This is a genomic window from Geminicoccus harenae, from assembly GCF_019800005.1.
Taxonomy (GTDB): domain Bacteria; phylum Pseudomonadota; class Alphaproteobacteria; order Geminicoccales; family Geminicoccaceae; genus Geminicoccus; species Geminicoccus harenae.
The window spans coordinates 55326-112996 of the sequence record NZ_JABGCL010000006.1; the positions used below are offsets into that span (position 1 = coordinate 55326).

Genomic DNA, 57671 nt, shown 5'->3' on the forward strand with positions numbered 1-57671 from the left:
TCATCGCGACAGCACCCATCCCGCTGGGATCGAAGGGGAAGGTGAGCAGTGGCAGGATGATCGCGGCAAAGGTGATGATGGCCGCCACTGACAGGTCGATGCCCCCGCCGATCACCACCAGCGTCTGCCCGGCGGCCACGATCCCGGTGATCGAGGCCAGCTCCAGCAGGTAGCGCAGATGGCCGATCTTGGCGAAGCCGGGCTTGAGCAGGCCGGCCGCGACCCACAAGGCCACCACGACCAGCCAGCCGAGCGTCACCCGGTGGCGGAGAAGGCCGCTCATGCCGCACGCTCCCGCAATCGCTTGATGCCCATGGCGGCCACGATGATCAGGCCCTGCATCACGTACTGAGCCACGGGCGGCAGCCCCAGGAAGAACATGACGTTGACCAGCACCGCCAGCAGCAGGCTGCCGGCGACCGCACCGCGGATGGTGCCCTGGCCGCCCAGAAAGCCCACCCCGCCCAGCACGGCCGCGGTGATCGACTGCAGGGTGAGCGGGTTGCCGATCAGGGGATCGCCCGCCCCGGTCTGGGCCGCGACATAGACCCCGGCAAAGGCGGCGAGCCCGCCCGAGATCGCATAGGCGGCGATCCTGGCCAGCGCCACGTTGACCCCGGAACGGAAGGCCCCGGCCGGGTTGTCGCCGGCGGCATCGATCGACAGGCCCAGCGGCGTAGCCCGCAGCACCCGCCACGCGACCAGGATCAGGATCAGGATCAGGAGTGCGGTCGGATGCACGCCCACCAAGCCCTCGGACAGCCAGCCGGGCATCGAGCCGCCCGGCCGCGGCATCACCAGGAGGGCCGCGCCGCCGATTAGGAAGGAGGAGGCCAGGGTGACGATGATCGCCGGCAGGCCGAACAGGGCGACGATCGTGCCGACCAGGCCGCCCGCCGCCACGCCGATCGCGACGGTGGCGGTAATCCCGAGCCCCGCACCCAGCGCGCTCTCGCCCACCAGTGTCGCCGCCAGCACCGTGCCGAGGCCGACGGTGGCGCCGATCGCAAGGTCGATGCCGCCCATCAGCATCACTAGGGTCTGGGCGATCGCGACCAGCGCCACCGGGAACCAGTTCTGGGTGAAGCGCGCGATCCCGGCCCAGCTCAGCAGGCCCGGGTGGAGGAAGGCGTAGAGCGCCAGCAGGAGGGCCAGGAGGACGAACAGGCCGATCTGGCCGCGATTGCGCCGCCAGATCAGCCGGGCGTGCAGGGCAGCGCCCGACGGTACCTGCCTCATGCCGCCTCCTGCCGCGCCACGCCCAGCGACGCGGCGACGATCGCCTCCTCGCTGGCCTGCCCGTGCGGGAGGTCCGCGGCGATCCGGCCGTCCCGGAACACCAGCACCCGGTCGCACAGATGGACCAGCTCCAGCGCATCGGAGCTGAGCAGGATCACCGCCATGCCGCCCGCTGCCATCCCCTTCAGCCGCAGATAGATCTCGCGCTTGGTATCCACGTCGACGCCGCGGGTGGGGTCGTTCAGCAGCAGCACCTTCGGTGAGAGCGGCAGCCAGCGGGCCAGTGCCACCTTCTGCTGGTTGCCGCCGGACAGGAGCTGCACCGCCCGCTCCGGGCCGCCGCCGCGCACGTTCAGCTTCGCCGTCAGCTCCCGGGCCACCTCCGCCTCCCGGGCGAACCGGCGCAGGCCGCGCCTGGCCAGGCGGCGCAGGCCCGGCAGGGTCAGGTTGAAGCCGATCGACAGGGGCAGGAGCACCGCCTCGCGCTTGCGGTCGGCCGGCACATAGGCCAGGCCCCGCCCGATCGCGTCCGCAGGATTTCGGCTCGGCCGGTCGACCCCACCCGTGGCCAGGCGCTCCGCCTGCGCGTCCAGCGCACCGTAGAGGGCCAGCAGCAATTCTTCCTGCCCCTGGCCGAGCAGGCCGCCAATGCCCAGCACCTCGCCCTGGCGCACGACGAGATCGACGCCACCGACACCCGGTGCCGTCAGCGCCCGGGCCTCGAGCGCCGGCTCGTCCCGGGTGGTCGAGCGGAACGGCGGGAACAGGTCGCCCGGCTCGCGGCCGACCATCAGCCGGACCAGGGCCGGCGGGTCGATCCCGTCCATGGTCCGGTCCGCGGTACGGGTGCCGTCCTTCAGCACGGTCACCCAGTCGCATAAGTGCATGATCTCGTTCATGCGGTGCGAGATATAGACCAGCGCGGTGCCCTCGCGCTTGAGCTCGGCCAGGACCTTGAACAGCGCCTGCACCTCGTGCGCGGTCAGCGACGAGGTCGGCTCGTCCAGGATCAGGACGCGCGGCTGGCGGTAGAGCGCCTTGGCGATCTCGACCAGCTGGCGCCGGCCCAGCGGCAGTTCCTCGACCGGCTGGTCCAGCGCCACGTCCAGGCCGAGCCGGTCCAGGACCCGGCCGACCTCGACGGCCAGCCGGCGGTAGTCGATCAGGCCGCGCCTGGTCGGCACCGCACCCAGCGCCACGTTCTCCACGACTGACAGATGCGGCGCCAGACTCAGCTCCTGCTGGACCACGGCGATGCCGTGGCGGCGCGCCAGGGCCGGGGTCAGCCGTGCGCATGGCTGCCCGTCCACCAGCAGCCGGCCCTCGTCGGGCGAAAGCACCCCGGAGAGCAGGTTGACCAGCGTGCTCTTGCCGGCACCGTTCTCGCCCAGCAGCGCATGGACCCGGCCCGGGACGATCTCGATCGAGACGTCCTTCAGGACCGGGTTGCCGAAGAAGCGCTTGACCAGGCCCTGGGCCGCGAGGACCGGGGCCGCGTTGCTCACTTCAGGCCGAGCAGCTGGTCGAACATCGCCAGGTCATAGGGCGAGTAGATGTAGCCGTCGGCGGGAAAGTCGCCGGCGCGCGCCAGGTACTCGTCGATGTTGCCATTGTCGATGATCGGCAGCGGCACCTCGACATAGGGCTGGATGTCCTTGCCGTTCAGCGCCTGCACCGCGGCATAGACGCCGAGCCCGCCCAGCCAGTTCGGCTGCATGGTCGCCCAGGCGGTGAGCTCCTTCTCCTTCCACAGCTCCAGGAACTGCCGGTAGTTCTCGCCGGTCATCGGCGGCAGCTCGCGGCCCTGGCGGTCCATGGCCAGGATGGCGCCCGCGGACAGCGCGCCACCCAGCGACAGGATCCCGTCGATCTCGGAGTGCTGGAACAGGAGGCTGGTCATCGCCTCCTGGGCGGGGGCGGAATTATAGGCGGTGTTGGTCTCGGTCAGCACCTCCAGGCCGGGATTGGCCTCCAGCACCGGCGTGGCACCGGCGCGGCGGTCCTCGCTCACCGAGATGCCGGCCGGGCCGTTCATGATGATGATCTTGCCCTGGCCGCCCAGCTTGTCGGCGATGAACTCCGCCGCCTGCTTGCCCCACTCGTTGCTGTTGGTGTTGATCTTGACCGTGAGCTGGTCGGTATCGACCAGGCTGTCGACATTGGCGACCGCGATGCCCTTCTCGCAGGCCTGCTCGATCACCCGGTTCAGCGCCGTAGAGGAGCCCGCGATCACCACGATCGCATCCACGTCCGCGTCGATCATCGACTGGATCTGGGTGATCTGGTTGTTGGCGTTGCCCTCGGCATCGGTGATGACGAGATTGTCGACCAGCCCGTCCTTCTTCAGCTGCTCGACGACATCGGTGATCGTGCCCTCGGTCTGCTTCATCCAGGTGGGCACGGAATAGATGTTCGCCCAGCCGACCGTGAACGGCGGCTTGCGGTCACCCTTGATGCATTTGGCGGCGGCTTCGGCGGTCGCGGGTGCCATGAGCTGCGTGCCGGCGACCAGGGCGGCCGCGGCAAGACCGAGAATGGATCTGCGCATTTCTATATGTCCCTCCCTGCGGACGCGCTCGATTACAGCGGCTTTTCCCGCAACGGAATACGGTAATCACGCGCCGCATTGGCGAAGAACATCGCCCGGCGCTCGTCTTCGCTGAAACCTTCGAAGATCCGGTCGAACGAGCCGAACACCTCGTCCCAGGTCGCGTGCAGCGCCGCCACTGGAAAGTCGCTGCCGACCATGCAGCGGTCCGGCCCGAACGCGTCCACGCAGGCCATGGTGACGGCCCGCAGGCTCTCCAGCGTCCAGTCATGGTCGTAGGCGACCAAGTCCGACAGCTTGATCCGCATGTTCGGCTCCCTGGCCAGGAGCTTCAGCCCGTCCCGCCAGCGCGCCATGCTCGCATCATCCCGGTCAACCGGGCTGCCCACATGGTTCAGGATGATCGTGGTGCCCGGATGGTCCGCCGCGAGCCTGGCCGCGTCCGGCATCTGGCCGGGATAGATCATCATGTCGAAGCTGAAGTCGAACTTCTCCAGCAGCCGGAAGCCCTGGAGCCACTGCCCGTCCTGCATCCAGTCCGGCCGCGCGGCGAAGCGCTTGTTCGGGTCGTCATGCCAGGAAAGGATGTAGCGGATCCCGCGCACCCGCGAAAACTGCGCCTGCTGCTCCAGCACCGCCTCGACCTTCGGGTCGTGCAGCGGTGCGGTGGCGACGATCGCGGACGGCAGCCCGTCCCGCTCGGCCAGTTCCTCCAGCCAGCGCGTCTCGCCCACCGGATCGTCCGCCAGCCAGCCGGCCTCGACATGCACCGTGCCGACCAGGTTCCAGTGCTGCGCGTCCTCGCGGATCTGCGTCGGCAGATAGTCCCGGTAGAGCGGCGTCGGGTCGCCGAACACCATCTCCTTGCCGGGCTGGGGCACGATCCACGGGTGCTTGCCCATGGAAATGTCCCAGAAATGGTGGTGCGCGTCGATCAGCGGACCGGTGTAACTCATGCCGACAGTCCCAGATCCTCGGCATAGGCGAATAGGGCAGGGGTGCCGCCGGTATGGACGAACACGATCTCCTCGTCCTTGCCGAACCGCCCCTGGCGCACCTGGTCGATCAGCCCGGCGAACGCCTTGCTGCTATAGACCGGGTCCAGGATCACGCCCTCGGTCCGCGCCAGGAGCTGCAGCGCTTCCCGGCAGCCATCGGTCACCACGCCGTAGCGTTCGCCGATATACTCGTCATGACTGTCGAAGTCGGTGGGCTCCAGCTTCGTCTCCATGCCGATGATCGAGGCCGAGCGGTTGGCGATCCGGGCGATGTCGGTTGCCCGGTCCTCCTCCCACTTGATCGGCGCCACGTTCACCACCCTGGTCTTGCGCCCCAGCGCCTTGAACGCCAGGGCGATCCCGGCCGGGGTCATGTTGGCGCCGGCGATGTACAAGGCCGCCGGATCGATGCCGGCCCCCCCGAACTGCTCGTGCAACTCCAGCCCGGCATCGACATAGCCGACCGCGCCCAGCGCCAGGTTCTGCAGGTCCATCGGCGCCACGAGGTAGGGCTTTTTGCCCTGCGCCCTGAGCTCCTCGGCCTTCTCGTCGAGATAGGGCTGCAGCAGCTCCACGCTCGGCAGGTCCACCACCCTGACCTTGGCGCCCAGCAGCTTGAACAGCAGGAAGTTGCCCTGCAGCTTCGGCCCCTTCTCGCCGTGGACCACGACCAGATGGATGTCCAGGCCGAGCTTGGCGGCGGCAGCACTCATCTGCCGGCACCAGTTCGATTGGGTGTAGGCGCCGGCCACGATCGTGTCGCAGCCCTTCGCCAGCATGTCGGCGAATACGTATTCGAGCTGGCGGGTCTTGTTGCCGCCGAACGCCAGCCCGGTCGTGTCGTCGCGCTTGAGCCAGATCTTCGGGCCATCCAGCGCCTCGGTCAGGCGCGGGCAGAACTCCAGCGGGGTCGGCAGATGGGCGAGCTTGATGCGCGGCAGCGCATCGAGCTTGGCGCGCAGGGCTTCAGGGGAAGTCGTCATCATGCTCTCAGGCAGCCATCGGCCGCGTCGTCTTGGCCAGGTCGCGGAAGTTGTCGCGGATGTGCTCCGCGGCGCGGATCGCCAGCGCCGTCACGGTCGGCGTCGGGTTGACCACGCCGCCCGTGGTCAGCACCGAGCCGTCGATGATGAACAGGTTGGGCACGTCCCAGCACTGCTGGTACTTGTTGACCACCGACATGTCCGGCGACTTGCCCATCCGCGCAGTGCCGAGCAGGTGCCAGGCCGGCGTGCGGTAGATGCCGTGCTCGTCCATGTAGTCCTGGAGCTTGTACTCGAACGCACCCGTCGCCTTGGCGATGTCGACCAGCCGGTCGGACATGAACTTCATCATCTTCATGTCGTTCTCGCCCGGCCGGTAGTGCAGCTCCGCCACCGGCACCCCGTCGGCGTCGCGCTGGCTGGCCGACAGCGTCACCCGGTTGTCCGGGTTGGGCAGGTCGTCGCCGATCCCGAAGATCCCGAAGTTCCGCCCGAAATGGCGCCGGAACCACTGGTGATGGCCCTTGCCCCAGGGGGCGCGCGCCTGGGTCATGTGGCCGTTGGCCTGCTCGCCCGCACCGCCGGTGGTGACGCAGTTGAAGTTGAAGCCGTTGACGAAGCCGCGGCTGACATCGGTCTCGGCGAATTCGCGCGAGACCAGCGCCGCCACGTAGCCGGTATGGGAGGCCAGCGGCTCGTCGACCCACATCTCGCAGGCGACCAGCGTGTGATGCAGCAGGTTGCGGCCGACCTGGTCCGAACTGTTGGCGAGATTGTCGGAGGCCAGCAGCAGGCGCGGCGTGCCCACGCCATTGGCCGCCAGCACCACCACGTCCGCCGTCACCTTGTGCTGCCGGCCCGTGTTGCGGTCGACATAGATCGCTCCGGTGGCCCGCCCCGAGCGGTCCTTCTCGATCCGGATCACCCGCGCATAGGTGCGCAGCTCGGTGCCCGCCTCCAGCGCCCTCGGCCAGACCGAGAGCGAGAACTTGCTCATCGAGCCGCGCGGGCAGCCCGTGCAGATCCCGCAGCCGTTGCAGGCCGGCCGCCCGTCATAGTCCGACGAGATCACGCCCGCCGGCACCGGCCACCAATGCCAGCCGAGCTTGTCGAATGCTTCTGCCATCTTCCGGGCCGGTGCGCCCATCGGCAAGGGCCCGGTCGGGTAGGCCGGATGGGCCGGCATGGCCGGGTCGCCTTCCAGGCCGCTCACCCCGATCAGCGCGTCGGCCTTCTCGTAATAGGGTGCCACGTCCTCATAGGAGATCGGCCAGTCCGGCTGCAGCCCGTGCTCGGTGCCCTTGCGGAAGTCGGAGGGGCGGTAGCGCGGCCAGAGCGCGCCATAGACATTGGTCGAGCCGCCGACCCCGTTCCACATCAGGACCTGGGAGCTGTCGCTGTTGACCGGGAAGTCGTCGGCATTGGGCCGGCGCACGTTGACGTCCGCGTTCCAGCGGGTGCGCCGGTCCCACTGCCAGTCCGGCCGATAGTGCGGGTGCTCCCTTGGCTCCACCCAGCCGCCCTGCTCCAGGCAGATCACGTGCAGCCCGGCCTCGGCCAGGACCAGCGAAGCGAGGGAGCCGGTGGCGCCCGAGCCGACGATCAGGACGTCGGCATGATCGTTACGCGCGGCCATGGCGCTCTCCCAGATGATCAAGGCCCGAGATGTCGACCGGCTTGACCTCGTCGGTCGGGATGTAGAAGCCGCGATTGTGCTTCGGCCGGTCGCGCTCACGGTCGAACGGCTCCAGATGGTAGCCCTTGAGGATCGGCACCGGGTCATAGGGCTGGCCCAGTGCCCGGATCGCCGGGATCACGCCGGGGCTCTCATAGTAGCCGAGATAGGTCGCGGTGCGGATCAGCGTGAACAGCCTGGGCTGGCTCGCCTCCAGCTTGGCGACCACGATCATCCGCTGCTCCTCGTCCAGCGGCCCGAGCGGTCCGCCGCAGGCCGAAAGCGCCTGCTCGACCTGAAGGAGCGCATCCTCGCCCAGCTCCTCCAGGAGCCGCATGCCGAGAATGCCGTGCACGCCTGCCAGCGATGCGGAAGGCCAGTCGTCCTCGCCCGGAATCAGCACGTCGACCAGGTCACGCAGCATGGTCGACAGCCGTATGGCCTCGCTCACCCCAACCTCTCCCATCACAGTCTTTCTTCCGACGCGGGGTCGAACAGATGGACCCGCGCCGCCAGCGCGCCGAAGCGCACCTTTGCCCCCACTGCCGGCGCCTCGTCCGGCTCGCACAATCCCTTGACCGCCTGCCCGCCGATCTCGGCATCCACATAGGAGACCGGCCCGATCGGCTCGACCAGGAAGACGTCGCCCTCAAGGGTGAGGTCGCGCTGGGCGTTCGCCATCAGGTCGGTCGGCCGGATGCCCAGGATCGCCTTCCGCCCGCCCCGGATGGCACCGAGGCTCTGCTCGGCCACCACGCCGGTCGGCAGGGACAGCACGGTCTGGCCGACCCGGCAGCGGATCACTCCGTCCTCCAGCCCGGTCTCGACCTCGAAGAAGTTCATGGCCGGGCTGCCGATGAAGCTCGCCACGAACAGGTTGGCGGGCTTGCGGTACACCTCCATGGGCGGGCCGATCTGCTGCAGCTTGCCGGCCCGCATCACCGCGACCCGGTCGGACAGCACCATGGCCTCCTCCTGGTCATGGGTGACGAACACCGCGGTCGTGCCGATCTCGCGCTGCAGCCGCTTGATCTCGGTGCGGGTCTTCACCCGGAGCGAGGCGTCCAGGTTGGACAGCGGCTCGTCCATGAGCAGCACGGCCGGGTTGCGCACCACCGCCCGGCCCACCGCGACGCGCTGGCGCTGCCCGCCCGAGAGCTGCACGGGCTTGCGGTCGAGCAGGGCGCCCAGGTCCAGCATGTCGGCGGCAGCGTCGATCTGCCTGCCGATCGTCGCCTCGTCGAGCCGCTGCTGGCGCAGGCCGAACGCGATGTTGTCGCGCACGCTCATGTGCGGGTAGAGCGCGTAGTCCTGGAACACCATGGCGATGTTGCGCTCGTGCGGGTCGCGCTCGGTGACGTCGGTCCCGTCGAACAGGATCGAGCCGGCCGAGGGTTTCTCCAGGCCGGCGATGCAGCCCAGCGCCGTGCTCTTGCCGCAGCCGGACGGGCCCAGCAGGGTCAGGAACTCCCCGTCCGGCAGGGTGATGTCGAGCTCGGACACCGCGTACACGGCGCCGAACTGCTTCGTCAGTCGATCGAGGGTGACGCTGGCCACGTTGGAATGGTCTCCTCAGCCTTTGATCGAACCGGACAGCATGCCGCTGACCAGCCAGCGCTGGAAAAGAAGGGCGATGACGACCGGCGGGATCACCGCCAGCACCGAGGCCGCGAACATCGGCCCGTAGTCGTAGAAGCGGAGCTGGACCAGGAAGCCGGCGATGATGACCGGGATGGTCTGCGCGTTCGGGGTCCCGGTCAGGATCAGCGCGAAGATGAACTCGTTCCAGCTGATCAGGAAACAGAAGATCCCGGCCGCCACCAGCCCCGGTATCGAGACCGGCAGCACGATCTTCCAGATCGCCTTGAGGCGAGAGCAACCGTCCACCAGCGCCGCCTTCTCCAGGTTCGGCGGCAGCCCCTCGAAATAGCCCTTCATCATCCAGGTCGAGAGCGGCAGGATCAGCGAGCAGTAGGCGATCACCAGCCCGGTCCGCGTGTCCAGCAGACCCATGGTCTTGAACACCAGGAAGAACGGCAGGATCAGGGCCAGCGACGGCGTCATCCGGGTCAGCATCAGCGCCCAGAGCGTCCCGCCCATCAGCCTGCTCTTGCCCGAGCGCGCATAGGCGTAGCCGGCAAGGCCGCCCAGGACCAGGTTCACCGCCGTCACCGCGACCGCGACCAGGAAGCTGTTCCAGATCCCGAACGGCACCCGGGACGCCTGTACGCTGGACTGGCCGCCGGTGCCGGTGTCCGGGAACAGCACGTAGCGGAAATTCTCCAGCGTCAGCGGCCCCGGCACCACGGTAGCCGGGGTGCGCACCAGATCGGCAGCGCTCTGCAGGCTCATCAGGATCAGCCAGGCGAACGGCACGAACGACCAGACGAAGATCAGGACGATCGCCGTCCACATCGCGACCTTGCCTAGGATGCGCCGGGTGCGCGGCGAGAAGGTCGATCTGGGGGTGAAGGCCGGCAGCCGAGCCAGCCGGGCGGTGGTCCGCCGCATCCCGGACAGCACCGTGCCCGTGAGGTTGGCGGGGTCGGCCGGCTCCAGGTCCTTGGCGGTCAGCGCCTTGGCCCGGGCCGCGGTCGGGAAGAACAGCTTCAGGTAGAACCAGGCCAGCACCAGGCACAAGATGGTCAGGATGTAGAGGATGGCCGCACCTTCGCCCATGCGCATGAACTGGAAGGCCATGGCGTAGCCCATCCAGGAGAACACGGTGGTGGCGCTGCCGGGCCCGCCCTTGGTCATCGTCCAGAACAGGTCGAAGGCCATGATCGAGTTGATCGTGGTCAGGATCATGATCAGCAGCAGCATGGGCTTCAGCCACGGCACCGTGATCTTGAAGAACCGGGTGATCGGCCCGGCCCCGTCAATGCGTGCTGCCCGGTGCAGATTGTCCGGCATCGACTGCAATCCTGCCAGGATCAGCAGGGCGGTCAGCGGCGCTTGGTTCCAGACATGGACCAGGATCACGATCGCGAACGCCACGCTGCCGTTGCCCAGCCACGGGATCGCCCGGTCGATCAGGCCCAGGTCGAGCAGGAGCCCGTTCATCGGCCCGTAGGAGCCGTCGAAGATCCAGCCCCAGAGCACGCCCACCGTCACCGGCGCCATCGCCCAGGGGATCAGCACGACCGAGCGCAGCAGGCCCCTTCCGGGAAAGCGCATGTTGAGGATCAGCGCCATCCCCATGCCGAGCGCCAGCCCCAGGGCGACGGTCACGCCCGCGAAGACCGCGGTGCGGGCCAGCGCCCAGATGAAGTCGGGCTGGGGGATGACCGAGGTATAGTTGCCGAGCCCGACGAAGATCCACTTCTGGGTCAGCATGTTGATGCGGTGCAGGCTGAGCGCCAGCGAATAGATCAGCGGCAGCCCGATCACCAGGAAGACGACCAGCAGCGTCGGGAAGCTGAGGAGGAACGGCAGCCAGTCCCGCTTCTCCGCACGTTGCGGAGCGGCGGTCCCGGTGCCGATGGTCAGGTCGCGTACCGTCGTGCTGGCCACGCCGTCACTCCGGATACATCTGCTTCAGCTCGTCATACTTGGCCTGGAGCCGCTCGATGAGCTGGTCCTGGCTGGTCTGGCCGCGGAAGTAATCCTGCGCCTCGCCCATCATGTACCAGTCCCATTCGGGGAACCACACCGACTTGGCGACGTCGCGGGTGGTGCCGGTCTCGTGCTGCTTGCGGGCGACCTCCAGGTCCTTCCACTTGGACATGGCGGCCTCGACGTCCGGGTCCTCCATGACCTCCTTGTGCGCGGAGCCCAGGCCGAAATCGAGCGCCCAGCGCTTGGCCACGTGGTACTGGCCGTCCTTCGCCTTGCCGCCGAAGAACTGCATCAGGTTCCAGACCCGCTCCTCGTCGATCGGGTTGGCGCCCATCTGGTAGGCCGCGGTCCACAGGAAGGTGGAGCGGGTCTTGCCCGGCATGATCACGTTCCTGCAGGCCCCCGCGATCTGCGAGGTCTCGGGCGTGTTGAACACCTTCTGGTCGTATTCGTGCACGACCATGTAGGTGTGCGCACCCGTGGCGAAGTTCGGCACCGATTCGGTCTGGTGCGTGAACACGTCCGGCGGGATCAGGCCTTCCTCGTAGGCCGTCCGGTTGAACTGCAATATGTCCTTGAACGGCTGGTCGAACACCGGCTGGAAGTTCTCGTCGAAGACCTTCGCACCCTCGGAATACCACTGCGAGAACAGCGTCCAGGACATCATCGACCAGCCGCGCGCCCAGGCGGCGATGTAGGGATACTCGGAGACCCCATCCTTCTTCAGCTTGCGGCACTGCTCCAGCAGCTCTTCCCAGGTCGTGGGCGGCTCGACCTTGGCCGCGTCCAGGTGCTTCTCGTTGCACACGAAGCTGTTGAAGCCGGTATAGTAGGGCAGGCCGCCCAGCTCGCCGTTGGGCAGCGACAGGTTCTTGACGTTGATTGCGTACATCTTGCTCTTGATCTCGTCGAGACCAGGCAAGCCTTCGAGGGTCCGGCTCCAGCCCGCCGCGTTCCAGCGCAGCAGCCGGTCCTCCTCGGAATACATCATGTCGATATGCTGGCCGCCCATGAGCTTGGTCTCGGCGACCGCATGATATTCGCCGGGCACCAGCTCGTAGGTCACGTTCTCGTCGTAGAGCTTCTTGAAGGTCTCGACGTTCTCGGCGACGATCTGCGGGTTGTACTGCCAGCCGATGAAGGTCATCGCCTCGGCGGGGGCGGCATGCGCCCGGCCCATCAGCCCGGGCAGCGCCATGCCCGCCGCAGCGGCCAGGCCGCCCTTCAATACTGCGCGCCGGCGCGCCAGGAACGAGTCGAGTTCCGATCGACGGAAAAGGTCGCTCATCAGGCTCATCCCCCCTCGGATGACGGTCTCTTGCGTCCCGCTCGACCGTCGTGCGGCACGCCTGCGTCTCGGCTGCCCCTTTAGGAATCAGCTTCTATTGGGCGTTTCCCTGGGCTCTTTCGGATCGTAAACATTCTTGAGTGTACTTGAAAACCAGTAAAATGATCGGTCTGCTCTGAGCCGGAACCGATGACGCCGCGAGGGGGGAAGCTTGTTCGATCTGGTCCTGAAAGGCGGCCGCCTGTTCGATCCTGGCCGCAACGTCGACACGGTCGCCGATATCGGCTTCCGGAACGGGCGGGTGGCCGCCATCGACGCGAACATCCCGGCCGATGCCGCCCGCGACGTCCAGGACGTGGCGGGCCTGATCGTCACGCCGGGCCTGATCGACCTGCACACCCATGTCTACTGGGGCGGCACCTCGCTCGGCGTGGACGCGGACGAGCTGGCGCTTCGCGGCGGCACCACCACCTTCGTCGATGCCGGCAGTGCCGGGGCCGGCAACTTCAAGGGCTTCCGCCGCCACGTGATCGAGCGGTCGAAGAGCCGGATCCTCTGCTATCTCAACATCTCCTATGCCGGCATCTACGGCTTCTCGAAGAACGTGATGGTCGGCGAGTGCAGCGACATCCGCCTGCTCGACGCCCGGGAAGCGGTGGCCTGCGGCCGGGAGCACGGCGACCTGATCGTCGGCATGAAGGCGCGGATCGGCCGGATCGCCGGCGGCACCAGCGGCATCGCCCCGCTCGACATCATGCTGGAAGCCGCCGATCGGCTGCAGCTCCCCTGCATGACCCATCTGGACTACCCGCCGCCCGGCCGCTCCGAGGTGATCCCGCGGCTGCGCAAGGGCGACGTGCTGACCCACTGCTACAAGACCTTCCCCAACGACATCCGCGGGGGCGACGGCCATGTCCGCGCCGAGATCAAGCAGGCGCGCGAGCGCGGCGTCTGGTTCGACATCGGCCACGGCATGGGCTCGCTTGATTTCGAGGTGGCGCAAGCGATGATCGCGGACGGCTTCCTGCCCGACACGATCTCGTCGGACGTCCACGCTCTCTGCATCGACGGCCCGGCCTTCGACCTGCTGCGCACCCTGTCCAAGTTCCTCTGCCTGGGCATGACGCTGGAGCAGGTGATCACCGCCGCGACAGCCACGCCCGCCCGCGCCATCGACCGCTCCGACCTGGGCAGCCTCGCCATCGGTGCGGTCGGCGATGCCACGGTGCTGACCGAGCGGCAGGGTAGCTTCGACTACATGGACTCGCTCGGCCGCAGCATGACCGGCGACCGCCGCCTGTTCTGCCGGGGCCTGGTGCGCGGCGGCCAGTGGACGGAAAACGAGGAGCAGGATCTTGCCTGAGACGGAACGGGTCGTGGACACGCCGGCACTGGTGATCGACAAGCGCGCCTTCGACGCGAACCTCGAAACCATGGCCAGGATCGCGAAGGAGCGCGGCATCCGGCTCCGCCCGCACGCCAAGAGCCACAAATGCGTCACCATCGCCAAGGCGCAGATGGCGGCCGGTGCGGTCGGCCAGTCCTGCGCCAAGCTCGGCGAGGTCGAGGTCATGGCCAAGGCCGGCATCCGCGGCCTGCTCCTGACCACGCCTTTGCGCGGGCCGGAGAAGATCCGCCGCCTCCTGGACGTGCTGCGCATCGCCCCCGACACCACCATCGTGGTCGAGGACGTCGCGGCCGTCCGCGCGCTGGCCGAGGCGGTGGGTGCCGCCGGCCTCGCTTTGGACCTGCTGATCGACGTCGATGTCGGCACGCACCGCACCGGCCTGACCTCGCCGGAGGCCGCCCTGGCGGTCGCCCGCGCCATCGCCGCCTCGCCCGGCCTGACCCTGAAGGGCGTCCAGGGCTATGCCGGCCACGTCCAGTCGATCTGCGACTATGCCGAGCGCCGCGCCCAATCGCATGCAGCGCTGGCGATCCTGGGCGAGGTGCGCGACACCCTGGTGGCGGCCGGCCATCCCTGCCCGGTCGTGACCGGCGGCGGCACCGGCACCCATGACTTCGACCACGAGACCGGCGTGCTGAACGAGCTGCAGGTAGGCTCCTACCTGTTCTCCGACGCGATCTATGATGGGGTCGCCATGACTCCCGATGGCACCCGCCGCTGGCAGAACTCCCTGTTCGTCTACACGACCGTGCTGAGCGCGCAGCACCCGGGCTTCGCCACCACCGATGCCGGCATCAAGAGCTTCTCCACCGACCACAATGTCGTGCCCGTGATCGCCCGCGGTGCCCCGGAAGGCTCGACATACGCCATCTTCGGCGACGAGTTCGGCAAGGTGGTCCTGCCGGACCCCTCGGCGCGCCTGGAGAATGGCACGGTGGTCGCCTGCATCGTCCCGCACTGCGACCCGAACGTGAACCTGTTCGACCGCTACCATGTCGTGGAGGACAGCCGCCTGGTCGACGTCTGGCCGATCGAGGCGCGCGGCATGGTCGCCTGAGCGAGGGAGGCGGCGACCCGATGTCGACCCGCAAGGCCCGTCTCGGCAACGCGCTGCGCGCGATCCGCCGCCGCCTCGACCTGAGCCTGACCGAGGTCGCCGCCCGCACGGGCCTCGCGATCTCGACCCTGTCCAAGGTGGAGAACAGCCAGCTCTCGCTCACCTACGACAAGCTCCTCCAGCTCGCCGAAGGCCTGGAGGTCGACATCAGCGCCTTCTTCGAGCCGGACCCTACTGCCCAGGACCGCCTGCACCCGACGGTCACCGCGCGCCGCAGCATCGCGCGCAAGGCCGATGGCCTCTTGGTCCAGACCCCCAACTACGACTACCGCTATGTCTGCACCGACCTGACCCACAAGGCGATGGTGCCGATCATCACCACCATCCGCGCCCGATCCATCGTCGAGTTCCCCACGCTGAGCCGCCACGCCGGCGAGGAATTCCTCTACGTCCTGCGCGGCCGCATCATCGTCCACACCGAGTTCTACGAGCCCGCCGAGCTCGCCACCGGCGAATCCATGTATCTCGACAGCACCATGGGCCACGCCTTCCTCACCGCGCCCGGCCCGAAGAGCGCCCAGATCCTGAACGTCTGCCACAGCCCGAACGCGAGCCATTTCCGCAGCCTCCTGGACCTGGCGCGGGCACAGGAACGCCCCCAGCAGGAGCAGGACGAGGACCCGATCCGGGAGGTGGGTCAGAAGCCGTAGCCGAGCCGGATGCCGAGATTGGTGAGGCCGTCGTTCTTGTCGCACAGCCCGGCATTGGACATGTGCTCGGCGGACAGCATCACCGAGACGGCCGGCGCCACGCGGTAGCCGAGCGACAGGGTTTCGTGGAAGTTCACCCGGCAGCCATAGGCGTTCTCGTCGGATGACGAGCCCCCCAGGGACCCGTCATGGATGGCCCCGCCGATGCTGAGATCGGCGAAGATCCGGTCGGTGAGGCCGATGGTCCAGCCGAGGTCGGCATAGGCGAGGCTGGTGCCGCCGTTGGTGCTCACCGTACCGCCCAGGCGCGGGCGCGGCGCGAACGCCCAGGCAAGGAAGCCCGGGCTCTTGAACAGGATCTCGCCGTTGAGGTCGACTCCGTCCCGCTCATGGGCCGGGCCAGTCAGATCATGCGCATAAACGCCCGCGCGGACTTCATGGAGCCCGGTGAAGGCTGGATAAGGTTCGGCCAAGGCCGGCAGACCCAGGCCGGACGACATCATGCAGGAGGCAGCTACGCCGATGAGAGGGCGTTGCCAGAAGGCTGGTATCATCTCGTTCTGTCTCCGCTGCACTCCGGGCATGCTGCCCCTCGGCCACTGCCTTCAGTGCGTCCTTCAAGCCGGGCTACGGCGTCGTTGCCTCAACGGCTCACGCTGATCGCGATCTTGCCGCGCACCCGGCCGGTCATGCTGAGCGCCAGCGCATCGGCTGCCCGCTCCAGGGGGAAGGTCTGCGCCACCGGAACCGTCAGCTTCCCGGCATCCGCCAGGTCGGCTAGCTTCTGCAGGTCCTTGCCGTTCGGCCTGACCCAGATATGAAGGCCGCCCTTCTCCTCGGCCGCCGTGTCCACGATCGAGGCATGGCGCCCGCCTTCCCGCAACACGGCCTGCGTGACGTCGAGCACCCCGCCCACGAAGTCCGCCACGATGTCGACCCCGTCCGGCGCCATCTGGCGGACCCGCTCGGCCAGCCCGTCGCCATAGGTCACGGGCTCGACGCCGAGCGAGCGGAGGAAGTCGTGGTTCTTCTCCGACGCCGTCCCGATCACCCGGGCGCCATGGGCCTTGGCGATCTGCGACCCGAACATGCCCACGCCGCCCGCGGCCGCATGGATCAGGACGATGTCGCCCTCCTTCAGGCCGAGCCGCGTCAGGACCTGGTAGGCAGTGAGCCCCGCCAGCGGCAGCCCCGCCGCCTGGTCCCAGTCCAGGCTTCTCGGCTTGCGCGCCGCCGCCTCGGCCGAGACCGTGACGAACTCGGCGAAGGTGCCGTCATGAATGAAGCTCTTGCGGGCATAGGCGATCACCTCGTCGCCCGACCGGAATTCCGGCGTGTCCAGGCCCACCGCCTCGACCACCCCCGCCACGTCCCAGCCGGGGATGGCCGGGAAATAGGCCTGCATGATGCCGTCGAGGTAGCCCGCCATGATCTTCCAGTCGACCGGGTTCACCGCAGCGCTGCGGACCCGGATCAGGATCTCGCCCGGCCCTACCTTCGGCGTGGGCAGCTCGGACTGGCGGAGGATTTCCGGGCCACCATAGCGGTCGAAGGTGATCGCCTTCATGACGTGCTCCTGGGAAAGTTGAACGAATCGGGTAGCCGGGAGCGCTGCCTGCGTCACCCCGGCATCTCCGCCATGTCCCGCGGCTCCCGGACCGGCCGGCCGTTCTCTTCCCGCCGCGCCCTGCCCAGCACCTCATAGACCTTCATCCGCGCCCGCATGATCGAGCCCAGCGGCCGGTGCGCGGCCAGGCTGTGGGACGGGCAGAAGGCGAGGCCCTCGTCCACGAAGCTGGCACGCGCTGCATTGAATGCATCCTGCGGCGGCAGGACCAGGCGTGCCACCGGGCGGTAGGGGCTCTCGTCCTCCGGCCATTCCTGGTTGGCGTTCTCCACCGGCATGCGCTCCAGGTCGGTGCAGAGCTGGATGCCGATCACGAATTCGGCCGGATGATCGCGGAAGAAGGCTCTGACCGCGGTGCGCAGCCCGTCCTCGTCCTGGAGGTCGAGCTTCTGGCCGATCAGGGCGCGCAGCGCCGCATGATCCGGGAAGACGCCGAGCTTGGCGATGTAGTCGCCGTAGCGCATCGGGCACTGGCTGTAATAGGGCTCGGCTAGCGGATGCAGGACGGGGTGGCCGTAGAAGTCGAGGTTCGCGCTGTCGAGGCCGACGGCGTGGAGCGCCTTGTTGCCGGCGCGCGCCGCCGTCGAGACCGCCGACTTCACCCCCTCGGGCAGGAGGGCAGCCGCCTCAGTCGCGGTGATTTGCGCCAGGAAGGTCTTGGCGCCGGGCGCGATGAAGACCTTGCCGGTGTCGAGAATCCAGTCCTGGGTCCGCTCCCCCTGGTGCCCCGGCAGCATCTCGCCCGGCACGTCCAGGATCTTGAGCGCCATGCCCCGCGGGCCGGACACCTTGCGGTCGTCCAGCAGCTCGGCCGGGACATGGGACAGGCGGACGATCACCGGGTAGCTCCGCGGCGTCGCGAACAGACCCTGGCGCAGCTCGGGCGGCAGCCCGTCCAGCACCCGCAGCTCGCCGGCGAGGAGGCCATGGGCCTTGGCATGCGAGCTGCGCAGCGACCGGCCATAGCGCTCGCGGTTGAGCTTCATGCCGGCGGCCATGGCGGCGATGATGCGATCGAAGGTTGCTTCCTCGTCCGGCTCGATCTGCTCGACCCCTGGATGGTAGCGGACATAGCTGGCCGGGCGGTGCGGCCTGTGCCGGGAACCGGCGGGCGCAGGTGCCCGGCCGGTGAAAGCGGTGAGCATGCTGCCGAAGGCGTAGGTGGCACCTGCCAGGGCCAAGCCGGCGAGCGCCGGCTGCAACATCGTGGGGGAACGGAAGTTCTGGTTCATCGCCCGATCCAGGTTGCGGTGCCCGCAGAGCAACGAGCACCGGTGAGAGCGGCTTTCCGAAGCATCGTGGCTGCACGAGCCGCCAGGATCTGCCTGCAAGGGCATGTCCAGGGATCAACGGGACGAAGGCCGGCAAGGTTGCTGCGGCAACGGCAAGCGGGCGAGGCGAGGGATGGCCCTCGCCGGCGTCCTCAACCCGGCAGGTGCGTGCACTTCGCCAGATTCGCGCCGTTCGCCTTCGCGAACGCCAGATACTCCTTCCACCAGTCGGCATTCTTGTCGAAGCGCGCGCGGCCGGTGCCGTCCGGCCCGAGCGTGCCCCAGATGACCGCACCGCTGGCGCCCTGCTTCTTCAGCGTGTCGAGCTGGTGGCGGAAATAGCGCCTGGGCAGGAACTTGTTGGCCAGGACCGGCTGGTTGAGCTTGTTGTGGAACTGCATCCAGATGAACGGGTAGACCGGCTTCTTCCATTGCAGCGCCAGCTTCATCGAGCGCTGCACCATGGTAGTCCAGACCTCGAGCGTCTTCTTGCGCCGGGCCTCGGCCGTGGTGCCGACATCGTCGTACCAGTTCACGTAATAGGAGGGGAACAGCGCGTCGACTGCGGCACCCAGGCGGGACGCCTCGGCGTTGGCGCGGGCCAGCAGCGGCGGGGCCTGGACGAACTCCGGGTACTGCACGCTCGCCGGATTGCCGAAATAGCTGGTCTGGTAGCCGAAGAAGTCCTTCACCGGCGCCTCGCCATAGATGCCGTAGCGCAGGCCCGAGCCCAGCTTCTGCTTCAGGTAGCGGTGCAGGGCGATGTAGCGGTCGGCCTTCTGCCGCACCGCCGCCGGCTGGTCGGTGCGCTTGATGCTCCAGGAGCCCTCGATGTTGACTATCGCCAGCCGGTCGGCCGAGCCCGCCGCGACCTTGCGGATCTCCTCCAGCTTGCTGTCGATATGGGCGGTATCGATCTCGTCCCGGATCTTGCCGCCCTTGAAGAAATAGCTGGCCGTCAGCAGCGGCAGCCGGGTCAGCCCGCACTTGTCCAGGCCCTGCGGCTGGTTGGCGAAGGTGAAGTTGTAGTAGAGCCGGAACGGCTTGGGCGCCGGGACGGTCGTGGCGGCGGCCGCCGCGACCTGGACGGCATCTTCCTGGAAAGCGCTCCCGTCACCCGTTCCGGTGCTGCCCAGTATTTCGGCGGGCAGTGGCAGGGCGGCCCCAGGACGATCCACAATGTCCATGGGGTACTTAGTGTTTTCTGGAATATTTCCGTAAGGTGCCGGGCTGAATACCAGGAAGGAAGCGGTAATTATCAGGGCGGGAGCCGAAGCTTTAGACAGGTTCCGCAACTGGCTGCTCCTGAACGGCAGGGTTCAGCCAGGAGATGAATGATTGCCGTGATCCGGTCAACCTGACGATGAACGAACGCCGCCTGGTCAGCGGTCGGGAAGCAGCGTGCAGCCGCTGAGATCCGCTCCGTTGGTCCGGGCAAAGGCGAGAAATTCCCGCCACCAGTCGGCGTTCCTGTCGAAGCTCGCCCGGCCGGTCCCATCCGGCCCGAGCGTGCCCCAGATCACCACGCCGTCCGCGCCGAGCTTCTTCAGCGTCTCGAGCTGGTAGCCGAAGAAGCCCTTGGGCAGGAACTTGTTGGCCAGCTCCGGCACGTTGATCTTGTTGTGGTACTGCATCCAGACGAACGGGTAGACCGGCCGGTCCCAGCGTTTGGCGACCTTCAGCGATTCGCGGGCCGCCACCGTCCAGCCCTGCACCGTGAGCTCCCAGCGCTCCGCCTCGGTGCGGCCGAGATCATCGTACCAGAGCGTGTATTGCGGCGGGAACAGCGCATCCGACCGGCGCGCCAGCCGCTCGATGCCGAGATTCACCTGGGCGGCCAGTGCCGGTGCCTGGATGAAGTCCTGGTACTGCACGCTGGCCGGGTGGCCGAAATAGTCGGTCTGGTAGCTGAAATAATCCTTCAGCGGCGCCTCGCCGTACACGCCGAACCGGTACTTCCCGCCCAGCCGGTCCTCCAGATAGTCCAGCACGTCCAGGTAGCGGTCGACCTTCTGGCGCACCACAGCCGGGGCATCGGTGCGCTTGATGCTCCAGGCCCCCTCGATGTTGACGATGCCGATGTCGCCGCTCTTGGGCGTGAACATCGCCTCGATCTTGGCGAGGCGCTGGTCGACATAGGCGCGGTCGATCCGGTCGGTGGACTTGCCGCCCGGGAAGAACAAGGACGGGGTGAGCAGCGGCAGCCGGGTCAGGCCGCATTTGTCCAGGCCGTCCGGCTGGTTGGCGAAGGTGAAGCTCTGGTAGAGCTTGAAGCTCTTGGCCGGCGCTTCCTCCACCGGCTGCGGCATCCGGGTCAGGGGAAAGGCGCGCAGGCGCAGGCTGCCCGGCTGGGCCGGGTCGTAGACGCCCCAGGGCGGGTCGGCCGCCAGGGCCGGCCCGGCGGCGGTGCCGGACAGGATGCCGGCCACGAGGCCCAGCGCCAGGACGAGGTGATGGACGACCCGTATCAAGCCTGGCTCCTTCCCGAGCGACCGCGCGCCGGGCGCGGATGATCCTTGTTCCAGCATGGGCAGCTTCCATAGCCGGATCGCCCATTTCCGGAAATACGACGGCTTGACGCCCGGGTGCCTGCGGCCCATGGCGGAAGCGACCGCCAGGAGATGCCCGTCATGACCTTTCGCTGCGACGTGCCGGCCGTGCCCACCATCCAGCAGGACGACCAGGCCGTGCGCATCACCCGCTGGGACTTCGCCCCCGGTGCCGCCACCGGCTGGCACGAGCATGGCTGGCCCTATTTCGTGGTGATGCTGGTGGATGGCACGCTGCGCATCCACGACGGCGACAAGGTCACCGACGTGCCGCTCGTCCAGGGCCAGTCCTACGGGCGGCCGTCCGGCATCAAGCACGACGTGATGAACGGCTCACCCCACCCGATCGCCTTCATCGAGATCGAGATCAAGCGGCCGGACCTGCTGCCGAAGTAGGCCGGCTGGTCCCGGCCATCCGCGTCAGGGCTGCGCGACCTCCGGGTCATGCCGGGCCAGCTCCTGCGCGGTAGCCTCGCATACGACCTGCAGCTCCCCGGCCAGCTGCCCGATCGGCCGGCCAGCCAGCGCTTCCTGCTCGATCGCCCGTGCGACGACGCCGATCCGCAGCAGGCCGAAGCTCGGCGCCGTCCCGGCCAGGCGGTGGGCAGGCCTGGCGGCCTCGGCCGGATCGTCCTTCAGCCGCTGGATCTCCGCCACCAGCTCCCGTGCCGAGACCAGCGCATCATGCAGGAATCTCCCTGCGCGCGCCGGCCCGGCCATGGCGGTGAGCGCTGCGATGCGGGCAGGATCGAGCAGGGGTTCGGCCGCCGGGGCGTCGTCCGGCACGGCAGGAACGGCCGGCGCCGGCACATCGTCTGCCGGGGCGGCGGGCCGGCAGATTCCGGCCAGGGTCCGGTACAGCTCCCCCCAGGCGATCGGCTTGGTCAGCACGTCGTTCATGCCGGCGTTCAGGCAGCGGCGCCGTTCGGTGTCCATCACGTTGGCGGTGAGCGCCACGATCGCGACGCTGCCGTTGGGGGGCGGCAATTGCCGGATCCGCTGCGTCGCCTCGATCCCGTCCATCTCCGGCATCTGGACGTCCATGAGGACGATGTCGAACAGCTCCTCCGCAGCCTTCTCGACCGCCTCCCGGCCGTCCCGGGCGAAGGTGATGGTGTGGCCGGCCTTGGTCAGGAAGGCGAGCAGCAGGTCGCGGTTCAGCTCGACGTCCTCGGCCACCAGGATCCGCAGCGGCGGGCACGAGGTCGGATCCGGGTCGGCCTGCTGCTCGGCGAGGCTATGGTCACCCTCGGGCAGGCGGAGCTCGAACCAGAACAGGCTGCCCTGGCCAAGCCTGCTCTCCCCGCCGATCCGGCCGCCCATGAGCTGCACGAGATGCTGGCAGATCGCGAGCCCGAGCCCGGAGCCGCCATAGCGCCGGGCGATCGAGCGGTCGGCCTGGGTGAAGGCGTGGAACAGGTCCTTCAGCCGCTCCGGGTCGATGCCGATGCCGGTGTCCCGGATCTCGAACCGGAACCAGTCCCCTGCGGCACCATCACGCCGGCGGATCGTCACCTGGACGCCGCCCTGGCTCGTGAACTTCAGCCCGTTGCCGATCAGGTTGACGAGGATCTGGCGGAGCCGGGCCGGATCGCCCTGGACCACCGATGGCAGCTGCGGGTCCAGGTCGAAGTCGAGCTCCAGCCCGCGCTCGACCGCCTGGGGCGCCATGATGGACTGCACCTGCGCCACGATGGCGGACAGGGAAAAGTCGACCTCGTCCGGATGGAGGCCGCCGGCTTCCAGCCGGGAGAAGTCGAGGATGTCGTTGATCACCCCCAGCAGATGCTGGCCGGAGACCCGGATCGAGCGGACATAGTTCTGCTGGCGCGGGCCCAGCGGCTCGCTCACCAGGAGATCGGTCATGCCGAGCACGCCGGTCAGCGGCGTGCGGATCTCGTGGCTCATCGCCGCCAGGAACTGCGCCTTCGCCCGCTCGCTTTCCTCGGCCTTCGCCTGCGCCAGCCTTGCCTGGGTGGCGGCCGCTTCCGCCTGGTCGAGCGTCGCGCGCAGGAGCGCGACGTTCTGCTGGCGTACATAGCTGAACCAGCCGCTGCCCAGGCTGAAGACGACGCTGACGGCGATGACGATGGCGACGTGCAGCCGCCACTCGGCAAACAGCGTGGCGGCCGGCTTCGCCGCGACCACCCACAGGCCCATCTCGCCCACCGGTGCTACCGAGACGACATGCTCGGTCAGCATCATGCTGCCGGCCTTCGCAGCGCCCGAGCGGAGCCATTCGTCCAGGGCAGGCGGGCGCGGCGGGGCCCCGTCGATCTGCGGCCAGTGCCTGCTGTCCATGACGTAGACCTCGCCCGACCCGTCGACGAGCGCGATCGTCTCCTCCGGCGTGGCCAGCAGGTCGGCGAACATCCGGGCGTGCAGATCCAGGTTCGCCCTGATCACGACCACGCCGGTGAGCTGGCCGGTGGCGGAGCGCAGCGGCCAGCTCACCGGCACGATCCGGCGAAACGGCGGAGACCGCGAGATGATCGGGCTGCCGATCACCATGCCGTTGCCGCGGTTCTCCAGGTGAACCCTGAAATACTCCCGGTCGCTGAGGTCCAGGTGGCCCCCGGGAATCATGCTGGCGAGCCGGATCCTGCCGTTGCGATTGAGGATGAGCACGTTGCGCTCGCCGGTATGCTCGTCATATTCGAGTATGCTGCGTGACAGCCTGTTATACAGTCTGGCAATGCTGAAATGGCCGAAAGCCAGTTCCTGGGCGGCGATCGACACGAGCAGGTTCAGGGCGTCGAAGTCTCTGCGGACGGAGCTGGCCGCGGTGAGGCTGGTGGCGGTCAGCCGGCCCTCGGCCGTGGCCAGAACCCGCTGGCGATATGTTTCCAGCAGCGGGGAGGCCAGGAGGGCGCAGCAGGCCAGGCAGGCGAGCGCCGTCAGGAGCCCGGCCCGCCCCGGGCTCAGGGAATTGAACCGCTGCGACAGCGAGGCGAAGACGCTTCCCGGACCAAGCGACATCAGCAGTTCTTGAGATAAGTGTGCCCGAATGGTGAGATTGTTCCTACATATCTTCACCGGGTAAAAGGTTGATCATGCAGCCGGTGCGATTTTTTTTGGCTCTTCCGGTAACATTGACGATGAGATGTGTTTCCCGCTGGCGCGATTCCTCTGCCCCGCACCGGCCGGCCGGACACCGTGCCTGGTCCGCCCGCCGGAGGCGGGTCTTTCCTGCCCATCGCTCGCCTTGACCAAACCCTCGCGCGTCGTCAGATGACGACCATGCCTGCCGCCGACCCCCAGCTGCCCGTTGCCGCCACCCCGCCAGCCGTCCTCGTGGAAGCCGAACCCGCGACGCTGCGGGGGGTCGAGCTGATCCGCCAGGAGATCGCCCGCCTGCCGAACGCGCCCGGCGTCTACCGGATGCTCGACGAGAAGGGGGCCGCCCTCTACGTCGGCAAGGCCAAGAGCCTGAAGAAGCGCGTGGTCGCTTATACGCGGCCGGAGCAGTGCAGTGCGCGCATCCGGCGGATGATCGTGCTCACCCGGGCGATGGAGTTCGTCACCACCCATACCGAGGTGGAGGCGCTGCTGCTCGAAGCGAACATGATCAAGCAGCTCCGCCCGCACTTCAACATCCTGCTGCGCGACGACAAGTCCTTCCCGTTCATCGCGATCGACACCCGCCAGGACTTCCCGCAGATCCGCAAGCATCGCGGCACCCGGCTCAAGGGTGTGGACTATTTCGGCCCGTTCGCCTCCTCGGGTGCGGTCGACCAGACGCTCAAGGCGGTGCGCCGCGCCTTTCCGCTGCGCTCGTGCAAGGACAGCATCTTCCACAACCGCTCCCGGCCCTGCCTGGAGCACCAGATCAAGCGCTGCAGTGCCCCCTGCGTCGGGCGGATCAGCAAGGAGGACTATGCCGGCCTGGTGGGCGAAGTGAAGCTGTTCCTGGCCGGCCGCTCGCGCGAGGTCCAGGCACGCCTGGAAGGCGAGATGATGCAGGCCGCCGAGGAGATGGCGTTCGAGCGGGCGGCGGCGATCCGCGACCGGATCAAGGCGCTGGCGCATGTCACCGCGCACCAGGGGATCAACACCGAATCGGTCGACGATGCCGACGTGGTGGCGCTGGCGGTGGAAGGCGGTGCCGCCTGCGTCCAGGTGTTCTTCTACCGGGGTGGGCGCAACAACGGGAACCGGCCCTACTACCCAGCACACACCAAGGACGCGGAGCCCGGCGAGATCCTGGAGGCCTTCCTGGCGCAGTTCTATGCCGACCGGGTGGCCCCGCCGCTCCTGCTCCTGTCCGAGGAGGTGCCGAGCCGCGAGCTCCTGGCCGAGGCGTTCGGCTTCCACGCCAAGCGCAAGGTCGAGCTGGCCACGCCCAAGCGCGGCGACAAGCTGAAGCTGGTGGAGCTGGCCCGCACCAATGCCCGCCAGGCCCTGGCCCGCCGGCTCGCTGAGGAAGGCGCGCAGTCCCGCCTTTTGGAGGCGCTGGGCAACCTGCTCGGCACCGACGAGCCGCCCAGGAGCGTCGAGATCTACGACAACAGCCACATCCAGGGCTCGGACGCGGTGGGCGTGTGCGTGCGCGCCACGGCTCAGGGCTTCGACAAGTCCGGCTACCGCACCTTCAACATCAAGAACCCCGAGACCAGGCCCGGCGACGACTTCGCCATGATGCGCGAGGTGTTCGGCCGGCGCTTTGCCCGGCTGCAGAAGGAGGACCCGGAGCGGGCCACTCCTGCCTGGCCGGACGTGGTGCTGATCGATGGCGGGGCCGGCCAGCTCCATGCCGCCCGCGCCGTGCTGGACGAGCTCGGCATCGAGGAGCAGTGCCTGGTCGGCGTCGCCAAGGGGCCGGATCGCGATGCCGGGCGGGAGAAGCTCCATCTGGAGGGCCGGGACGAGCCGATCGCGCTGGAGCAACGCGATCCCTTGCTCTATTTCATTCAGCGGCTCAGGGACGAGGCCCACCGGTTCGCGATCACCACCCATCGCGGCCGGCGCGGCAAGCGGACCGAGCGGTCGGCGCTGGATTCGGTTCCCGGCATCGGCCCGCGCCGCAAGAAGGCCCTGCTCGCCCGCTTCGGTTCGGCACGGGGCGTGGCGGAGGCGGGCATCCAGGACCTGGAGCAGGTGGACGGCGTCAGCGCCGCCATGGCGCGGACCATCTACGACCATTTCCGCGGCGGCTGAAGGAGCCCGTCCCGTTGCAGATGACCCTGCCGAACATCCTGACCCTGTTCCGGATCGCCCTGATCCCGGTGGTCATGGCGATGTTCTATGTCGAGGGGAACTGGGCACGCTGGGTCGCCTGCGCGATCTTCCTGCTCGCCGCCACCACCGACCTGCTGGACGGCTGGATCGCGCGCAACTGGCGCCTCCAGTCCGCCTTCGGCCGCTGGCTGGACCCGGTCGCCGACAAGCTGCTGGTGGGGGCCACCGTGGTGATGCTGGTGGGCTTCCACCGGGCACCGTTGATCCCGGCCGTGGTCATCCTCCTGCGCGAGATCGCCGTCTCGGGCCTGCGCGAATACATGGCCGAGGTGCGGGTCGGGATGCCGGTGACGCCGCTCGCCAAGTGGAAGACCGCCGTGCAGATGGTGGCGATCTGCTTTTTGATCCTGGGCCCGGCCGGCCCGGACTTCCTGCTCACCGAGATGGTCGGCTTCTGGGGCATCTGGCTGGCCGCGGCCCTTACCCTGCTCACCGGCTGGGACTACCTGAATGCGGGGCTGCGCCACATGGCGGGCGATCATTCGCCGCCCCCGCCGTCCCATCCCACCACGCCGCTGGGAGCCCGTCAGCCTTGAAGATCCTGTATTTCGCCTGGTTGCGGCAGCGCACCGGCACGCCCACCGAGACCATCGAGCTGCCGGACGGTGTGACCACCGTGGCCGGGCTGATGGCCCATCTGGGCGAGCGTCACCCGGCCTTCGCCGAGGCGGTCGGTGCGGGCGGCATCGTGCGCTGCGCGGTCAACCAGCGCCATGTCGACCGCGACCATCCGGTGGCGAACGGCGACGAGGTCGCCTTCTTCCCGCCGGTCACCGGGGGCTGAGGCGGTGGCGGTGCGCGTCCAGGCGGAGCCGTTCGATGTCGGCCAGGAGCTGGCGCAGCTCACCGCCGGCAATACCGGGATCGGCGGGGTGGCGAGCTTCACGGGCCTGGTGCGCGAGTTCGCCGGCGGGCGCCGCCTGACCTCGATGACCCTCGAGCACTATCCCGGCATGACCGAGCTGGAGCTGGCGCGGGTCGAGGCCGAAGCCCTGGCCCGCTGGCCCTTGGACGCCAGCCTGATCGTCCATCGCTACGGCAAGATGCTGCCGGGCGAGCCGATCGTGCTGGTCGCCACCGCGTCCGCCCACCGCCACGCCGCCCTGGAATCCTGCGCCTTCCTGATCGACTGGCTGAAGACCCGCGCGACCTTCTGGAAGTTCGAGGAAGGCGAGGGCGGCGGCCTCTGGGTCGAGGCCAAGGAAGCCGACGACGCGGCCACGAAGCGCTGGCACCTCGCCACCGGCGGCGAGCTGGTCTGAGCCTGGCGCCGGGGAAGGGGCCAGATGCCGTCGCCGCCGCCCTCAGCGTGGAGAGAAGCTGATGAACCCCGTCCCCCTCGCCTCGGAAGCGCGCGTAGCGACCGCGGTGCCCGGCCGCTACCTCCAGCAGCTCTGCAAGCATTTCGGCCACAAGCTGCCCGCCCGGTTCGACGCCCGGCAGGGCAGCGTCGAGTTCCCGGCCGGGCGCTGCGAGCTCGACGCCGAAGCCGAGCCGGGGATCCTGCGCATGCGGGTCACCGCTGCGGACGCGGAGGGCCTGGCGACGCTGGAAGGGGTGGTCGCGCGCCATCTGGAGCGGTTCGCGTTCCGGGAGAAGCCCGAAATCCTGTGGACGCGCAGCGGCTGACCATGGCTCCATGCAGCGCCGGCGCATCGCGGCCGGCCCCGCCGGAGAAAGGCAGCCATGGACAAGGACGACCTCCTGACCGTCTGGACGCCCCGCGTCCTCAGCATCCTGCGCATCGTCGCAGCGCTGATCTTCTTCGAGCACGGCACCCAGAAGCTGCTGGGCTTCCCGGCCCATGAGAGCCCACCAGCCTTCCTGTCGCTGTCCTGGATTGCGGGGCTGCTGGAACTGGTCGGCGGCGCCTTCCTGATCCTCGGCCTGTTCACCCGCCCGGTCGCCTTCATCCTCTCGGGCGAGATGGCCTTCGCCTACTGGATCGCGCACGCGCCGCGCAGCTTCTTCCCGGTCCTGAACGGCGGCGACGCCTCGATCCTCTACTGCTTCGTGTTCCTCTACCTGGCCTTTGCCGGCGGCGGACCCTGGAGTCTCGACGCCATGCGCGCGCGCTCGGCGGCACCGGCCACCGGGCGGTCTAGGCTCTAGGCTCCGCCCTGCTCATTCGAGGTTGGTGTGGTTGGCGCGCATGGCCTCGGCCGACACGTCGAGCCGGGACTTGAGCTTCAGCACCATCACCTCGAAGAGCAGGAACAGCCCGCCCTCGAAGACCGAGCCCATCGGCAGGATCGACACGTCGCTCCCCTGGTCGTTGGCCATGGTCTGGGCGGGCAGGACCAGCACCTCGTCGGCCATCTGCGGCACGCGCCCGTCCGGCTGGGCAGTGACCACCAGGACCTTGGCGCCGGCCTTTTTGGCCACGCCGACCAGGGCGACGGCGGTGGAAATCTCGCCGGGGCCGCAGGCGACGAGGAACAGGTCGCCCTGGCCGATGGCCGGGGTCGTCATGTCGCCCACTACCGAGACCGAGCGGCCGAGATGGAAGAGCCGCATGGCGAAGCCGCGGATCTGCAGGCCTTCGCGGCCGCCCGCATAGACCGAGACATGTCGGGCGGCCGCGATCGTCTCGACCGCACGGTCCACCGCCGCGTCATCGAGCCGGTCGAGAACGGCGCCGAGTTCCTTGAGCGCTTGCCGGTACAGGCTGGACATGATGTTTTCCCCCCAGGCGGAGCTGCCCCGTCCGTCGGGCCGGGGCCGGTTGAGCTGCCGGCGGGATGAATCACGCCGGCGCGCCCATCCGCAAGCCCCGCAGGGCGGGCCTTGGCGCTTCCTGCCTTCTCGGAGCTACGGCCCGCCGCGGCCGCCCACCGCCGCGAACACCTGACCGGTCGAGTAGCTGGCCTCGTCCGAGGCGAGCAGGACATAGATTCCGGCCAGTTCCGCCGGCTGGCCCGGGCGGCCCATCGGCGTGTCCGCACCGAAGCTCACGAGCTTGTCCGGCGGCTGGCCGCCGCTCGGCTGGAGCGGCGTCCAGAACGGCCCCGGCGCCACCGCGTTCACCCGGATGCCCTTTGGCGCCAGTTGCTTGGCCATGGCCTTGCTGAAGATCATGATGGCGCCCTTGGTCATCGCATAGTCGACGATGTTCTCCGACGGGTCGTAGGCGTTGACCGAGCTCGTGCTGATGATCGCCGAGCCCGGCCGGAGGTGGGGCAGCGCCGCCTTGGTGATCCAGAACATTGCATAGACGTTGGTCTTGAAGGTCGCGTCGAACTGCTCGGTGGACAGGTCGAGCAGGGAGTCCTGCGACACCTGCTTGGCCGCGTTGTTCACCAGTATGTCCAGCCCGCCCAGTTGCTCGACCGCGTCCTGGACCAGTTGTTGGCAGAACGCCTCGTCCTGGATGTCGCCCGGCAGCGCCACCGCCTTGCGCCCTTCCGCCCGGATCAGCTCGACCACCTCCCGGGCATCCGGCTCCTCGACCGGGAGATAGTTGATCGCGACATCGGCGCCCTCGCGGGCATAGGCGATCGCGGCCGCGCGGCCGATCCCGGAATCGCCGCCGGTGATCAGCGCCTTGCGGCCGGTGAGCCGCCCGGAGCCGCGATAGCTGGTCTCGCCATGGTCGGGCCGGGGGTCCATTTTGCCCGCCAGGCCCGGCGGCTCCTGGACCTGCTCCGGAAAGGGCGGTGCCGGGTATCTGGTCACCGGGTTCTCCGGCGGCGCCGGGGTGGCTGCCGTGTCCTGACCCTGGGCAAAAGCGGGCGTCACCAGGGCGGCCGCGGCGAGCCCGGTGGCGGCGCCACCCATGATCTGGCGCCGCGACGCCGGCGAATCGTTGAAGCTCATGGCGGCCTGTCCCGGAATGCTGACGGGGGATGCCGGATGTCCGCGGGAAGGGCGGCGGCCCGGGGCCATCCCGTAGGCACCCTGACGGCGATGCCCATCAACCCGGCCGGGCCGGCTGCGTTCCCCGCGGCTAAAGCTGGGCAGGCGTCAGAAGCCGGCCGGGAGCGTTCCGGTGCCTCCGGAAGGCCACAGCTGTCATCGCCGAGTGCCGGTGAACTATGTCGGCCCATCTGAGAATAGTTCTCAAGTAATTCTATTGACGAGAAGCATTGAGTCGGGGAAAAGGCGGTATCGTCTACTTGATGGGGATCGGCCGCCCATTACCTGGCGGTGCGACGGCGGGCGCCGGTGGAAGGGCGCCCCGGCCGAGGCGGCCTGCGCATGGTGCCGGGAGTTCTTGTCATTCCGTTGGAGGGCAATGCGGCTGCCCGGCATGGCTGATGGGCCGTTCTTCATGCCTGCCGGAACGGCAGGTCGATGCGGCGGGATGCGCCGGACTTGTTGGTGTCGTTCGGAAAAGAAGCTGTCCTAGCAGAATGGAATGGGAGGTTGGTGATGTCCGCAATGGCGAAATGGCAGGCCGCCGGGTCGGTTGCCGGCAGGTCACGATGCCCTGCAGTCGGGCTGGCGGTTCTTGCCGGGATCGCGGCCGCATTCATCCTCGGCACGCTGCCCGGGACGGCGGACGCGAAGAATCTCTACCGGACCAACCGGATGCTCGAATATGGCGGTCATGAATGTATTGGGCAGAAGCCCGGCGCCTGCGTGACGGTCAGGTCCAGCTGGATGACGGTGGAGGTGGGCGGCTCGCGCCGGCTCGAGCTCTCCTGCACCCCGAGCTTTCCCTACCTGGTCGGCTGGGACAGCAAGCAGCATGAGCATATGCGTCTCGTGGCCGTCTCCGGCCGGCCGGACCTGGCGGATGATGCCGCGGCGGCGGCTGCCGTCGGCCCGTCCAGCCCGGCCAGGCTCGGCGTGGTCGCCCTGAACAACTGGAACGTGCGCGGCTGGGTGAAGCTGTTCATCGGCTGCTCGAAGACGAAGTGGCAGGACACGCCCTTCATGACGTCGCGCGAAGGCGTGCCCGGCAAGCATGTCGGCTATCGGGGAGACCAGCGATGAGCGCCGCGTCCTGCCGGCTCGCCGGCCTTCTCGCCGCCGCCATGCTCGGCCTTGCCGGGCCGGCCTGGGCGGATGCCTGCGGCAGCCACAACTGGAACGGTGGCTCGCCCTCCTCCATCCCCAACTGCGAGTTGCAGGTCCAGGCACCGCTCAAGCTGTCGGCCTGGGAGTCCAAGGGCTGGACCTTCCACTGTACCGGTGACCATCCCTATTACTGGGGCCTCGCCTTCGGCTGGTCGCCGAGCTACACCTTCGACAATACCTGCTTCACGGTGCCGGAAAACGCAGCGGTCGAGAACAACGACACGAACAAGTTCGACGCCACCTTCACCAACTGGTGCCTCAAGAGCGAGACGGTGACCGTGACGCTCGCCTGCTCGGACACCCCGCCCTGAGCTAGCTGGCCCCGACCGTTGCCACCTGCCCGAAGTCCGTCCGGTCCGGCGGGCCGTCGGCATGCAGCCAGACGGGCGGGATGACCGGATCGGCCGGAAGCGCCAGCAGGCTCGACGATACCGTGCCATAGCCGTCCGGGCGGCGGATCAGGAGCCCCTCGCCGGAAGCGTGCCCGGTCGGGGCCGGCGTGCCGAGCAGGAGCTGCCAGCCCGACCAGTCGCCCTTGGCCGGATCGGGCAGGTCGGCGCTGAACGGCCCGCGGAACCGGGCGACCCTGGGCGAGGCCGGGTCGTTCAGCTCGCCGGCCTCGATCATCGACACGCCGTCCGGCACCGGTGCCACCCGGATCGGCCCGTCGCCGCCATGGCGGATCCAGAACGCCTGCCTGGCGTCGGCGACGATCAGGTTGAACGGGCGGAAGGCGCGCTCGTCCAGCTCGGCCAGGGCCGCGGCGCTGTCCTCTGCCGAGAGGTGCTGGACCGCATCCAGCACCAGCTCGCCGCGGCTGCGCTTGCCGGGCATGGGCCCCAGCGTGCCCTTGCGGTTCAGGATCGCCGCCAGCACGCCCGTGTCGGACAGCGCCAGCCAGCTTCCGCCGGCCAGCTGGTCGAGCCCGCCCAGGATCTCGGGCTGGTCCGGCCAGTGCCGGCCGGGTGGCGCCGATGGCCGGCCGGTCATCTCGTCGCGGTTGGCGGCCACCAGGAGCGGCCAGGCATGGCCCGGCCGGCGGCAGATCACGAGGGTGCACAAGGCCGTTGATTCTCCTGGCGGAAAGCGCCGTTTTGCCGCCTGCCGAACTAGCGTTGGGCAGGCTCGCTTCCTATATCTGGTATCCTGGAACGACGAAGCCAGCAGGAGCCACGATGACGACCTTCGACGATCGGGAGCGTAGCGAGGAGGCGCGGTTCCGGCACGATCAGGAGATCTATTTCAAGGTCCGCAATCGCCGGAACAAGCTGCTCGGTCTGAAGATCGCGAACGACTATCTCGGTCTGCACGGCGACGACGCCGCATCCTATGCCAAGGACGTGGTGATGGCCGACTTCGAGCGTCCGGGCGACGACGACGTGGTGCAGAAGGTCCGCGCCGACGTGACTGCGGCCGGCAAGTCGATCTCCGACCACATGATCGAGAAATATCTCGAGCAGTTCGAGGCGAGCGCGCGCGCTTCGGTCAAGGCGGAATGAGTCGGCCGGGGCCGAACGAGATGCCGGCCCGGCCGGACGACCGGCCGGCCTCGCAGCCCGGGGCCGGGCCCGAGCGCCCGGCTGACCCGGTGCCGGCCGATCCGGTACCGGCCGATCCTGCGCTGGTTGGCCCGGTGCAGCCGGCCGGCGAGCAGAACGGCCCGAAAGGCCCGGAGCCGACCAGGTTCGGCGACTGGGAAAAGGACGGGCGCTGCTTCGACTTCTGAGCCTGCCGGCCTGATCCGGGCCGGTGCCGGGCGGACGAAGTCGGACAGATCGTCGCGCGCAATGGCAATTTCGTGTATCCGCCCGAGCACGACGGGCAGCGGCAGGTGACCCGTGGCAGGGCCGGGCGTCACCGATAGGAGTTGCATCCATGGCGGAAGCTTCGGTTCAGCGGCGCGAGGGCGGCGACCGGCAGCGTGCGCTGGACGCGGCGCTCAGCCAGATCGAGCGCGCGTTCGGCAAGGGCTCGGTGATGCGCCTGGGCCAGTCACAGGCCGGCGCCGACATCGAGACCATTTCCACGGGCTCGCTGGGCCTCGACATCGCGCTCGGCATTGGCGGTTTGCCGCGCGGCCGGGTGATCGAGATCTATGGCCCGGAAGCGTCGGGCAAGACCACGATCTGCCTCCACGTCATCGCGGAAGCTCAGAAAGCCGGCGGCACCTGCGCCTTCGTCGACGCCGAGCACGCGCTCGACCCGACCTATGCGAAGAAGCTGGGCGTCAACATCGACGACCTGCTGATCTCGCAGCCCGACACCGGCGAGCAGGCCCTGGAGATCACGGACACGCTGGTCCGTTCAGGTGCCATCGACGTGGTGGTGATCGATTCGGTGGCGGCACTGGTGCCCAAGGCCGAGCTCGAAGGCGAGATGGGCGACCAGATGCCTGGTCTCCAGGCCCGCCTGATGAGCCAGGCCCTGCGCAAGCTGACCTCCAGCATCAGCCGCTCGAACTGCATGGTGATGTTCACCAACCAGATCCGCAGCAAGATCGGCGTGATGTTCGGCAGCCCGGAGACCACCAGCGGCGGCAACGCGCTGAAGTTCTACGCCTCGGTCCGGCTCGATGTCCGCCGCATCGGCCAGATCAAGGACAAGGACGAGGTCGTCGGCAACCAGACCCGAATCAAGGTCGTCAAGAACAAGGTCGCTCCGCCGTTCAAGGTCGTCGAGTTCGACGTCATGTACGGTCAGGGCGTCTCCAAGACCGGCGAGCTGATCGACCTCGGCATCCGTGCGGGCGTGGTCGAGAAGTCCGGCTCCTGGTTCTCCTACAAGGACACGAGGATCGGGCAGGGCCGCGAGAACGCCAAGAACTACATGGCGCAGAACCCGGAGGTCGCGGCCGAGCTGGAGAACACCATCCGGCAGAGTGCCGGCATCTCGGGTGCCGCCGCCTTGCTTGACGAAGACCGCACGATCGAGGACTGACCGGTCCTCGATCGCCGTATCCTTCTCCTTTCGGACGACCCATGGCCAGCGTCAGCGAGATCCGCTCGAAGTTCCTCGATTATTTCGGCCGGCACGATCACGAGATCGTCGCCTCGGGTCCGCTGGTGCCCCATAACGACCCGACCCTGCTGTTCACCAACGCAGGCATGGTCCAGTTCAAGAATGTCTTCACCGGGCTGGAGCAGCGCAGCTACCAGCGTGCGACCACGGCGCAGAAATGCGTCCGTGCCGGCGGCAAGCACAACGACCTGGACAATGTCGGCTATACCGCCCGGCATCACACCTTCTTCGAGATGCTGGGCAATTTCTCGTTCGGCGATTACTTCAAGGAGCGTGCGATCGAGCTGGCCTGGAACCTGATCACCCGGGAATACGGCCTGCCTGCATCGCGCCTCACCGCCACGGTCTATGCCGAGGACGACGAGGCGTTCGGCCTGTGGAAGAAGATCGCAGGATTGCCTGAGAGCCGGATCATCCGCATCCCGACGTCGGACAATTTCTGGGCGATGGGCGATACCGGGCCCTGCGGCCCGTGCTCGGAGATCTTCTTCGACCATGGCGACAAGGTCGCGGGCGGCCCGCCCGGCTCGGCGGATGCCGACGGCGACCGGTTCATCGAGATCTGGAACCTCGTGTTCATGCAGTTCGAGCAGGTCGACAAGGCGACCCGCGTGAACCTGCCCAGACCCTCGATCGACACCGGCATGGGCCTGGAGCGCATTGCCGCGGTGCTTCAGGGCAAGCACGACAATTTCGAGATCGACCTGTTCGCGAAGCTCATCGCCAGGAGCGAGGACCTGACCGGTACGCCGGCCGAGGGGCCGCAGCGCCCCTCGCACAAGGTGATCGCCGACCATCTGCGCGCCTCGGCCTTCCTGGTGGCCGACGGGGTAATGCCGTCCAACGAGGGGCGCGGCTACGTGCTGCGCCGGATCATGCGCCGCGGCATGCGCCACGCCCAGCTCCTGGGCGCCCGCGAGCCGCTCATGTACCGGATGGTGCCGACCCTGGTCGAGGAGATGGGCAAGGCCTATCCGGAGCTGGTCCGTGCCGAGGCGCTGGTCACCGAGGTGCTGAAGCTCGAGGAAACCAATTTCCGCCGCACGCTCGAGCGCGGCCTGCGCCTGCTCGACGAGGAGGTGACGACGCTCGGCGAGGGCCAGCCGCTTTCCGGCGAGGTCGCGTTCAAGCTCTACGACACCTACGGCTTCCCGCTCGACCTGACCCAGGACGCCCTGCGCGCCCAGAACCGCGCGGTGGATCTCGAAGGTTTCGAGGCGGCGATGGAGCGCCAGCGCGCCGAGGCGCGCAAGCACTGGAAGGGCTCGGGCTCCTCGGCGATCGCCCCCATCTGGTTCGAGCTGCGCGACCAGGCCGGCGCCACCGAGTTCCTGGGCTACGAGACCCCGACCGCCGAGGCCAAGGTAGTGGGCCTGGTGGTGGGCGACGCGCTGGTGAACGAGGCTGCCGCCGGCACCGAGGTGCTGCTGGTCGCCAACCAGACCCCGTTCTACGGCGAATCCGGCGGCCAGGTCGGCGACACCGGCACGATCAGCACCGGCGACGCCACCGTCACGGTCACCGACACCCAGAAATATCTGGGCGACCTGTTCGTCCATGTCGGCAAGGTCGAGCGCGGCACGATCCGCCAGGGCGACGACATCAGGCTGGCGATCGACGCGGACCGCCGCGCCCGCATCCGCCGCGCCCATTCCGCCACCCATCTGATGCACAAGGCGCTGCAGCGCCATCTGGGCGCGCATGTCGCGCAGAAGGGCTCCAAGGTCGAGCCCGACCGGCTGCGCTTCGACTTCAGCCACCCGAAGGCCATGACGCCCGAGGAGATCGGCCTGGTCGAGCGCGAGGTGAACCACTACCTGCGCCAGAATGCGCCCACCGCCATCCGCATCATGGCCAAGGAGGACGCGATCGAGACCGGTGCCATGGCCCTGTTCGGCGAGAAATACGGCGACGAGGTTCGGGTCGTCTCGATGGGCCAGGCCGAGGACGGCAAGACCTACTCGGTCGAGCTGTGCGGCGGGACCCATGTCGCCCGCACCGGCGACGTCGCCCTGTTCAAGATCCTCTCCGAAGGCCCGGTCGCAGCCGGCATCCGCCGGATCGAGGCGATTACCGGCGAGGCGGCCCTGCTCCATGTCGAGGAGGAGGAGGCCGTGCTCGGCCGCGCCGCCGCTGCCCTCAAGGTGCCGGCCCGCGACCTGCCGGCCCGGATCGACGCCCTGGTCGAGGAGCGCCGCAAGCTGGAGCGCGAGCTGGCCGATCTGCGCCGCAAGATCGCGACCGGCGGCCTCGGCACGGAGAACGCCGCCCGCCAGATCAACGGCATCACCTTTGCCGCCCGCGCCATGGAAGGCGTGCCGGCCAAGGAGCTGCGCGGCACTGCCGACGAGCTGAAGAAGCAGATGGGCTCCGGCGTCGTCGCCCTGGTCTCGGTCACGGACGGCAAGGCCGCGGTGGTGGTGAGCGTCACCGACGATCTGACCGACCGGCTGGATTCGGTGGCGCTGGTCCGCCAGGCCGTGGCGGCACTGGGCGGCCAGGGCGGCGGCGGCCGGCGCGACTTCGCGCAGGGTGGTGGCCCGGATGCCGCCCAGGCGGCAGCAGCACTCGCCGCGGTGGAAGCGGCACTGGCCGGCTGAACGGAGGCGGCGGCCCAGCCCGCCGCCTCCGGCCCCGCCGTCACCCGCACGACGCCGAATGCCGCTTGAGGCCGGCCATGGCGGGCTGAGCCAGGCCAAGATCTCCACCTGCATCCTGTAAATCATGCGGAACGCGGCATGGATGGCTGCGTTCTCCTCATGCGGCGGCAGCCACTGCTGCCGCACAGGATGCCCTTTGGCTGGAGGATAGCGGCATGGGCGAGCGGCGTGGGGTGAACGGCAGCGACCTTGCGGCCCGGCAGGCGACGATCCGGCGCCGCATCGAGGAACTGGCGCCCTGGTTTCACAATATCGACCTGAACGGCATCCCGACCGCGCCCAACCATCCGCTGAACGACTACCCGACCTGGAAGTGGCGGCGCTTCGCCCACGCCGTCCCCGAGGATCTGTCCGGCCGCAGCGTGCTCGACATCGGCTGCAATGCCGGGTTCTACGCGCTGGAGATGAAGCGCCGCGGCGCGGACCTGGTGGTGGGGATCGACGAGGACGAGCGCTATCTGAGCCAGGCGCGTCTCGCGGCCGAGGTGACCGGGCTGGACGTCGAGTTCCGGCAGCTCTCCGTCTATGACATCGCCAGGCTCGGCCGGCGGTTCGACCTCGTGCTGTTCATGGGCGTGCTCTACCACCTGCGCCACCCGCTGCTGGCCCTGGACTTGATCCACGAGCACGTGGCGGACGATCTGGTGCTGTTCCAGTCGATGCAGCGCGGCAGCGACGTGGTCTGGGAGTTGGAGGAAGACTACGGCTTCTGGAACGACAGCGTCTTTCACTATGCCGGCTTCCCCGCGATGTACTTCATCGAGCAGCGCTACGCCGGCGACCCGAGCAACTGGTGGATCCCGAACCGCGCCTGTGCGGAAGCGATGCTGCGCAGTGCAGGATTCGAGATCCTCCAGCACCCCGAGGACGAGGTTTATCTCTGCCGCCGCGCGCCGGCACCGGCGATGCGCCCCGCACCGCCGGCAATCTTCCAGCCGCATCCGGCCGACGCGATGACCGACCACCGCCCCGAGCGGCCAGAGTGACGGTGTGGGACAGATGGTGCCCGCCGGACCTAGCGGGGGATGTGCTCTGCTTCGTTCCTGCCGGTGATCCGGATATATATCTAAGGTTCTACTAGGCAGACCTTCGGGACTGCGGCACCATCAAAATATGCGTGCGGTTCCGACAGCCATAGGACGATCGGCCGGCCAGCGCCTGACGGCACTGGCCGCTGCCAGCCTGTTCGCCCTGCAATTGCTGCTGGCGACGGTCGGCTCCGTGCTGCTCGCCCCGCAGGCGGCAGCCGGGCCGCTGCTCGTACCGATCTGCGCGGACGGTCATCTCGCCTGGATCGATCCGGCTGCTTCGCCGGACGAGGGCGAGGAGGATCCGGGCCACGGTGGGCTCGACTGCGCCAAATGCTGCCCGCATCTGGTCAACGCCCTGCTGCCGCCCCGGCCACCCCGGCTGGTCGAGGTCACCGAGCGGCAGGTCGAGCCCGCACCGCTGCCGTTCCTCGCCGTGCGCGCCGGGCATTCGACCGCAGCGCCGCTGCCGCCGCGCGGACCGCCCCCCTCGCAAGCCTGAGCTGACGCCCGCCGGCCCGAGCCGTCACCTGCCCGGCGCCGTCCTGGTCCTCGACTTCGCTTGCGAGACGACGATGCACGACACTGCTGCTCCGCTGCCGGCGGCCGCCAGGCTGCCGACCCGCGATGCCATCCACCGCGCCGTGTGGCGCTGGCACTTCTATGCCGGGCTGCTGGCCCTGCCGTTCATGATCCTGCTGGCCGTCACCGGCGGCCTGTACCTCTTCCACGACGCGCTGGACGGCTGGTTCCACCGCGACGTGCTGAGCGTCGAGGCGCGCAACGCCCCGATGCTGGAGCCGGAAACCCTGGTCGCCAACGCAGAGGCGGCCCATGCCGACACGGTCTACAAGTTCGCGCCGCCCGCCGGCCCGACCTCCTCGGCCGAGATCGGCTTCAAGGGCGCGGACGGGCGGAAATTCTCCGTTTATCTCGACCCCTATGACGGCCGCATCCTGGGCAGCATGGACGACAAGTCCTCGGTGATGTGGACGGTGCGCCAGCTGCACAGCCTGGCCCTGTTCGGCACCGGGCCCGGCTACCTGATCGAGATCGTGGGCGGTGCTACGATCATCCTGGTCGCGACCGGCTTCTATCTCTGGTGGCCGCGCAAGCGGCAAAAGGGCGGCGTCGTCAGCCTGCGCGGTACCAGCAAGCACCGCCTGTTCTGGCGCGACCTCCACGCCGTGACCGGCATGGTGGCCGGCCTGTTCATCGGCTTTCTGGCGCTTACCGGCATGCCCTGGTCGAGCTATTGGGGCGACCGGTCGCTGGCGGTGCTGACCAGTCTCGGCCAGGGCTTCCCGGCCGGTGCCTGGGGCGACACGCCCGTCTCCAGCCTGCCCATGCAGGCGGTGGTCGACGAGGTGGGCTGGACGATGCAGCACGCACCGGTGCCGACCTCGCCCAGCATGAACGACCATCATCATGGTGCCGCAGCGGCCCCGGCACCCTCGGTCGCCGCGGACAGGCTGCCGCCGCCGATCGGGCTGAACCGCGCGGTCAGCACCTTCGACGCGATGGGCCTGGCCCCCGGCTATGCCGTCGCCCTGCCGAGCCAGGCGGATGGCGTCTATACCGGCTCGGTCTATCCGGACGATCTCGACTTCGAGCGGGTGATTCATCTCGACCAGTATACCGGCGAGAGCATCATCGATGTCGGCTTCAACGATTACGGCCTGGGCGGCAAGGCGATCGAGTGGGGCGTCAACGTCCACATGGGCCAGGAGTTCGGCCTAGCCAACAAGATCGTCATGGCGCTGGTCTGCGTCGCGATCGTGCTGATGGCGGTGTCGGCGGCGGTGATGTGGTGGAAGCGCCGCCCGGCCGGCAGCCTAGGGGCACCCGCCTGGCCGGCGGACCGCCGGGTCGCGGTGGGCGTCACCGTGCTGGTGCTGGCCTTGGGTGCGCTGTTCCCGCTGACCGGGCTGACCATCCTCCTCATGCTGGTGCTGGACCAGCTCTGGCTGGCGATCTCCCGCTGGCGGGCCATGCCGCAAGCTTCCCGTCAGGCCGCCGCCATGCGATGATGGCCGGTCGCTTCGATGGCTGGGCCCCCGGGTTCGACGCGGACAGATGTTTTGCGAAACAAACCGGGGACCCGCGCCGAATCAACGACTTGAGAACTTTCGACGCAACTCGGCCGCGCTCGCGGGGCGCCGGCCGAGGCCGGCCAGCACCGCCACCGCACCCGCGACCTGCGCCTCGTTGGACCGGGCCGGCGTGCCGTCGGGGGCCAGCCGGTTGTTCTCGAAGCCGATCCGCAGGTCTCCGCCCAGCAGGGCCGCGGCCACCAGGCAGTCCAGCTCCTGCGCGCCGAAGGCGCAGGTCATCCAGGGCCAGTCCGGCTCGGCTGCCTGGAGGAAGGGCAGCAGGTCCGGCGGGGCGGAGCGCTGGCCCTCACTGTAGCGACCCAGCACGTAGAGCACGGACGGCCGCTCGTCCGGCACCACGCCGCGTGCCACCAGCCCCTTCAGCCGCAGCACGTCGGCGCGGTCGTAGAGGATGTGCTGCAGCCAGATGCCGGCTTCCTGGCACCAGGCGTAGAACTTCGCCGCCTCCGGCTCGGCGGCGGGGTTGGGCACCAGTTCGCGCAGCGCCACCGATGCCGCCTCGGGCCGCACCGTCCGGACCAGCGCCATCTGCGCCTCCGGCTGGTAGAGCCCGACCGCCTCGGTGGTGACCTGGATCACCAGCCGGTCGCCCACGGCCGCCTCGACCGCGGCGACGCAGGCGCGGACCAGGCTCGGGTCCAGCGAATGGCCCTCCTGTGCGTCCCGGGCATGGAGGTGGATCATCGCGGCACCGGCCTCCAGGCAGGCGGTCGCGGTATGCGCCAGTTCCTCAGGGGTGATCGGCAGGGCCGGATGGTCGGCCTTGCGCAGCCGGGCACCATTCGGCGCCACCGCGATCGCGACCGGCGGGCGCTCCGTCATCGGCCGGCCTCCGCCCGGGCCAGGCGCAAGGCCACCAGGGCCGCGTCCCGTTCCGCCTCCAGTTGCGTGATCGAGCGGCCGCCCGCCTCGGCCAGCACGCCCTCGATCAGCTTCGCCTTGAGCTCGGGCGTCAGCCGCGGCTGGCCCAGATCCTGCCAGCGCCGCTCCTGCGTCGGCCCCAGATGGTCCAGATAGTGCCGGATACCCCCCTGGCCACCGCCCAGGTGATAGGTCAGGTGGGCGCCCATCACCGCCCAGCGCAGGCCCGGCCCGTCGCGCAGGGCCTGGTCGATCTCCTCGACCGAGGCCACGCCTTCCTCCACCAGATGCAGGGCCTCGCGGTAGAGTGCCGAGGACAGCCGGTTGGCGATATGCCCGCGCATCTCCTTCCGCAGCCGGACCGGCTGCATGCCGAGCCCGGCGTAGAAGGCTTCCGCGGTGTCCAGGCAGCCGGCGTCGCTGCCATACAGCTCGACCAGCGGAACCAGGTGCGGCGGGTTGAACGGATGGCCGATGATCACCCGCCCTGCCTGCGCGCAGCCGGCGGTGAGCTCGCTCCAGAGCAGGGAGGAGGTGCTGCTGGCGATGATGGCACCCTCCGGTGCCGTCAGGTCCAGCCGGTGCAGGAGGTCGACCTTCAGCTCGATCCGCTCCGGCGCGTTCTCCTGGATGAAGTGAGCTCCTGCCGCCGCGGCCTCGACGGAGTCCGCCAGGGCCAGCCGGCCCGTGCCGCTGCGGCCGAGCCGGCGCAGGCTCTCGAGGCAGGGCGCCAGCTTCGCCTCCAACTCGGCCAGGTCCGCCACCGCCGGATCGTGGACGGTCACGTCATGGCCGTTCGCCAGGAACAGGGCGGTCCAGCCGACCCCGACCGTCCCGAAGCCGATCACCGCCACATGGCGGCTGGCAGGCTGCGCCATCTGTTCCTCTCCCTCTGGATGCCGTGGCGGCACAACTGGCGCGGCGCAGGCGAAGGGTCCAGGCAAAAGCCGCTGCCCGGACCGTCGGCCGCGTGAGGGTGCCAGCAAAAAGGGCGGCACCCCCGCCGGAGGCGCCGCCCATGAGGACGACCGGAGCCTGCGCTCCGGCTATTCCGCCGGCACGCCTTCCGGCCGGTGGGCCTCCAGCTGCTCCTTCTTGCCGAACAGCCTGCGCACCGCCACGAAGAACATCGGCACGAACAGGATGCCCAGGAAGGTAGCCGCGATCACGCCGCCCAGCACGCCGATGCCGATCGCGTTCTGGCCGCCCGAGCCCGCGCCGGACGAGATCGCCAGCGGGGTGACGCCCAGGCCGAACGCCAGCGAGGTCATCAGGATCGGGCGCAGGCGCATCCGGGCCGCTTCCAGTGTCGCGTCCATCAGGCTCTTGCCGGCCTCGTTCAGGTCCTTGGCGAACTCCACGATCAGGATGGCGTTCTTCGCCGACAGCCCGATCGTGGTGAGCAGGCCCACCTGGAAGAACACGTCGTTGGACAGCCCCATCAGCATCGCTGCCGAGAGCGCGCCCAGCACGCCCAGCGGCACCACCAGCATCACCGAGAACGGGATCGACCAGCTCTCGTAGAGGGCGGCCAGGCACAGGAAGACCACCAGGATCGAGATCGCGTAGAGCAGCGGCGCCTGCGAGCCGGCCGCGCGCTCCTGGTCGGAGATGCCGGTCCACTCGTAGCCGAAGCCATCAGGCAGCTGCGCCATGATCTTCTCGACCTCTTCCATGGCAGCGCCCGAGCTGAAGCCCGGAGCCGGCTGGCCCAGGATCTCGACCGAGGGCTGGCCGTTGTAGCGCTCCAGCCTGGGCGAGCCGTAGGCCCAGTAGGCGCTGGCGAACGCCGAGAACGGCACCATCTCGCCCTGGCTGTTGCGCACGTACCAGAGGTCCAGGTCCTCGGGCATCATGCGCGCCGGCGCGTCGGCCTGCACATAGACCCGCTTGATCCGGCCACGATCCAGGAAGTCGTTGACGTAGGTGCCGCCCCAGGCGGTGGTCAGCGCGTCGTTCACGTCCTCGATCGACAGGCTGAGCGCGCCCACCTTGTGGTGGTCGATCTCGATCCGGTACTCGGGCTGGTCCTCCATGCCGTTCGGCCGCACCGCGACCAGGTTCGGGTTCTGCGCCGCCAGGCCCAGGAACTGGTTGCGTGCCTCCATCAGCGCGTCGTGGCCGAGGCCGGCGCGGTCCTGGAGCTGCACGTCGAAGCCGGTGGCGTTGCCCAGTTCCAGCACGGCTGGCGGCGCGAACGCGAACACCATCGCGTCCTTGATCTGGGAGAAGGCGCCCATGGCCCGCCCCGCGATCGCCGCCACGTGCTGGGACGGATCCTCGCGCTCGCTCCAGTCCTTGAGCAGCACGAAGCCGATGCCCGCGTTCTGCCCCGAACCGGAGAAGCTGAAGCCCGCCACCGTGAAGATGGACGCGACCGAGTTGGCCTCATCCTCCAGGAAGTAGCGCTCGACCTGGTCCAGCACCTCCCAGGTGCGGTCCTGCGTGGCGCCCACCGGGAGCTGCGCCTGCACGAACATGATGCCCTGGTCCTCGTCCGGCAGGAACGCGGTGGGAAGGCGCACGAACAGGTAGCCGACGCCGATCGCGAGGATCAGGTAGACGATCAGGAAGCGCACGGCCCGCCTGGCGATGTAGCCGACCAGGCCGACATAGCCGTTGGTGGTCTTCTCGAAGCCACGGTTGAACCAGGCGAACGGGCCGCGCTTGGGCGGATGGGACGGCTTCAGGATGGTGGCGCACAGGGCAGGTGTGAGGATCAGCGCGGTCAGCACCGAGAGCCCCATGGCCGACACGATGGTGATCGAGAACTGCCGGTAGATGACGCCGGTCGAGCCGCCGAAGAAGGCCATCGGGATGAACACCGCCGACAGCACCAGGCCGATGCCGATCAGGGCCCCGGTGATCTGGTCCATCGAGCGCCGCGTCGCCTCCTTGGGCGGCAGCTTCTCGTCGTGCATCACGCGCTCGACATTCTCGACCACGACGATGGCGTCGTCGACCAGCAGGCCGATCGCCAGCACCATGGCGAACATGGTGAGCACGTTGATGGAGAAGCCCGCGGCCTGCAGGATCGCGAACGTGCCGAGCAGCACCACCGGCACCGCGATGGTCGGGATCAACGTCGCGCGGAGGTTCTGCAGGAACAGGTACATCACGAGGAAGACGAGCACGACCGCCTCGATCAGCGTGTGCACCACGCTCTCGATCGAGACCTTCACGAACGGGGTCGTGTCGTAGGGGATGATGACCTCCAGGCCGGGCGGCAGGAAGGCCTCCAGCTCGGCCACCCGGGCGCGCACCGCCTCGGCCGTCTCCAGCGCGTTGGCACCCGCGGCCAGCTGGATGGCGAGTCCGGTCGACGGGCGGCCATTATACTTGGCCGCCGTCTCGTAGTTCTCCGCCCCGATCTCGACCCGGGCGACGTCGCCCAGCCGGATGGTCGAGCCGTCCTCCAGCGTGCGCAGGAAGATCTGCTGGAACTGCTCCGGGGTCTGGAGGAGGGACTGCGCGGTGATGGTGGCGTTGAGCTCCTGGCCCTCCGTGGCCGGCAGGCCACCCAGCTGGCCCGCGGCCACCTGGGCGTTCTGCGCGCGGATCGCCTGGATGATGTCCTGGGGGGTGAGGCCGAAATCCACCAGCTTGCGCGGATCGAGCCAGACCCGCATCGAATACTGCGCGCCGAACAGCTGCACCTCGCCGACACCGCTGACCCGGGAGATCGGGTCCTGGATGTTGGAGGCGATGTAGTCCGCGATGTCGGTCTGGTCGTAATCGGTGCCCTCGGCCGCCACCAGGCCGACCACCATCAGGAAGCTGCTCGACGCCTTGGCCACCTGCACGCCCTGGCGCTGTACCTGCTCGGGGAGGAGCGGGGTGGCCAGCGCCAGCTTGTTCTGGACCTGGACCTGCGCGATGTCGGCATCGGTGCCCGGCTCGAAGGTCAGGGTGATCTGCACCTGCCCCGACGAGCTGCTGGTCGCCGACATGTAGCGCAGGCCGTCGATGCCTTTCATGCGCTGCTCGATCACCTGGGTGACCGAATCCTCGACCACCTTGGCCGAGGCTCCGGGATAGTTCGCGGTGATCGACACGGATGGCGGCGCGATCGCCGGGTACTGGGCGATCGGCAGCGTCCAGATGGCGAGCACGCCCGCCATCATCACGACGATGGCGAGCACCCAGGCGAAGATCGGCCTGTCGATGAAATAGCGGGCCACTCTGCCTTACCTCCGGATCGCCTGGTCGTCGCCGGACGCATCGGCCACCGAATTCGCCTGCTGCTCGGTCGGCGCCACCTCGGCACCCGGGCGCACCTTCTGTAAGCCCTCGACGATCACCCGCTCGCCTGCCTTCACGCCCTCGGAAACCAGCCAGCTGTCGCCGACCGAGCGGTCCACCACGATGATGCGCTGCTCGACCTTGTTGTCCGGCAGGACCACGAGCGTGGTCGCGCGCCCCTTGGGGTCGCGGGTGACCGCCCGCTGCGGTATCAGTATGCCCTCCGGGTCCACGCCGGCCTTGATCGCCGCGCGCACGAACATGCCGGGCAGGATGACGTTGTCCGGGTTGGGGAACAGGGCGCGCAGGGTCACCGCACCCGTGCTCTCGCTGACCGCCACGTCGGCGAACTCGAGCGTGCCGGGATGCGCGTAGGTCGTGCCGTCCTCCAGCGTGAGCTCGACCTCGGCCTTGCCCGGCTCGACCCGCTGGTAGCGCCCGTCCTCGACCGCGCGCCGCAGCTTCAAGAGGTCGGCGCTGGCCTGGGTCACGTCGACATAGATCGGGTCGAGCTGGTGGATGGTGGTCAGCAGCTCGGGCTGGTTGGCCGTGACCAGCGCGCCCGCGGTGAAGGCGGACCGGCCGGTCCGGCCGGCGATGGGTGCCCGGACCGTCGTGTAGTTGAGGTTGATCTCGGCAGCCGCCAGGGCCGCCCGACGCGCCTCGACCGCGGCATTGGCCTCGCCCAGCGCCGCGGTGGCGTCGTCATAGGCCGCCCGGCTGACCGCGTTGGTGCGCACCAGTTCCTCGTTGCGCCGCGCCCGGTTTTGCGCGGACACCCTGGCCGCTTCCGCCTGGGCCAGCTCCGCCTTCGCGGTCTCGTAGGCCGCCTGATAGACGGCCGGGTCGATCCGGTAGAGCGGCTCGCCCTGCTCCACGTCGGCGCCCTCGCGGAACAGCCGCTCCTGCAGGATCCCGGTGACCTGCGGGCGGACCTCGGCGATCTGGTAGGGGGAGGCACGCCCGGGCAGCACGGTGGTGATGTCCACGGGCTGCGTCGTCAGCGTCACTACCGTCACCGGCGTGGGCGGCGGTGGCCCCGCGTCGGTTTGCGCGCCACCTGCCTCTTCCTGCTCGCAACCGGCCAGCACCAGGACGCCGGCAAGCAAGAGGCCGGCCGGGATCCGGCCGAGAATATTCCGCATGCGCAAACTCCGACGAGATCGACCGCGCAGTCGTACCGGAACCTCGGGGCGAGGCATCGACGGTAGGGCCATCGCTTGTCTAGAATGAGCGTTCATTCTAAGAATGCTGCAAAGCAGCGTCAAGTTGGTGCTAGGCTGGAGAGAAAGGGTCGGTGCCCCAGGTGGAACGAGATGGGATTGCCGAGCGGAGCTGCCTCGAGCGGACCCGCAACGAATCACGCCGGCAGCAGGTCCTGCAAGGGGCCACGCAGTGCTTCTGCCGCCACGGCTTCCACAACGCCAGCATGGCCGAGATCGCCAAGAGCGCCGGCATGAGCGTCGGCCACATCTATCATTATTTCGAGAGCAAGGAAGCGATCATCATCGCGATCGTGGAAAGCCAGCAGCAGGAGGTGCTGGCATTGCTCGATCAGGTCGAGCGCAGCCCGGGCTCGCTGGCCGACGCGCTGCTGGCCGAGGCGGCGCGCGGCGTGGACGGCTGCATGGACGTGGCCAGTACCGCGCTGATGCTGGAGGTGCTGGCCGAGGCGGCGCGCAATCCCAAGGTCGCGGAGGTGGTGCAGGCCTCCGACCTGGTGCTGCGCCGGCGGATGCGCGAGGTGCTGACCAGGGCCATGGGCAGGGCCGATCCGGCCAGCGTGCCGGGCATCGAGGATCGGATCGAGAGCCTGTTCACCCTGTTCCAGGGCATCCCGGTGCGCGCGATCCGCAATCCCGAGCTGGATCGCGAGCGCATGGTGCGCATCGTCCATGATACGATCCGCTGGATCCTGCGCGAACCGGCCTGATCAGGGCGTCCCGGCCACGAACGCGCGGAAGATCCTGGCCGGCAGGCCGCCGCCGGTTTCCCCGTCGGTCGGCGTGCGGTCGTCATTGCCGACCCAGACCGCCACGATCGTGCCGTTCCCGGTGCCGCCGACGAACCAGGCGTCGCGGAAGTCGGAGCTGGTGCCGGTCTTGCCGAACCCGCCAGGCACCGCCGCCGCCTTGCCGGTGCCGTGCTGCATCGCCTGGGCCAGCAGGGCGCGCATGGTCGCCGCCGTCTGCGGCTGCAGGGCCCGCACCGGTGCCGGTGCCGCGGGCGTCTCCTGGCGGCCCGCCTCGTCGCGGATGCCGCGCAGCCAGACCGGCATGCGCAGGCGGCCGTCGCCGGTCATGGCCGCATAGGCCGCAGTGAGCTCCGGCATGCCCAGCTCGGCGCTGCCCAGGAGCAGCGAGGGCACGGCCGGCAGGTCCGAGGCAATGCCCAGCCGGCGCGCCATGGCGATCACCTCGTCCAGGCCGATCGCCATGCCGAGCCGCACCGCCGCGGTGTTCACCGACAGGGCCAGCGCTTCGGCGAGCGTCACTTCCGGACCCGGCGGGCTCACGATGTTGCGCGGCCGCCAGCCATCGATCACCGGCGCCTCGGTCGGGATCGGCTGGTCCGGCCGGTAGCCGGCTTCCAGTGCCGTGGCGAACAGGATCGGCTTGAACGCCGAGCCCGGCTGGCGACGGATCTGGCCCGCCCGGTCCAGCCCGCCCACCGATCCTGGCACCGAGGCCGCGGCCAGCACCTCGCCCTGCGCCGAGAGCACCAGCATCGCCCCGGCCGTAGCACCCCGCCGCCCCTCGGCCAGCCCGGCCAGGAGTGCCTGCCTGGCCCGCTGGCTGAGGCCGGCATCCAGCGTCGTGGTGGCGACCAGCGCTCCCGCCATCTGCCGCCGGGCGCGCTCGGCCAGCGTGCGCAGGGTCGGGTCGGCATAGCCAAAGGGGAGGATTCGCGCCGGCCGGGTGCGCGCGGCATCCGCCTCGTGCTGGCTGATGGCGCCGGTGGCGGCCATGGCCTGGAGCACCACCCCGGCGCGCGCCTGCGCGGCATCGGGATTGCGGCCGGGGTCCAGCCGCGAGGGCGCCTTGACCAGGCCCGCCAGCAGCGCTGCCTGGGGCAGGTCGAGCGCTGCGGCCTCCACCCCGAAATAGCGCCGCGCGGCCGCCCGGATGCCGGTCACGCCGGATCCCAGGTAGATCCGGTCCAGATAGGCCGCCAGGATCTCCGGCTTGCTCAGCGTCGCGTCCAGCCACAGCGCCAGCGTCGCCTCGCGCAGCTTGCGCACAAAGCTGCGCTCCGGCGTGAGGAAGGCCAGCTTGGCGAGCTGCTGGGTGATCGTGCTGCCGCCCTCGCTGATCCGCCCGGCGGCGAGGTTGCGCAAGGCGGCCCGCAGCACGCCGGCCGGGTCGATGCCGTCATGTGCGAAGAAGCGCCGGTCCTCGATCGCGACGATCGCGTCGATCATGGGCTTCGCCACCTGGTCCAGCACCAGCGGCCGGGCGAACCCGTCGCCGAGCGTGGTCAGCGGCACGCTCCGCCGGTCCAGGAGGGTCACCGCCGCCGTCCGTGCCGGCCGGGTGACCCCTGAAGCGAGCAGGGCCGCATCCGCCGCCAGCAGCGCTGCGGCCAGCAGCGGCAGGAGCAGCAGGAACAGGACCAGGCGGCGGCGCCAACCTGGACGAGGCGGGGCCGCGCGCTCCGGGCTGCCCGGCCGGCGGCGGACCGGCATGGGCGGCGGTGGCGTGGGCGGCCGCACCACCCGGCGGCTGCGGGTGGTCCGGGCGGCCGGGGCGGGCCCGGCCGGCGCGCGTCGGCTCATCGGCCGGGGGGATCCGGACGGACCGGCTCGAGCGTCACATGGCGCAGGTCGATCGTGACCTTGCCGCGATGCTCGAAGTTCACCGTCACCCGGTGACCGATCACGCTCTGGACCATGCCCAGGCCCCAGTCGGGCTCACGAGGATGCCGCACCAGCGCACCGGGCACGATCGACAGGTCCATGCGTCCGTTCTTCCAGCCAAGGCGGTCGGTCTTCATCGAACATTAACCAGCCGGCCTCATGCTGTGCGTCAGACGGACAGGTTGGTCGAGGAATGGAATGCTGGATGTCCTGAAGCCCCGCTGGTGGCGATCCTATCAAGGGAACGGACGCCTTGCCGTGGCCCCGCCGACACATGGCGTGGATTTGCCGGCGGCGGCACTGCTGGCCCCGGCCGCGGCGTCGCCCCTGCCCGACATATTGGGGGATTTCCTCGGTGCCGAGGGTGCCGAGGTCATCGACCTGGTGGCGTTCCGCCACGCGCGGATCACAGCCGGCCACGCCGCGCCGCCGCTGCGTGGCTGAGGCCGGACCTGCCGGCGGTTCAGGCGGGTGCCGCCAGGGACTCCCGCCTCCGGCCGCGGCGCGTGGCCAGCCGCTCCAGACAGAGCCAGACCACCGGCGTGATGTAGAGGGTGACCAATTGCGAGACGGCGAGGCCGCCCACCACTGCGACGCCCAGCGGCTGGCGCAGCTCGGCACCCGCACCCAGGCCCAGCGCGATCGGCAGGGCGCCGAAGATCGCGGCGAACGTGGTCATCATGATCGGGCGGAAGCGCCGCAGGCAGGCGGTGCGCACCGCGATGACCGGCTCCGCACCGGCACGCCTCTCGTCCAGCGCCACGTCGACGATCATGATCGCGTTCTTCTTCACGATGCCGATCAGCATCACGATGCCGATCACCGCGATCACCGAGAGGTCCATGTCCAGCCAGGTCAGCGCCCAGATGGCGCCGATCCCCGCGGACGGCAGGCCGGCCAGGATGGTGATCGGGTGGACGAAGCTCTCATAAAGGATGCCCAGCACGATATAGATCGTGAGGATCGCCGCCAGCAGCAGGATCGGCTGGTTGGCGAGCCCGTCCTGGAAGGCCTGGGCGGTGCCGGAGAAGCCGCCGACCACCTGCGGGGCGATCTCGCCCTCGGCGCGCGCCCGTTCGATGGCGCTCACCGCGTCGCTCAGCGCATAGCCGGGCGCCAGGTTGAAGGAGATCGTGGCGGCGGGCTGCTGCGACTGGCGATTGACCGCGAGCGGCCCCGCCTCCCGCGCGGTCCTGGTCACCGCCGAGAGCGGGACGCTGTCGCCGTCGGTGGACTTCACGAACACCCGGCCCAGGATGGACGGGTCGTCCTGCTGTTCCCGGCCGGATTCCAGGATGATCGGATAGCTGTCGGTGCTGGTGTAGATCGTGCCGATCTCGCGCGTGCCGAACGCGTCGTAGAGGGCCGAGCGGATCTGGTCGGAGCGCACCCCGATGGCGGCCGCCCGGTCCTCGTCGACCTCGATCCGCAGTTGCGGGTTGGTCACCTCGAGGTCGCTCGACACGTCCTGGATCTCGGGCAGCCCGGACATCATCTCGACCAGTTGCGGCACCGTCTCGATCAGCGTCGAGAGCTCGGCGGCCTGGAGCGTGTACTGATACTGGCTGTTGGACGAGCGCCCGCCGATATTGATGTTCTGGACCGGGTTGAAGAAGGTCTTCATCCCGGGCACCGTGCTGGTCGCCTGCCGCAGCCTGGCCGCGACGTCCTGGATCGACTCGGTGCGCCCCTCGTCGCGGCTCTTCAGGGCGAGGAACATGCGGCCGGAATTGAGCTGGTCGCCGCCCACCCGCGAATTGAAGTAGGCGACTGCCGGATCGGCAGCCACGATCTCGGCGACCCGGCGCTGCTGCTCGACCATCGCGTCGAAGCCGATGCCGGGCCGGGCCTCGGTCACCACCGACAGAAAGCCGGTGTCCTCGGTCGGGAAGAAGCCCTTGGGCACTGCGACATAGAGATGGATGGCATAGGCCAGCGTGCCGAAGGTCGCCAGGAGGGTGAGGAACTGGTGGCGCAGCACCACGTCCAGGGTCCGCCGGTAGATGTCGGTCATGCCGTCGACCAGCCAGTCGGCCGCCCGGGCGAACAGGTTGCCCCGCCCGGCACCCGGGTCGTGCGGCTTGAGGAAGCGCGAGCAGAGCATCGGGATCAGGGTGAGCGAGACGAAGCCCGAGATCAGGATCGCCACCGAGATGGTCACCGCGAACTCGCGGAACACGCGCCCGACCACGCCGCCCATGAACAGCACCGGGATGAACACGGCGACCAGGGAGACGGTCATCGAGACGATGGTGAAGCCGATCTCGGCCGAGCCCTTCAGCGCCGCCTGGAAGACTCCCATGCCTTCCTCGACGTGGCGGACGATGTTCTCCAGCACCACGATCGCGTCGTCGACCACGAAGCCCACGCACAAGGTGAGGGCCAGCAGGGTCATGTTGTTGATCGAGTAGCCGAGCAGCGCCATCACGCCGAACGTGCCGATCACCGAGACCGGCAGGCTGAGCGCCGGGATGATCGTGGCGCGCGGGTCCTTCAGGAACACGAAGATCACCCCCACCACCAGGGCGGCCGCGATCATCAGGTGGCTGGTGACGTCGTCGATCGCGTCCCGGATCGAGACCGAGCGGTCGTTGGTGACCTGGATCGAGACGGAGGGAGGGATCTGCGCCTGGAGGACCGGGATCACCTCGCGGATCCGGTCGACGACCGCCACGGTGTTGGCGTCCGGCTGGCGCTGGATCGCCAGCACGATCGAGCGCTCGCCGTTGAACCAGCCGGCACCCCGCTCGTTCTCCACCCCGTCGCGCAGGTTGGCGATCTGGCCCAGCCGCACCGGCTGGCCATTGCGCCAGGCGACCACCAGCGGCCGGTACTCGTCGGCGTTGGATGGCGGGTCCTGCGGGTCGATGGTCAGGGTGCGCGCGGATCCGGCGAGCGTGCCGACCGGCGTGGTCGATGCGGCCGATGCGATGGCGTTGCGCACGTCCGAGGTGGTGAGGCCGCGGGCTGCCGCCTGGACCGGGTCGACCTCGACCCGCACCGCATATTTCTGCCCGCCCCAGACCAGCACCTGGGCTACGCCCTCGATCTGCGAGATCTGGTTGGCGAGCAGGCTCTCGGCATAGTCGTTGACCCTGGAAAGCGGCAGGGTCGCCGAGGACAGGCTCAGGAACAGGATCGGCTGGTCGGCCGGGTTGACCTTGCGGAACGAGGGCGGGGTGGTCATCTCCGGCGGCAGCCGCCGCTGGGCGGTGGACAATGCCGACTGCACGTCGAGCGCTGCCCCGTCGATGTCGCGATCCAGCTCGAACTGGATGGTGATGTCGGTGTTCCCCTGCGTCGATTCCGAGGTCATCGTGTCGATGCCGGCGATCGTCGCGAACTGCCGCTCCAGCGGTGCCGCCACCGAGGAGGCCATGGTCTCCGGGCTTGCGCCGGGCAGGTTGGCGCTGACCTGGATGGTCGGGAAGTCGACCCGCGGCAGGGCCGCGGAGGGCAGGGTGCGCCAGCCGGCGATGCCGCCCAGCAGGATCGCCACCGTGACGAGCGTGGCCATGACCGGGCGGCGGATGCACAGTTCCGCCAGCTTCACAGCCGCGCCTCCAGGCCCTGCTGGCTGTCCTCGACATGGACGGCCGCACCCTCGGTCAGGCGGATCTGGCCTTCGGTGACCACGGTGGTGCCGGCGGGCGGGCCGGATGCCAACACGGCATAGCTGCCGGCGGTACGGTCGACCTGCACCGGCTGGACCCTGGCCTTCTGGTCCTGGTCGATCACGAACAGGAACGAGCCGGTCTGGCTGATCTGGACCGCACCGCTCGGCACCACCAGGGCATCGGGGTCGTCACGCAGGATCAGGCGCGCATCCAGCACGGTGCCCGGCCACAGGCGCTGGTCGTCGTTCTTGATGCGTGCCCGCACGGTGACGAGGCCGGTGCCGCGCTCGACCTGGTTCTCGACCATGGTGACCGGGCCGGTGCGGGTCTCGGTGCTGCCCGGAAGGGGCACCTCGATCCGCGCGGTGCCGGCCTGCAGGGCCTGGGACAAGTCGCCCAGCAGGTTCTGCGGGATGCCGACCGCGACATAGATCGGATCGATCTGGTTCAGGGTGGCGATGGTCCCGCCCGTGTCCGAGCCGCGCACGATGGCACCCGGGCTCACCGCGAGGCGGCCGATCCGACCGTCGAAGGGCGCGGTGACCCGGTGGAAGGAGCGCTCCAGCTGCAAGGCGCGCAACTGCGCCTCGCTGGCGGCCAGGCTCGCGGTCAGCGACGCCACCTGCGTACTGGCATCGTCCAGCGACTGCCGGGCGGTCGCACCACGCTGCGCCAGGTCCTGGGCCCGGCCCAGGATGACCTTGGCGTTCTCGAGCTGGGCGCGGTCGCGCCGGATGTTGGCTTCCTGCTCGTCGATCTGCGCCTCGATCGGCCGGGAGTCCAACTCGACCAGGAGGTCACCGGCCTTCACTCGCGCGCCGTCGGCGACCAGGATATTCTCGACCACGCCATCGACCCGCGAGCGGATGGCCACGGTCTCGACCGCCTCCACCGTGCCGACCGAGCGGAACTCGACGGGTACGCTGCGGATCGCCACCTGCGCCACCTGGACCGGTACCGGGGCAGGCGCCCGTGCCGCCTCCGGCTCGGCCGGAGCCTCGCCGCGCACCAGCAGGGCCGCCTCCCGGACCCAGCCCGGCGCCCCGTCCAGCCAGGGCCCGGGATCGCCGAAGCGCAGCCAGGCGAGGCCAAGGGCCAGAAACGTTACACCTACCAGCAGCCAGCGGCCCGGCCGGCCGCGGCGACGCGGCGCCTGCGGACCGGTTGCCGGATCCTCCGAAGTGGCCGCACCGTCATGCGACCGCGGCTGCGTGGGTAGATTCATGGGGAAAGCCCGGTTGCCGAAGACGACGCAAGTCTAGGCCCCCGTGGCGACAGGTGCAGCGGCCGTTACGTAACAAACTATGTCGATACGGGCGTCCCGGCCAGCCCGCACCTACTCCGCGGGCGGTGGAATCGCGTGAGTCTCGTCATCCGGGTGTGGCGGGGCAGGCCGCCAGCCGGTCCGTTCGCGCAGATGCTGGAACACCACGTAGAGCATCGGGATCAGCAGGATGCCGGCGGAGGCCGCAGCCAGCATGCCGTAGAAGACCGGCGAGCCGACCGCGATCCGGCTGGCCGAGCCCGGCCCGGTCGCCAGGATCAGCGGCACCAGCCCCAGGATGAAGGCGAAGCTGGTCATCATCACCGGGCGGAAGCGGAGCTTCGCCCCCTCGATGGCGCTCTCGCGCAGGCCCATGCCCTTGGCGCGCATCTCCAGGCTGAACTCGTTGATCAGGATGGCGTTCTTGGCGGCCAGCCCGATCAGCACCACCAGCCCGATCTGCGCGTACACGTCGAACGGCAGCCCGGCCAGATACAGGCCGCCAATGGCACCCAGTATGCCCACCGAGACCGAGAGCAGCACCGGGATCGGAATGTTCCAGCTCTCGTAGAGCCCGACCAGGAACAGGTAGGCGAACAGCACGGCCATCACGAGCACGATCGAGGTCTTGCCGGCCGCCTCCTTCTCCTGGAGCGCCGTGCCGGTCCACTCATAGCCGTAGCCGGCGGGCAGGCGGGCCCCCACCCGCTCCATCGCCGCGATCGCATCGCCCGAGCTGGCGTTCGGTGCCGGGCTGCCGTTCAGGGTGACGCTGCGAAAGCCGTTGTAGCGGCTGATCGCGGAGGGGCCGAGCTCCAGGCGGATCGAGGCGATGGCGCTCATCGGCACCATCTCGCCCTGGGCATTGCGGACATTGATCCGGAAGATGTCGTCGACCCGGCGGCGGTAGTCCGCCTCGGCCTGGATCTGCACCTGCCAGGTCCGGCCGAACACGTTGAAGTCGTTGACGTAGTAACCGCCGAGCGTCGCCTGCAGGGCGGAGAACACGTCCGAGACCGCCACGCCCAGCGTCTGGGTCTTCTCGCGGTCCAGGTCCAGATAGACCTGCGGCGTGTCGGCGTTGAAGGTGGTGAACACGCCGGCCAGCTCCGGCTGCTGGTTGGCCTCCACGACCGCCGAGCGGATCACCTGGGCGAGCGTCGCCATGCTGCCGCCCTGCAGGTCCTGGAGCTGGAACTCGAAGCCGCCGGTGGAGCCGAGGCCGGTGATGGGCGGCACGTTCAGAGGTACCACCTGCGCCTCCGGGATCGCCGCCAGCTCGCCGCGCAGCGCCGCCAGGACGGCGAACACGCTCTCCTCGGGCGCGGTACGTTCCTCGAATGGCTTCATCGTGCCGATCAGAAAGGCGCTGTTCGGCTTGGCCAGGCTGTTCAGGAAGTCGAAGCCGATGATCCCGGTGACCGCCTGCACGCCGGGCTTTTCCTGGATGATCTGCTCGGCCTTGCGGGCCACCGCCTCGGTCCGGCCGACCGCGGCCCCCTCGGGCAGGGTGACGATCACGAAGAAGGCGCCCTGGTCCTCGGCAGGCAGGAAGCCCTTGGGCGTGGCGACGAAGCCGCTCCAGATGCCGAAGCCGATGACCGCCAGCAGCGGCACCGCCAGCACCGCCAGGCGCACCAGCCGGGCGACCAGCACGCCATAGGCGTCGCGTACCCGGTCGATGCCACGCAGCACCCAGGCGAGCGGGCCACGCTCTGGCGGGCGATGCCCCTGGCGCAGCAGCACCGCACATAGTGCGGGGGAGAGGGTCAGCGCATTGATCGCCGAGAGCAGCATGGCGACCGACACCGTCACCGCGAACTGCCGGTAGAGCTCGCCCACCAGGCCCGGGATGAAGGCGGTCGGCACGAACACGGACAGGAGCACCAGGGTGATGCCGATCACCGGGCCGGTGATCTCGCGCATCGCCTTGCCCGTGGCCTCGGCCACCGACAGATGCGGCTCCTCGTGCATCACCCGCTCGACATTCTCGACCACCACGATCGCGTCGTCGACCACGATGCCGATCGCGAGCACCAGGGCCAGGAGGGAGATGGTGTTGGCCGAGTAGCCGATCGCCAGGAGGACGGCGAAGGTGCCGACCAGGGCCACCGGCACCGCGATGATCGGGATGAGGGTGGTGCGCCAGTTGCCGAGGAACAGGAACACCACCAGGGCGACCAGGACGAAAGCCTCCAGGAGGGTCTTGACCACGTCGTCGATGGAGGCGCGCACGAACAGGGTCGTGTCGTAGTCGACCGAATGGCTCATGCCTTCGGGAAAGCGGCCGGCGAGCTGTTCCAGGGTCGCGCGCACGGCATCGCCGGTGGCGACCGCGTTGCTGCCGGGTGCCTGATAGACGGCGATCGAGGCGGCCGGCTGGCCCTGGTAGATCGAGTGCCGGTCGGCGGACTGCGCGCCGAGTTCGACCCTCGCCACGTCCTGCACCCGCACCACCGAGCCGTCGGGCAGTGCGCGCAGGATCAGCCGCTCGAACTCCTCGACCGTGCTGAGCCGGCCGAGCGTCACGATGTTGAGCTGGAGCTGCTGGTCGGCGGCCACCGGCTGGGCGCCGATCCGCCCGACCGCCGCCTGGACGTTCTGTGAGGAGATCGCCTGGGCGACGTCGGCAGGGGTCATGCCGTAGTTGGCGAGGCGCTGCGGGTCGAGCCAGACGCGCATCGCGTAGTTGAGCGGGCCGAACAGCATCGCGTCGCCCACGCCCGGCACGCGCTTGACTGCGTCCAGCACGTTGATGGTGACGTAGTTCGACAGGAACAGGGCGTCGTAGCGCCCGTCCGGCGAGGAGAAGTTCACGACCTGGAGGAGGGCGGACGACTTCTTCTTGATGCTGAGGCCGGTGCGGCTGACTTCCTGCGGCAGCTGCGAGAGCGCGAGGTTCGCCCGGTTCTGCACGTTGACCGTGTTGATGTCCGGGTCGGTGCCGAGCGCGAAGGTGACGTTCAGCGTGTAGCTGCCATCGGCACCCGAGGTCGACTTCATGTAGAGCATGTTGTCGACGCCGGTGACCTGCTGCTCGATCGGCTGGGCCACGGTCTGCTCGACCACGTCGGCCGAGGCGCCAGGATAGGTGGCGGTCACCGACACCATCGGCGGCACGATGTCCGGGAACTGGGCCTGCGGGATGGCCAGGATCGAGAGGGCGCCCGCCAGAGTGATCACGATCGAGACGATCATGGCCAGCCGGGGCCGCTTGATGAAGACGTCCGAGATCATCGTCCGGCCCTTCCGGGATCAGGGCTGCGCGGTGGCGGCGGCCTGGGTGGGCGCCACCTTCTGGCCGGGGCGGACCTTCTGCACGCCGTCGACGATCACCCGGTCCCCTTCGGCCAGGCCGGAGGTGACCGCAACCGTGGCGCCGACCGTGGCGCCCAGCTGGACCCGGCGCATCTCGGCCGTATCGTCCGCCGCCACGGTCAGCACATAGGAGCCCTGCTGGTCGGCGAGCACGGCGCCCTGGGCCACGACCAGGACCTGCTCCGGCGTGCCGGCACGCACGGTCACCTTGGCGATCTGGCCGTCCACCAGGAAATGCTCGGGATTGGGAAACACCGCGCGCACGATCACGGCGTCGGTCCCCTGTTCCGCCGTCACGTCGACGAAGTCGATCTTGCCGGTATGGGGGTAGTCGCTGCCATCCGCCATGGTCAGCTCGGCCTGGAGCTCGGATGCGTCGACCTTGCGCGCCTCAGCCTCCTTGCGGAGCAGCAGCAACTGGCGATTGGAGACCGGGAAGACCGCATACATCGGATCGACGGCGACGATCGTCGCGAGCACGCCGCTGGACGGCGTCACCAGCGTGCCGGGATCGATGGCAGC

51 protein-coding genes (2 of these 51 cut by a window edge) are annotated in these 57671 nt (G+C 69.0%); 21 read left to right on the plus strand and 30 right to left on the minus strand.

The window, feature by feature from the left end; genetic code table 11:
• The 11 genes in view from HLA95_RS06810 to HLA95_RS06860 are tightly spaced (at most 32 nt apart) and all read right to left on the minus strand, a layout consistent with a single transcriptional unit that may run on beyond the window.
• A protein-coding gene (locus HLA95_RS06810) for an ABC transporter permease (protein WP_191061677.1) crosses the window boundary here: on the minus strand, positions 1–283 show its start. 650 nt of this gene lie to the left of the window's left edge; 283 of the gene's 933 nt are visible here — the first part of the coding sequence; it begins with the start codon at positions 281–283; the stop codon falls past the left edge of the window.
• On the minus strand, positions 280–1239 hold the full coding sequence (locus HLA95_RS06815; RefSeq protein WP_191061678.1) for an ABC transporter permease: 960 nt from the start codon (positions 1237–1239) through the stop codon (positions 280–282). The genes HLA95_RS06810 and HLA95_RS06815 overlap by 4 nt, the downstream gene beginning before the upstream one ends.
• Positions 1236–2744, minus strand: a complete 1509-nt coding sequence (locus tag HLA95_RS06820) for a sugar ABC transporter ATP-binding protein (protein WP_222182843.1) — start codon at positions 2742–2744, stop codon at positions 1236–1238. The genes HLA95_RS06815 and HLA95_RS06820 overlap by 4 nt, the downstream gene beginning before the upstream one ends.
• Positions 2741–3787, minus strand: a complete 1047-nt coding sequence (locus HLA95_RS06825; protein ID WP_191057824.1) for an ABC transporter substrate-binding protein — start codon at positions 3785–3787, stop codon at positions 2741–2743. The genes HLA95_RS06820 and HLA95_RS06825 overlap by 4 nt, the downstream gene beginning before the upstream one ends.
• Before the next feature lie 32 nt (positions 3788–3819).
• Positions 3820–4743, minus strand: coding sequence for an amidohydrolase family protein (locus HLA95_RS06830; RefSeq protein ID WP_191057823.1), 924 nt, complete (start codon positions 4741–4743; stop codon positions 3820–3822).
• Positions 4740–5768: a D-cysteine desulfhydrase family protein gene (locus tag HLA95_RS06835; protein ID WP_191057822.1), complete on the minus strand. Its 1029-nt coding sequence runs from the start codon at positions 5766–5768 to the stop codon at positions 4740–4742. Before HLA95_RS06835 ends, HLA95_RS06830 begins: the two co-directional genes overlap by 4 nt.
• Before the next feature lie 7 nt (positions 5769–5775).
• Complete coding sequence (locus tag HLA95_RS06840; protein WP_191057821.1) at positions 5776–7404, minus strand: GMC family oxidoreductase; 1629 nt, start codon at positions 7402–7404, stop codon at positions 5776–5778.
• Positions 7391–7894 (minus strand): gluconate 2-dehydrogenase subunit 3 family protein, encoded by a 504-nt coding sequence (locus HLA95_RS06845; protein ID WP_191057820.1) that lies wholly within the window; start codon positions 7892–7894, stop codon positions 7391–7393. The genes HLA95_RS06840 and HLA95_RS06845 overlap by 14 nt, the downstream gene beginning before the upstream one ends.
• Positions 7895–7908: 14 nt before the next feature.
• A complete protein-coding gene (locus tag HLA95_RS06850) occupies positions 7909–9000 on the minus strand; it encodes an ABC transporter ATP-binding protein (protein WP_191057819.1) in 1092 nt (363 codons plus the stop codon).
• A 15-nt stretch (positions 9001–9015) separates the two neighbouring features.
• The gene (locus HLA95_RS06855) at positions 9016–10956 is read right to left on the minus strand and encodes an ABC transporter permease (protein ID WP_222182844.1); all 1941 of its coding nucleotides are present in this window, start codon (positions 10954–10956) and stop codon (positions 9016–9018) included.
• A 4-nt stretch (positions 10957–10960) separates the two neighbouring features.
• Positions 10961–12289 carry an ABC transporter substrate-binding protein gene (locus HLA95_RS06860; protein ID WP_191057818.1) on the minus strand — a complete coding sequence of 443 codons (1329 nt, stop codon included), beginning with the start codon at positions 12287–12289 and terminating at the stop codon, positions 10961–10963.
• Between the two features lie 211 nt (positions 12290–12500).
• Here HLA95_RS06860 and HLA95_RS06865 point away from each other — a divergent pair, with 211 nt between their 5' ends.
• From HLA95_RS06865 to HLA95_RS06875, 3 genes are read left to right on the plus strand one after another with little or no spacing between them, the layout of a single operon-like run.
• A complete protein-coding gene (locus HLA95_RS06865; protein WP_191057817.1) occupies positions 12501–13652 on the plus strand; it encodes an amidohydrolase/deacetylase family metallohydrolase in 1152 nt (383 codons plus the stop codon).
• On the plus strand, positions 13645–14754 hold the full coding sequence (locus HLA95_RS06870; RefSeq protein WP_191057816.1) for a DSD1 family PLP-dependent enzyme: 1110 nt from the start codon (positions 13645–13647) through the stop codon (positions 14752–14754). Before HLA95_RS06865 ends, HLA95_RS06870 begins: the two co-directional genes overlap by 8 nt.
• Before the next feature lie 20 nt (positions 14755–14774).
• Positions 14775–15464 (plus strand): helix-turn-helix domain-containing protein, encoded by a 690-nt coding sequence (locus HLA95_RS06875; RefSeq protein ID WP_191057815.1) that lies wholly within the window; start codon positions 14775–14777, stop codon positions 15462–15464.
• On the opposite strand, the gene HLA95_RS06880 is transcribed toward HLA95_RS06875, so the two are convergent.
• The 5 genes from HLA95_RS06880 to HLA95_RS06900 all read right to left on the minus strand — a co-directional run bounded on the left by HLA95_RS06880 (position 15452) and on the right by HLA95_RS06900 (position 20833).
• Positions 15452–15967: an acyloxyacyl hydrolase gene (locus HLA95_RS06880; protein ID WP_222182845.1), complete on the minus strand. Its 516-nt coding sequence runs from the start codon at positions 15965–15967 to the stop codon at positions 15452–15454. The genes HLA95_RS06875 and HLA95_RS06880 overlap by 13 nt on opposite strands.
• A gap of 140 nt (positions 15968–16107) precedes the next feature.
• Positions 16108–17031: an NADP-dependent oxidoreductase gene (locus tag HLA95_RS06885; protein WP_191057813.1), complete on the minus strand. Its 924-nt coding sequence runs from the start codon at positions 17029–17031 to the stop codon at positions 16108–16110.
• A 53-nt stretch (positions 17032–17084) separates the two neighbouring features.
• Complete coding sequence (locus HLA95_RS06890) at positions 17085–18323, minus strand: catalase family protein (protein ID WP_222182846.1); 1239 nt, start codon at positions 18321–18323, stop codon at positions 17085–17087.
• 191 nt (positions 18324–18514) lie between these two features.
• Entirely contained in the window at positions 18515–19540 is a 1026-nt protein-coding gene (locus HLA95_RS06895) for a hypothetical protein (RefSeq protein ID WP_191057812.1), read from the minus strand.
• Between the two features lie 204 nt (positions 19541–19744).
• Positions 19745–20833 carry a hyaluronidase gene (locus tag HLA95_RS06900; RefSeq protein WP_222182847.1) on the minus strand — a complete coding sequence of 363 codons (1089 nt, stop codon included), beginning with the start codon at positions 20831–20833 and terminating at the stop codon, positions 19745–19747.
• Between the two features lie 159 nt (positions 20834–20992).
• On the opposite strand from HLA95_RS06900, the gene HLA95_RS06905 reads away from it, so the two are divergent.
• On the plus strand, positions 20993–21307 hold the full coding sequence (locus HLA95_RS06905) for a cupin domain-containing protein (RefSeq protein WP_191062616.1): 315 nt from the start codon (positions 20993–20995) through the stop codon (positions 21305–21307).
• Between the two features lie 24 nt (positions 21308–21331).
• On the opposite strand, the gene HLA95_RS06910 is transcribed toward HLA95_RS06905, so the two are convergent.
• On the minus strand, positions 21332–23890 hold the full coding sequence (locus tag HLA95_RS06910; protein WP_222182849.1) for an ATP-binding protein: 2559 nt from the start codon (positions 23888–23890) through the stop codon (positions 21332–21334).
• A gap of 252 nt (positions 23891–24142) precedes the next feature.
• Between HLA95_RS06910 and uvrC the strand changes: the two genes are divergently transcribed.
• The 6 genes from uvrC to HLA95_RS06940 all read left to right on the plus strand — a co-directional run bounded on the left by uvrC (position 24143) and on the right by HLA95_RS06940 (position 28261).
• Positions 24143–26068 (plus strand): excinuclease ABC subunit UvrC, encoded by a 1926-nt coding sequence (uvrC, locus tag HLA95_RS06915; protein ID WP_255591580.1) that lies wholly within the window; start codon positions 24143–24145, stop codon positions 26066–26068.
• Positions 26069–26082: 14 nt separating this feature from the next.
• Positions 26083–26685, plus strand: a complete 603-nt coding sequence (pgsA, locus tag HLA95_RS06920; protein WP_191058870.1) for a CDP-diacylglycerol--glycerol-3-phosphate 3-phosphatidyltransferase — start codon at positions 26083–26085, stop codon at positions 26683–26685.
• Positions 26682–26933, plus strand: a complete 252-nt coding sequence (moaD, locus tag HLA95_RS06925; RefSeq protein ID WP_191058869.1) for a molybdopterin converting factor subunit 1 — start codon at positions 26682–26684, stop codon at positions 26931–26933. Before pgsA ends, moaD begins: the two co-directional genes overlap by 4 nt.
• A gap of 4 nt (positions 26934–26937) precedes the next feature.
• Positions 26938–27411: a molybdenum cofactor biosynthesis protein MoaE gene (locus tag HLA95_RS06930; RefSeq protein WP_191058868.1), complete on the plus strand. Its 474-nt coding sequence runs from the start codon at positions 26938–26940 to the stop codon at positions 27409–27411.
• 61 nt (positions 27412–27472) lie between these two features.
• Positions 27473–27778, plus strand: coding sequence for a DUF2218 domain-containing protein (locus HLA95_RS06935; RefSeq protein ID WP_191058867.1), 306 nt, complete (start codon positions 27473–27475; stop codon positions 27776–27778).
• 57 nt (positions 27779–27835) lie between these two features.
• The gene (locus tag HLA95_RS06940; RefSeq protein WP_191058866.1) at positions 27836–28261 is read left to right on the plus strand and encodes a DoxX family protein; all 426 of its coding nucleotides are present in this window, start codon (positions 27836–27838) and stop codon (positions 28259–28261) included.
• A gap of 12 nt (positions 28262–28273) precedes the next feature.
• Here HLA95_RS06940 and hxlB read toward each other — a convergent pair whose 3' ends face one another.
• Both hxlB and HLA95_RS06950 read right to left on the minus strand, forming a co-directional pair.
• The gene (hxlB, locus tag HLA95_RS06945) at positions 28274–28825 is read right to left on the minus strand and encodes a 6-phospho-3-hexuloisomerase (RefSeq protein WP_191058865.1); all 552 of its coding nucleotides are present in this window, start codon (positions 28823–28825) and stop codon (positions 28274–28276) included.
• Positions 28826–28960: 135 nt separating this feature from the next.
• Positions 28961–29965, minus strand: a complete 1005-nt coding sequence (locus tag HLA95_RS06950) for an SDR family oxidoreductase (RefSeq protein WP_191058864.1) — start codon at positions 29963–29965, stop codon at positions 28961–28963.
• Between the two features lie 555 nt (positions 29966–30520).
• On the opposite strand from HLA95_RS06950, the gene HLA95_RS06955 reads away from it, so the two are divergent.
• Both HLA95_RS06955 and HLA95_RS06960 read left to right on the plus strand, forming a co-directional pair.
• The gene (locus tag HLA95_RS06955) at positions 30521–31087 is read left to right on the plus strand and encodes a hypothetical protein (RefSeq protein WP_191058863.1); all 567 of its coding nucleotides are present in this window, start codon (positions 30521–30523) and stop codon (positions 31085–31087) included.
• Positions 31084–31482 (plus strand): hypothetical protein, encoded by a 399-nt coding sequence (locus HLA95_RS06960; RefSeq protein WP_191058862.1) that lies wholly within the window; start codon positions 31084–31086, stop codon positions 31480–31482. Before HLA95_RS06955 ends, HLA95_RS06960 begins: the two co-directional genes overlap by 4 nt.
• 1 nt (position 31483) lies before the next feature.
• Here the strand turns inward: HLA95_RS06960 and HLA95_RS06965 are convergent, their stop codons facing one another.
• Positions 31484–32233 (minus strand): NRDE family protein, encoded by a 750-nt coding sequence (locus HLA95_RS06965; protein WP_191058861.1) that lies wholly within the window; start codon positions 32231–32233, stop codon positions 31484–31486.
• A gap of 113 nt (positions 32234–32346) precedes the next feature.
• Between HLA95_RS06965 and HLA95_RS06970 the strand changes: the two genes are divergently transcribed.
• The 7 genes from HLA95_RS06970 to HLA95_RS07000 all read left to right on the plus strand — a co-directional run bounded on the left by HLA95_RS06970 (position 32347) and on the right by HLA95_RS07000 (position 39907).
• The gene (locus HLA95_RS06970) at positions 32347–32670 is read left to right on the plus strand and encodes a DUF1476 domain-containing protein (RefSeq protein WP_191058860.1); all 324 of its coding nucleotides are present in this window, start codon (positions 32347–32349) and stop codon (positions 32668–32670) included.
• Complete coding sequence (locus tag HLA95_RS06975) at positions 32667–32897, plus strand: DUF1674 domain-containing protein (RefSeq protein WP_255591581.1); 231 nt, start codon at positions 32667–32669, stop codon at positions 32895–32897. Before HLA95_RS06970 ends, HLA95_RS06975 begins: the two co-directional genes overlap by 4 nt.
• Positions 32898–33046: 149 nt before the next feature.
• A complete protein-coding gene (gene recA, locus HLA95_RS06980) occupies positions 33047–34108 on the plus strand; it encodes a recombinase RecA (protein WP_191061300.1) in 1062 nt (353 codons plus the stop codon).
• A gap of 41 nt (positions 34109–34149) precedes the next feature.
• On the plus strand, positions 34150–36789 hold the full coding sequence (alaS, locus tag HLA95_RS06985) for an alanine--tRNA ligase (protein ID WP_222182851.1): 2640 nt from the start codon (positions 34150–34152) through the stop codon (positions 36787–36789).
• Positions 36790–37004: 215 nt separating this feature from the next.
• The gene (locus tag HLA95_RS06990; protein WP_191062409.1) at positions 37005–37835 is read left to right on the plus strand and encodes a TIGR04290 family methyltransferase; all 831 of its coding nucleotides are present in this window, start codon (positions 37005–37007) and stop codon (positions 37833–37835) included.
• 127 nt (positions 37836–37962) lie between these two features.
• On the plus strand, positions 37963–38379 hold the full coding sequence (locus HLA95_RS06995) for a DUF2946 family protein (protein ID WP_222182853.1): 417 nt from the start codon (positions 37963–37965) through the stop codon (positions 38377–38379).
• 73 nt (positions 38380–38452) lie between these two features.
• The gene (locus HLA95_RS07000; protein WP_191062241.1) at positions 38453–39907 is read left to right on the plus strand and encodes a PepSY-associated TM helix domain-containing protein; all 1455 of its coding nucleotides are present in this window, start codon (positions 38453–38455) and stop codon (positions 39905–39907) included.
• An 81-nt stretch (positions 39908–39988) separates the two neighbouring features.
• On the opposite strand, the gene HLA95_RS07005 is transcribed toward HLA95_RS07000, so the two are convergent.
• The 4 genes from HLA95_RS07005 to HLA95_RS07020 form a co-directional block, all read right to left on the minus strand.
• Positions 39989–40813: a beta-keto acid cleavage family enzyme gene (locus HLA95_RS07005; protein WP_222182855.1), complete on the minus strand. Its 825-nt coding sequence runs from the start codon at positions 40811–40813 to the stop codon at positions 39989–39991.
• Positions 40810–41730 carry a 3-hydroxyacyl-CoA dehydrogenase NAD-binding domain-containing protein gene (locus tag HLA95_RS07010; RefSeq protein ID WP_191060263.1) on the minus strand — a complete coding sequence of 307 codons (921 nt, stop codon included), beginning with the start codon at positions 41728–41730 and terminating at the stop codon, positions 40810–40812. The genes HLA95_RS07005 and HLA95_RS07010 overlap by 4 nt, the downstream gene beginning before the upstream one ends.
• A gap of 168 nt (positions 41731–41898) precedes the next feature.
• Positions 41899–45033, minus strand: coding sequence for an efflux RND transporter permease subunit (locus HLA95_RS07015; protein WP_191060264.1), 3135 nt, complete (start codon positions 45031–45033; stop codon positions 41899–41901).
• A gap of 6 nt (positions 45034–45039) precedes the next feature.
• Entirely contained in the window at positions 45040–46239 is a 1200-nt protein-coding gene (locus HLA95_RS07020) for an efflux RND transporter periplasmic adaptor subunit (RefSeq protein ID WP_191060265.1), read from the minus strand.
• Positions 46240–46391: 152 nt separating this feature from the next.
• Between HLA95_RS07020 and HLA95_RS07025 the strand changes: the two genes are divergently transcribed.
• Entirely contained in the window at positions 46392–47027 is a 636-nt protein-coding gene (locus tag HLA95_RS07025; protein ID WP_222182857.1) for a TetR/AcrR family transcriptional regulator, read from the plus strand.
• Here HLA95_RS07025 and HLA95_RS07030 read toward each other — a convergent pair whose 3' ends face one another.
• A complete protein-coding gene (locus tag HLA95_RS07030; RefSeq protein ID WP_222182859.1) occupies positions 47028–48869 on the minus strand; it encodes a transglycosylase domain-containing protein in 1842 nt (613 codons plus the stop codon).
• A complete protein-coding gene (locus tag HLA95_RS07035) occupies positions 48866–49087 on the minus strand; it encodes a DUF3553 domain-containing protein (RefSeq protein WP_370467477.1) in 222 nt (73 codons plus the stop codon). Before HLA95_RS07035 ends, HLA95_RS07030 begins: the two co-directional genes overlap by 4 nt.
• A gap of 121 nt (positions 49088–49208) precedes the next feature.
• On the opposite strand from HLA95_RS07035, the gene HLA95_RS07040 reads away from it, so the two are divergent.
• Entirely contained in the window at positions 49209–49394 is a 186-nt protein-coding gene (locus HLA95_RS07040; RefSeq protein ID WP_222182861.1) for a hypothetical protein, read from the plus strand.
• Positions 49395–49413: 19 nt separating this feature from the next.
• On the opposite strand, the gene HLA95_RS07045 is transcribed toward HLA95_RS07040, so the two are convergent.
• From HLA95_RS07045 to HLA95_RS07060, 4 genes are all read right to left on the minus strand, one after another.
• Entirely contained in the window at positions 49414–52503 is a 3090-nt protein-coding gene (locus HLA95_RS07045; RefSeq protein WP_191061157.1) for an efflux RND transporter permease subunit, read from the minus strand.
• Positions 52500–53792: an efflux RND transporter periplasmic adaptor subunit gene (locus HLA95_RS07050; protein WP_222182863.1), complete on the minus strand. Its 1293-nt coding sequence runs from the start codon at positions 53790–53792 to the stop codon at positions 52500–52502. The genes HLA95_RS07045 and HLA95_RS07050 overlap by 4 nt, the downstream gene beginning before the upstream one ends.
• 111 nt (positions 53793–53903) lie before the next feature.
• On the minus strand, positions 53904–57068 hold the full coding sequence (locus tag HLA95_RS07055; protein ID WP_191059249.1) for an efflux RND transporter permease subunit: 3165 nt from the start codon (positions 57066–57068) through the stop codon (positions 53904–53906).
• An 18-nt stretch (positions 57069–57086) separates the two neighbouring features.
• Positions 57087–57671: the 3' portion of an efflux RND transporter periplasmic adaptor subunit gene (locus HLA95_RS07060; RefSeq protein WP_191059248.1), read on the minus strand. It continues 567 nt past the right edge of the window; the window shows 585 of its 1152 coding nt (coding positions 568–1152); its start codon lies off the right edge, out of view — the gene reads right to left on this strand; its stop codon occupies positions 57087–57089.

Coding starts and splice junctions, on each gene's coding strand:
- HLA95_RS06815 (WP_191061678.1), bottom strand. CDS start 1,239: ATGAGGCAGGTACCGTCGGGCGCTGCCCTGCACGCCCGGCTGATCTGG.
- HLA95_RS06825 (WP_191057824.1), bottom strand. CDS start 3,787: ATGCGCAGATCCATTCTCGGTCTTGCCGCGGCCGCCCTGGTCGCCGGC.
- HLA95_RS06830 (WP_191057823.1), bottom strand. CDS start 4,743: ATGAGTTACACCGGTCCGCTGATCGACGCGCACCACCATTTCTGGGAC.
- HLA95_RS06835 (WP_191057822.1), bottom strand. CDS start 5,768: ATGACGACTTCCCCTGAAGCCCTGCGCGCCAAGCTCGATGCGCTGCCG.
- HLA95_RS06840 (WP_191057821.1), bottom strand. CDS start 7,404: ATGGCCGCGCGTAACGATCATGCCGACGTCCTGATCGTCGGCTCGGGC.
- HLA95_RS06860 (WP_191057818.1), bottom strand. CDS start 12,289: ATGAGCGACCTTTTCCGTCGATCGGAACTCGACTCGTTCCTGGCGCGC.
- HLA95_RS06875 (WP_191057815.1), top strand. CDS start 14,775: ATGTCGACCCGCAAGGCCCGTCTCGGCAACGCGCTGCGCGCGATCCGC.
- HLA95_RS06880 (WP_222182845.1), bottom strand. CDS start 15,967: ATGATGTCGTCCGGCCTGGGTCTGCCGGCCTTGGCCGAACCTTATCCA.
- HLA95_RS06885 (WP_191057813.1), bottom strand. CDS start 17,031: ATGAAGGCGATCACCTTCGACCGCTATGGTGGCCCGGAAATCCTCCGC.
- HLA95_RS06890 (WP_222182846.1), bottom strand. CDS start 18,323: ATGAACCAGAACTTCCGTTCCCCCACGATGTTGCAGCCGGCGCTCGCC.
- HLA95_RS06905 (WP_191062616.1), top strand. CDS start 20,993: ATGACCTTTCGCTGCGACGTGCCGGCCGTGCCCACCATCCAGCAGGAC.
- HLA95_RS06910 (WP_222182849.1), bottom strand. CDS start 23,890: ATGTCGCTTGGTCCGGGAAGCGTCTTCGCCTCGCTGTCGCAGCGGTTC.
- uvrC (WP_255591580.1), top strand. CDS start 24,143: ATGACGACCATGCCTGCCGCCGACCCCCAGCTGCCCGTTGCCGCCACC.
- HLA95_RS06935 (WP_191058867.1), top strand. CDS start 27,473: ATGAACCCCGTCCCCCTCGCCTCGGAAGCGCGCGTAGCGACCGCGGTG.
- HLA95_RS06940 (WP_191058866.1), top strand. CDS start 27,836: ATGGACAAGGACGACCTCCTGACCGTCTGGACGCCCCGCGTCCTCAGC.
- hxlB (WP_191058865.1), bottom strand. CDS start 28,825: ATGTCCAGCCTGTACCGGCAAGCGCTCAAGGAACTCGGCGCCGTTCTC.
- HLA95_RS06950 (WP_191058864.1), bottom strand. CDS start 29,965: ATGAGCTTCAACGATTCGCCGGCGTCGCGGCGCCAGATCATGGGTGGC.
- HLA95_RS06955 (WP_191058863.1), top strand. CDS start 30,521: ATGTCCGCAATGGCGAAATGGCAGGCCGCCGGGTCGGTTGCCGGCAGG.
- HLA95_RS06960 (WP_191058862.1), top strand. CDS start 31,084: ATGAGCGCCGCGTCCTGCCGGCTCGCCGGCCTTCTCGCCGCCGCCATG.
- HLA95_RS06970 (WP_191058860.1), top strand. CDS start 32,347: ATGACGACCTTCGACGATCGGGAGCGTAGCGAGGAGGCGCGGTTCCGG.
- HLA95_RS06975 (WP_255591581.1), top strand. CDS start 32,667: ATGAGTCGGCCGGGGCCGAACGAGATGCCGGCCCGGCCGGACGACCGG.
- recA (WP_191061300.1), top strand. CDS start 33,047: ATGGCGGAAGCTTCGGTTCAGCGGCGCGAGGGCGGCGACCGGCAGCGT.
- alaS (WP_222182851.1), top strand. CDS start 34,150: ATGGCCAGCGTCAGCGAGATCCGCTCGAAGTTCCTCGATTATTTCGGC.
- HLA95_RS06990 (WP_191062409.1), top strand. CDS start 37,005: ATGGGCGAGCGGCGTGGGGTGAACGGCAGCGACCTTGCGGCCCGGCAG.
- HLA95_RS06995 (WP_222182853.1), top strand. CDS start 37,963: ATGCGTGCGGTTCCGACAGCCATAGGACGATCGGCCGGCCAGCGCCTG.
- HLA95_RS07000 (WP_191062241.1), top strand. CDS start 38,453: ATGCACGACACTGCTGCTCCGCTGCCGGCGGCCGCCAGGCTGCCGACC.
- HLA95_RS07005 (WP_222182855.1), bottom strand. CDS start 40,813: ATGACGGAGCGCCCGCCGGTCGCGATCGCGGTGGCGCCGAATGGTGCC.
- HLA95_RS07010 (WP_191060263.1), bottom strand. CDS start 41,730: ATGGCGCAGCCTGCCAGCCGCCATGTGGCGGTGATCGGCTTCGGGACG.
- HLA95_RS07020 (WP_191060265.1), bottom strand. CDS start 46,239: ATGCGGAATATTCTCGGCCGGATCCCGGCCGGCCTCTTGCTTGCCGGC.
- HLA95_RS07030 (WP_222182859.1), bottom strand. CDS start 48,869: ATGAGCCGACGCGCGCCGGCCGGGCCCGCCCCGGCCGCCCGGACCACC.
- HLA95_RS07035 (WP_370467477.1), bottom strand. CDS start 49,087: ATGAAGACCGACCGCCTTGGCTGGAAGAACGGACGCATGGACCTGTCG.
- HLA95_RS07050 (WP_222182863.1), bottom strand. CDS start 53,792: ATGAATCTACCCACGCAGCCGCGGTCGCATGACGGTGCGGCCACTTCG.
- HLA95_RS07055 (WP_191059249.1), bottom strand. CDS start 57,068: ATGATCTCGGACGTCTTCATCAAGCGGCCCCGGCTGGCCATGATCGTC.